This window comes from Acidovorax sp. FG48, assembly GCF_057809085.1.
Map to the genome: position 1 here is coordinate 170004 of NZ_JBMDJH010000005.1, position 55520 is coordinate 225523.

At 65.5% G+C, this 55520-nt stretch carries 53 protein-coding genes (2 of these 53 cut by a window edge); 23 read left to right on the forward strand and 30 right to left on the reverse strand.

All coding sequences use genetic code 11. The annotated features are described in order from the left end of the window. The 5 genes from nuoL to ACODSU_RS09645 form a co-directional block, all read left to right on the forward strand. Positions 1–142 carry the 3' end of an NADH-quinone oxidoreductase subunit L gene (gene nuoL, locus ACODSU_RS09625; protein WP_488841972.1) on the forward strand. It extends 1892 nt beyond the left edge of the window, so the window shows 142 of its 2034 coding nt (coding positions 1893–2034); the start codon falls outside the window, past its left edge; it ends in the stop codon at positions 140–142. Between the two features lie 13 nt (positions 143–155). Next, a complete protein-coding gene (locus tag ACODSU_RS09630) occupies positions 156–1631 on the forward strand; it encodes an NADH-quinone oxidoreductase subunit M (protein ID WP_488841974.1) in 1476 nt (491 codons plus the stop codon). A 29-nt stretch (positions 1632–1660) separates the two neighbouring features. Beyond that, positions 1661–3154 carry an NADH-quinone oxidoreductase subunit NuoN gene (gene nuoN / locus ACODSU_RS09635; RefSeq protein WP_015013281.1) on the forward strand — a complete coding sequence of 498 codons (1494 nt, stop codon included), beginning with the start codon at positions 1661–1663 and terminating at the stop codon, positions 3152–3154. Positions 3155–3227: 73 nt separating this feature from the next. Further along, complete coding sequence (locus ACODSU_RS09640) at positions 3228–3533, forward strand: DUF2818 family protein (RefSeq protein ID WP_015013282.1); 306 nt, start codon at positions 3228–3230, stop codon at positions 3531–3533. A gap of 158 nt (positions 3534–3691) precedes the next feature. Next, positions 3692–4180: a DUF1178 family protein gene (locus tag ACODSU_RS09645; RefSeq protein ID WP_488841977.1), complete on the forward strand. Its 489-nt coding sequence runs from the start codon at positions 3692–3694 to the stop codon at positions 4178–4180. A gap of 49 nt (positions 4181–4229) precedes the next feature. Here ACODSU_RS09645 and ACODSU_RS09650 read toward each other — a convergent pair whose 3' ends face one another. Continuing rightward, positions 4230–6065, reverse strand: a complete 1836-nt coding sequence (locus ACODSU_RS09650; RefSeq protein ID WP_488841979.1) for an ABC transporter transmembrane domain-containing protein — start codon at positions 6063–6065, stop codon at positions 4230–4232. A 378-nt stretch (positions 6066–6443) separates the two neighbouring features. On the opposite strand from ACODSU_RS09650, the gene ACODSU_RS09655 reads away from it, so the two are divergent. From ACODSU_RS09655 to ACODSU_RS09675, 5 genes are all read left to right on the forward strand, one after another. After that, positions 6444–7214, forward strand: a complete 771-nt coding sequence (locus ACODSU_RS09655) for an ABC transporter ATP-binding protein (RefSeq protein ID WP_015013285.1) — start codon at positions 6444–6446, stop codon at positions 7212–7214. Then, positions 7214–7927, forward strand: a complete 714-nt coding sequence (locus ACODSU_RS09660; RefSeq protein WP_488841981.1) for an ABC transporter ATP-binding protein — start codon at positions 7214–7216, stop codon at positions 7925–7927. Before ACODSU_RS09655 ends, ACODSU_RS09660 begins: the two co-directional genes overlap by 1 nt. Before the next feature lie 59 nt (positions 7928–7986). Further along, complete coding sequence (locus ACODSU_RS09665; protein ID WP_015013287.1) at positions 7987–9183, forward strand: ABC transporter substrate-binding protein; 1197 nt, start codon at positions 7987–7989, stop codon at positions 9181–9183. A 98-nt stretch (positions 9184–9281) separates the two neighbouring features. Next, the gene (locus tag ACODSU_RS09670; RefSeq protein WP_488841983.1) at positions 9282–10166 is read left to right on the forward strand and encodes a branched-chain amino acid ABC transporter permease; all 885 of its coding nucleotides are present in this window, start codon (positions 9282–9284) and stop codon (positions 10164–10166) included. 12 nt (positions 10167–10178) lie between these two features. Then, on the forward strand, positions 10179–11180 hold the full coding sequence (locus tag ACODSU_RS09675) for a branched-chain amino acid ABC transporter permease (protein ID WP_015013289.1): 1002 nt from the start codon (positions 10179–10181) through the stop codon (positions 11178–11180). A gap of 56 nt (positions 11181–11236) precedes the next feature. Here the strand turns inward: ACODSU_RS09675 and ACODSU_RS09680 are convergent, their stop codons facing one another. The 4 genes from ACODSU_RS09680 to ACODSU_RS09695 all read right to left on the reverse strand — a co-directional run bounded on the left by ACODSU_RS09680 (position 11237) and on the right by ACODSU_RS09695 (position 16802). Further along, positions 11237–12409 (reverse strand): lipocalin-like domain-containing protein, encoded by a 1173-nt coding sequence (locus ACODSU_RS09680; RefSeq protein WP_488841985.1) that lies wholly within the window; start codon positions 12407–12409, stop codon positions 11237–11239. Between the two features lie 20 nt (positions 12410–12429). Then, positions 12430–13506, reverse strand: a complete 1077-nt coding sequence (locus ACODSU_RS09685; protein WP_488841987.1) for a PLP-dependent cysteine synthase family protein — start codon at positions 13504–13506, stop codon at positions 12430–12432. A gap of 106 nt (positions 13507–13612) precedes the next feature. Continuing rightward, complete coding sequence (locus ACODSU_RS09690) at positions 13613–13975, reverse strand: hypothetical protein (RefSeq protein ID WP_488841989.1); 363 nt, start codon at positions 13973–13975, stop codon at positions 13613–13615. Positions 13976–14108: 133 nt separating this feature from the next. Beyond that, a complete protein-coding gene (locus ACODSU_RS09695; RefSeq protein ID WP_488842170.1) occupies positions 14109–16802 on the reverse strand; it encodes an ABC transporter permease in 2694 nt (897 codons plus the stop codon). A gap of 170 nt (positions 16803–16972) precedes the next feature. Between ACODSU_RS09695 and ACODSU_RS09700 the strand changes: the two genes are divergently transcribed. Further along, complete coding sequence (locus ACODSU_RS09700) at positions 16973–17401, forward strand: Hsp20/alpha crystallin family protein (protein WP_488841991.1); 429 nt, start codon at positions 16973–16975, stop codon at positions 17399–17401. A gap of 36 nt (positions 17402–17437) precedes the next feature. Here the strand turns inward: ACODSU_RS09700 and ACODSU_RS09705 are convergent, their stop codons facing one another. Genes ACODSU_RS09705 through ACODSU_RS09715 form a run of 3 tightly spaced genes read right to left on the reverse strand, consistent with a single transcriptional unit; the run spans position 17438 to position 20314 of the window. Beyond that, a complete protein-coding gene (locus ACODSU_RS09705) occupies positions 17438–18088 on the reverse strand; it encodes an ABC transporter ATP-binding protein (protein ID WP_488841993.1) in 651 nt (216 codons plus the stop codon). Then, positions 18085–19086: a tRNA (adenosine(37)-N6)-dimethylallyltransferase MiaA gene (miaA, locus tag ACODSU_RS09710; RefSeq protein WP_488841995.1), complete on the reverse strand. Its 1002-nt coding sequence runs from the start codon at positions 19084–19086 to the stop codon at positions 18085–18087. The genes ACODSU_RS09705 and miaA overlap by 4 nt, the downstream gene beginning before the upstream one ends. After that, positions 19073–20314 carry a multidrug effflux MFS transporter gene (locus ACODSU_RS09715; RefSeq protein WP_488841997.1) on the reverse strand — a complete coding sequence of 414 codons (1242 nt, stop codon included), beginning with the start codon at positions 20312–20314 and terminating at the stop codon, positions 19073–19075. The genes miaA and ACODSU_RS09715 overlap by 14 nt, the downstream gene beginning before the upstream one ends. A 235-nt stretch (positions 20315–20549) precedes the next feature. Between ACODSU_RS09715 and ACODSU_RS09720 the strand changes: the two genes are divergently transcribed. Next, entirely contained in the window at positions 20550–21932 is a 1383-nt protein-coding gene (locus ACODSU_RS09720; protein WP_488841999.1) for a serine hydrolase domain-containing protein, read from the forward strand. A 51-nt stretch (positions 21933–21983) separates the two neighbouring features. Here ACODSU_RS09720 and ACODSU_RS09725 read toward each other — a convergent pair whose 3' ends face one another. The 4 genes from ACODSU_RS09725 to gdhA form a co-directional block, all read right to left on the reverse strand. Then, positions 21984–22817: an alpha/beta hydrolase gene (locus tag ACODSU_RS09725; RefSeq protein WP_015013300.1), complete on the reverse strand. Its 834-nt coding sequence runs from the start codon at positions 22815–22817 to the stop codon at positions 21984–21986. Between the two features lie 103 nt (positions 22818–22920). Further along, positions 22921–25320: a GspE/PulE family protein gene (locus ACODSU_RS09730; protein WP_488842001.1), complete on the reverse strand. Its 2400-nt coding sequence runs from the start codon at positions 25318–25320 to the stop codon at positions 22921–22923. A 14-nt stretch (positions 25321–25334) separates the two neighbouring features. After that, entirely contained in the window at positions 25335–26468 is a 1134-nt protein-coding gene (locus ACODSU_RS09735) for a PilT/PilU family type 4a pilus ATPase (protein ID WP_015013302.1), read from the reverse strand. Between the two features lie 131 nt (positions 26469–26599). Then, positions 26600–27943, reverse strand: a complete 1344-nt coding sequence (gene gdhA / locus ACODSU_RS09740; protein WP_291441624.1) for an NADP-specific glutamate dehydrogenase — start codon at positions 27941–27943, stop codon at positions 26600–26602. 275 nt (positions 27944–28218) lie between these two features. On the opposite strand from gdhA, the gene ACODSU_RS09745 reads away from it, so the two are divergent. Further along, positions 28219–29382 (forward strand): glycerophosphodiester phosphodiesterase, encoded by a 1164-nt coding sequence (locus ACODSU_RS09745; RefSeq protein WP_488842004.1) that lies wholly within the window; start codon positions 28219–28221, stop codon positions 29380–29382. Between the two features lie 93 nt (positions 29383–29475). Here ACODSU_RS09745 and ACODSU_RS09750 read toward each other — a convergent pair whose 3' ends face one another. Next, a complete protein-coding gene (locus tag ACODSU_RS09750; protein WP_488842006.1) occupies positions 29476–30162 on the reverse strand; it encodes a hypothetical protein in 687 nt (228 codons plus the stop codon). Between the two features lie 67 nt (positions 30163–30229). Continuing rightward, entirely contained in the window at positions 30230–32317 is a 2088-nt protein-coding gene (gene mutL, locus ACODSU_RS09755) for a DNA mismatch repair endonuclease MutL (RefSeq protein WP_488842008.1), read from the reverse strand. A gap of 108 nt (positions 32318–32425) precedes the next feature. Here mutL and ACODSU_RS09760 point away from each other — a divergent pair, with 108 nt between their 5' ends. Next, positions 32426–33073 (forward strand): DedA family protein, encoded by a 648-nt coding sequence (locus tag ACODSU_RS09760; protein WP_488842010.1) that lies wholly within the window; start codon positions 32426–32428, stop codon positions 33071–33073. 120 nt (positions 33074–33193) lie between these two features. Here ACODSU_RS09760 and ACODSU_RS09765 read toward each other — a convergent pair whose 3' ends face one another. Further along, positions 33194–33433 carry a YMGG-like glycine zipper-containing protein gene (locus ACODSU_RS09765; protein ID WP_015013308.1) on the reverse strand — a complete coding sequence of 80 codons (240 nt, stop codon included), beginning with the start codon at positions 33431–33433 and terminating at the stop codon, positions 33194–33196. A gap of 276 nt (positions 33434–33709) precedes the next feature. On the opposite strand from ACODSU_RS09765, the gene ACODSU_RS09770 reads away from it, so the two are divergent. Then, on the forward strand, positions 33710–35290 hold the full coding sequence (locus ACODSU_RS09770; protein WP_488842012.1) for a methyl-accepting chemotaxis protein: 1581 nt from the start codon (positions 33710–33712) through the stop codon (positions 35288–35290). Between the two features lie 20 nt (positions 35291–35310). Here the strand turns inward: ACODSU_RS09770 and ACODSU_RS09775 are convergent, their stop codons facing one another. The 3 genes from ACODSU_RS09775 to tsaE form a co-directional block, all read right to left on the reverse strand. Beyond that, positions 35311–35652, reverse strand: coding sequence for a cupin domain-containing protein (locus tag ACODSU_RS09775; protein WP_488842014.1), 342 nt, complete (start codon positions 35650–35652; stop codon positions 35311–35313). Between the two features lie 120 nt (positions 35653–35772). Further along, the gene (locus ACODSU_RS09780) at positions 35773–37239 is read right to left on the reverse strand and encodes an N-acetylmuramoyl-L-alanine amidase (protein WP_291441629.1); all 1467 of its coding nucleotides are present in this window, start codon (positions 37237–37239) and stop codon (positions 35773–35775) included. Positions 37240–37245: 6 nt separating this feature from the next. Then, positions 37246–37788, reverse strand: a complete 543-nt coding sequence (tsaE, locus tag ACODSU_RS09785) for a tRNA (adenosine(37)-N6)-threonylcarbamoyltransferase complex ATPase subunit type 1 TsaE (protein ID WP_343735035.1) — start codon at positions 37786–37788, stop codon at positions 37246–37248. A gap of 12 nt (positions 37789–37800) precedes the next feature. Here tsaE and queG point away from each other — a divergent pair, with 12 nt between their 5' ends. Then, positions 37801–38850, forward strand: coding sequence for a tRNA epoxyqueuosine(34) reductase QueG (gene queG, locus ACODSU_RS09790; RefSeq protein ID WP_488842017.1), 1050 nt, complete (start codon positions 37801–37803; stop codon positions 38848–38850). A 90-nt stretch (positions 38851–38940) separates the two neighbouring features. Here queG and ACODSU_RS09795 read toward each other — a convergent pair whose 3' ends face one another. Genes ACODSU_RS09795 through ACODSU_RS09805 form a run of 3 tightly spaced genes read right to left on the reverse strand, consistent with a single transcriptional unit; the run spans position 38941 to position 40492 of the window. Then, entirely contained in the window at positions 38941–39315 is a 375-nt protein-coding gene (locus ACODSU_RS09795) for a GDSL-type esterase/lipase family protein (RefSeq protein ID WP_488842019.1), read from the reverse strand. Then, positions 39282–39590, reverse strand: coding sequence for a hypothetical protein (locus ACODSU_RS09800; RefSeq protein ID WP_488842021.1), 309 nt, complete (start codon positions 39588–39590; stop codon positions 39282–39284). The genes ACODSU_RS09795 and ACODSU_RS09800 overlap by 34 nt, the downstream gene beginning before the upstream one ends. Next, positions 39587–40492: an AEC family transporter gene (locus ACODSU_RS09805; protein ID WP_060986427.1), complete on the reverse strand. Its 906-nt coding sequence runs from the start codon at positions 40490–40492 to the stop codon at positions 39587–39589. The genes ACODSU_RS09800 and ACODSU_RS09805 overlap by 4 nt, the downstream gene beginning before the upstream one ends. A gap of 186 nt (positions 40493–40678) precedes the next feature. Between ACODSU_RS09805 and ACODSU_RS09810 the strand changes: the two genes are divergently transcribed. From ACODSU_RS09810 to ACODSU_RS09825, 4 genes are all read left to right on the forward strand, one after another. After that, entirely contained in the window at positions 40679–41644 is a 966-nt protein-coding gene (locus ACODSU_RS09810; RefSeq protein WP_056640033.1) for a tripartite tricarboxylate transporter substrate binding protein BugE, read from the forward strand. An 88-nt stretch (positions 41645–41732) separates the two neighbouring features. Then, on the forward strand, positions 41733–42632 hold the full coding sequence (gene xerD / locus ACODSU_RS09815; RefSeq protein ID WP_209817100.1) for a site-specific tyrosine recombinase XerD: 900 nt from the start codon (positions 41733–41735) through the stop codon (positions 42630–42632). 55 nt (positions 42633–42687) lie between these two features. Beyond that, positions 42688–43650, forward strand: coding sequence for a Bug family tripartite tricarboxylate transporter substrate binding protein (locus tag ACODSU_RS09820; protein ID WP_488842024.1), 963 nt, complete (start codon positions 42688–42690; stop codon positions 43648–43650). Between the two features lie 50 nt (positions 43651–43700). Further along, the gene (locus tag ACODSU_RS09825) at positions 43701–44684 is read left to right on the forward strand and encodes a Bug family tripartite tricarboxylate transporter substrate binding protein (RefSeq protein WP_488842026.1); all 984 of its coding nucleotides are present in this window, start codon (positions 43701–43703) and stop codon (positions 44682–44684) included. Positions 44685–44767: 83 nt separating this feature from the next. Here ACODSU_RS09825 and ACODSU_RS09830 read toward each other — a convergent pair whose 3' ends face one another. From ACODSU_RS09830 to ACODSU_RS09840, 3 genes are all read right to left on the reverse strand, one after another. Further along, positions 44768–46048 carry an EAL and HDOD domain-containing protein gene (locus ACODSU_RS09830; protein ID WP_488842028.1) on the reverse strand — a complete coding sequence of 427 codons (1281 nt, stop codon included), beginning with the start codon at positions 46046–46048 and terminating at the stop codon, positions 44768–44770. Positions 46049–46149: 101 nt separating this feature from the next. Beyond that, a complete protein-coding gene (locus tag ACODSU_RS09835) occupies positions 46150–47415 on the reverse strand; it encodes an EAL and HDOD domain-containing protein (RefSeq protein WP_015013321.1) in 1266 nt (421 codons plus the stop codon). 121 nt (positions 47416–47536) lie between these two features. Further along, on the reverse strand, positions 47537–48340 hold the full coding sequence (locus ACODSU_RS09840; protein ID WP_488842031.1) for a ferritin-like domain-containing protein: 804 nt from the start codon (positions 48338–48340) through the stop codon (positions 47537–47539). 113 nt (positions 48341–48453) lie between these two features. Here ACODSU_RS09840 and ACODSU_RS09845 point away from each other — a divergent pair, with 113 nt between their 5' ends. The 3 genes from ACODSU_RS09845 to ACODSU_RS09855 all read left to right on the forward strand — a co-directional run bounded on the left by ACODSU_RS09845 (position 48454) and on the right by ACODSU_RS09855 (position 50687). After that, entirely contained in the window at positions 48454–48978 is a 525-nt protein-coding gene (locus ACODSU_RS09845; protein WP_015013323.1) for a gamma carbonic anhydrase family protein, read from the forward strand. Positions 48979–49025: 47 nt separating this feature from the next. Continuing rightward, positions 49026–50018, forward strand: coding sequence for an Hsp33 family molecular chaperone HslO (gene hslO / locus ACODSU_RS09850; RefSeq protein ID WP_488842033.1), 993 nt, complete (start codon positions 49026–49028; stop codon positions 50016–50018). Positions 50019–50216: 198 nt separating this feature from the next. After that, positions 50217–50687, forward strand: coding sequence for a CZB domain-containing protein (locus ACODSU_RS09855; RefSeq protein ID WP_488842035.1), 471 nt, complete (start codon positions 50217–50219; stop codon positions 50685–50687). On the opposite strand, the gene ACODSU_RS09860 is transcribed toward ACODSU_RS09855, so the two are convergent. The 6 genes from ACODSU_RS09860 to pyrG all read right to left on the reverse strand — a co-directional run. Continuing rightward, positions 50668–51192, reverse strand: coding sequence for a hypothetical protein (locus ACODSU_RS09860; RefSeq protein WP_488842037.1), 525 nt, complete (start codon positions 51190–51192; stop codon positions 50668–50670). The genes ACODSU_RS09855 and ACODSU_RS09860 overlap by 20 nt on opposite strands. Before the next feature lie 124 nt (positions 51193–51316). Continuing rightward, on the reverse strand, positions 51317–51595 hold the full coding sequence (locus ACODSU_RS09865; RefSeq protein ID WP_056061693.1) for a septum formation initiator family protein: 279 nt from the start codon (positions 51593–51595) through the stop codon (positions 51317–51319). A 34-nt stretch (positions 51596–51629) separates the two neighbouring features. After that, the gene (eno, locus tag ACODSU_RS09870) at positions 51630–52916 is read right to left on the reverse strand and encodes a phosphopyruvate hydratase (protein ID WP_291435998.1); all 1287 of its coding nucleotides are present in this window, start codon (positions 52914–52916) and stop codon (positions 51630–51632) included. 99 nt (positions 52917–53015) lie between these two features. Beyond that, positions 53016–53306, reverse strand: coding sequence for a DUF1330 domain-containing protein (locus ACODSU_RS09875; RefSeq protein ID WP_295942159.1), 291 nt, complete (start codon positions 53304–53306; stop codon positions 53016–53018). 3 nt (positions 53307–53309) lie between these two features. Continuing rightward, positions 53310–54167: a 3-deoxy-8-phosphooctulonate synthase gene (gene kdsA / locus ACODSU_RS09880; protein WP_488842041.1), complete on the reverse strand. Its 858-nt coding sequence runs from the start codon at positions 54165–54167 to the stop codon at positions 53310–53312. A 12-nt stretch (positions 54168–54179) separates the two neighbouring features. Continuing rightward, on the reverse strand, positions 54180–55520 hold the 3' portion of the coding sequence (gene pyrG / locus ACODSU_RS09885) for a CTP synthase (RefSeq protein ID WP_488842042.1). Its footprint extends 318 nt past the window's final position; 1341 of the gene's 1659 nt are visible here — the last part of the coding sequence; the start codon falls outside the window, past its right edge; it ends in the stop codon at positions 54180–54182.

Consider the following 55520-nt stretch of genomic DNA (forward strand, 5'->3'; position numbering starts at 1 on the left):
GGTCAATGGGTCTTGGAAGCTGGTGCGCTGGGTGGCCGGTGCCGTGCGTTGGGTGCAGTCGGGCTTCATCTACCACTATGCGCTGGTCATGATCCTGGGTGTTTTTGTGCTCATGACGTATTTCGTCTGGCTCAACAAGTAGGAGAAGAATAAAAATGGGTCTGTTGAGTCTTGCAATCTGGACACCGATTGCGTTTGGCGCGCTGTTGCTCGCCATCGGGCGCGACGAACATGCGCGTGCAGTGCGGTGGTTGGCGCTGGTGGGAGCCTTGATCGGGTTCCTGGTCACGCTGCCTCTGTACGATGGCTTCAAGCTGGGTACGGCAGCGATGCAGTTCGTGGAGAAGGCCGACTGGATCGAGCGCTTCAACGTCCACTACCACCTCGGGGTGGATGGCATCTCCTTCTGGTTCGTGCCGCTGACAGCATTCATCACCGTCATCGTGGTGATCGCTTCCTGGGAGTCCATCACCGAGCGCGTGAACCAGTACATGGGTGCTTTCCTGATCCTCTCGGGGCTCATGATCGGTGTCTTCAGTGCACTCGACGGCATCCTGTTTTACGTGTTCTTCGAAGCGACGCTGATCCCGATGTATCTGATCATCGGTATCTGGGGCGGCCCCAACAAGATCTACGCAGCGTTCAAGTTCTTCCTGTACACGCTGCTCGGCTCGCTGCTGATGCTGATCGCGCTGATCTACCTGTACAACCAGTCGGGTGGCAGCTTTGACATTGCAACCTGGCACCAGCTGCCATTGAGCGGCCGTGCGCAGACCCTGCTGTTCTTTGCCTTCTTTGCCGCTTTCGCTGTGAAGGTGCCCATGTGGCCAGTTCACACCTGGCTGCCCGACGTGCACGTTGAGGCGCCTACCGGTGGCTCCGCAGTGCTGGCCGCCATCATGCTGAAGCTGGGTGCCTACGGTTTCCTGCGGTTCTCTCTGCCGATCGCTCCTGACGCTGCACGCCAGTGGGCATGGCTGATGATTGCCTTGTCGCTGATCGCCGTGATCTACGTGGGTCTGGTGGCCATGGTCCAGAAGGACATGAAAAAGCTGGTGGCCTATTCGTCGGTGGCGCACATGGGCTTTGTGACCCTGGGCTTCTTCATTTTCAACGACCTGGGTGTCTCTGGCGGTATCGTTCAGATGATTGCGCACGGTTTTGTGTCCGGCGCCATGTTCCTGTCCATCGGCGTGCTTTATGACCGCGTTCACTCGCGTGAGATTGCCGCCTATGGTGGCGTGGTCAACACCATGCCCAACTTCACGGCGTTTGCTTTACTGTTTGCCATGGCCAACTGCGGTCTGCCAGGCACGGCCGGTTTTGTGGGCGAATGGATGGTGATCCTGGGTGCCGTCAAGGCCAATTTCTGGATCGGTCTGGCCGCTGCCACGGCGCTGATTTTTGGTGCTGCCTACACCCTGTGGATGTTCAAGCGTGTGTACCTGGGCCCCGTGGGCAACGACAACGTCAAGGGCTTGACGGACATCGACAGCCGCGAGTTCCTGGTACTGGCTGTTCTGGGCATCGCGGTGCTGGCCATGGGCCTCTACCCTCGTCCGTTCACCGATGTGATGGACACCTCGGTGGCAGAACTGCTCAAGCATGTCGCGCAGACCAAGCTGAACTGAACAGACCAGACTGAACTGAGAGATTCGAGATGATTGACAACATCAGCTGGCTAGCGATTTACCCCGAAATTGTGCTGTTGACCATGGCCTGCGTGATTGCGCTGGTCGATCTGGGTGTTCACAGCCCTCGCCGCACCAGCACCTACGTGCTGACCATGCTCACGCTGGCTGTGGTGGCTGCCCTGCAGGGCATGTACGCCAGCAGCGGTAACACCTTCTATGGTTTTGGCAACATGGTGGTGAGCGACGCCATGGGTAACTGGCTCAAGTGCTTTGCCACCGTGGCCATGATGGTCACCCTGGTGTACGGCCGCCCTTACGCTGCGGACCGCGACATGCTCCGCGGGGGTGAACTGTTCACGCTGTCCATGTTTGCCTTGCTCGGCATGTTCATCATGATCTCGGGCAACAATTTCCTGGTGATCTACCTGGGTCTTGAGCTGCTGACACTGTCGAGCTATGCCCTGGTGGCATTGCGCCGTGACAACGCCACGGCTACGGAAGCGGCCATGAAGTATTTTGTGCTGGGCGCCATGGCCAGTGGCTTCCTGCTCTATGGCTTGTCCATGGTGTACGGTGCCACGGGCTCGCTGGACATCGGTCAGGTGTTCAAGGCAGTCAACTCCGGCCAGATCAAGCACCAGGTGCTGGTGTTCGGCTTGGTGTTTGTGGTGGCAGGTCTTGCTTTCAAGCTGGGCGTGGTGCCTTTCCACATGTGGATTCCCGATGTGTACCAGGGCGCTCCCACGGCCGTGACGCTGATGATTGGCGGCGCGCCCAAGCTGGCTGCCTTTGCCATCACTATCCGTTTGCTGGTGGACGGTTTGTTGCCCCTGGCCATCGACTGGCAGCAGATGCTGGCCGTGCTGGCGATTGGTTCGTTGCTGGTGGGTAACCTGGCAGCCATTGCGCAGACCAACCTCAAGCGCATGCTGGCCTACTCCACCATCTCCCAGATGGGTTTTGTGCTGCTGGGCCTGATGTCCGGGGTCATCAACGGCAACGTGGACGCCACTGCGGTGGAGAACGCCTACAGCGCCTCGATGTTCTACGTCATCACCTACGTGCTGACCACGCTGGCAGCGTTTGGCGTGATCCTGCTGCTGGCCCGCGAAGGTTTTGAGAGCGAAGAAATCTCCGATTTCGCAGGCCTCAACCAGCGCAGCCCCCTGTACGCTGGTGTGATGGCAGTCTGCCTCTTCTCCATGGCAGGTATTCCTCCCCTGGTAGGCTTCTACGCCAAGCTGGCGGTTCTGCAGGCCCTGGTGGCCTCGGGTCAGACGATCTACATGGCGATGGCCGTGTTCGCCGTGATCATGTCGCTGATCGGTGCCTTCTACTACCTGCGTGTAGTGAAGGTGATGTATTTCGATGCACCGCTCACAGCGACCAATGTGTCTGCCCCGGTGGATGTGCGCGTGGTGCTGACCATCAACGGCGCTCTGGTGCTGGTGTTGGGCTTGTTGCCAGGTGGCTTGATGGCCCTGTGTGCAGACGCCGTGGTGCGCGCACTGGCGACCTGATCGGGAGAGCAGGCGCCCGCACTGTGCGGGCAACTGTTCATCCGTCGAATTTCTCTCCTCGATCAGTTTTTCTGTGTCACTCACCGGATCGGTCTGGCTCGTGATTGTGGCGGCGTTGATCGCCGCCAACCTGCCGTTCATCAACCAGCGGTGGTTGGTGGTGGGGCCTGCAGCGGCTCACGGCAAGCCCTTGGTCGGACGGTTGGCTGAACTGATCCTGTTGTATTTTTTGGTGGGCGGTCTGGCCTTGCTGCTGGAGCGGCGTGCAGGCCAGATTGCACCGCAGGGATGGGAGTTCTACGCCATCACCGGCACCATGTTTTTGACGCTGGCCTTTCCCGGCTTCGTCTACCGGTATCTGCTGCGTCGCCACGGGTGAGGGCCCTGGCTGGATCGTGTTGAAGCGTCGGCGCTTCCGCGACCTTTGCTTTACCGGTTTCGCTGATCGGGCGAAGCACTCTTGTATGTAACCCTGCACCTTGGTGTGCCCGGTTTCCTCGATTCCTGAATGGTGCGGACCGGCGTACGATGCATCCTATGAAGGTACTGGATCTCCAATGTCAGCACGGCCATGTCTTTGAAGGCTGGTTTGGTTCTGAAGATGACTTTCAGAGCCAGAAGCAGCGCGGCCTGGTGCAGTGCCCTTTGTGCGCAGACATCCACATCGACAAGCGTCTGAGCGCGCCGCGCCTGAATCTGGGTGCTCGCGAGCCTGCTGCGGCCCCAGTCACACCTTCCGGCGCATCTTCCGTTTCGCGCGCTGCTGCCGATGCACCGATCGAGGCATCGACTCTCCCGCCCGCGCTACAGGCTGCCTGGCTTCAGCTGGCCCGCAAAGTCGTTGCGAATACGGAGGATGTAGGCACCCGTTTTGCCGACGAAGCCCGGCGCATGCACCACGGCGAGATCCAGGAGCGTGCCATCCGTGGCCAGGCCACCGCGCAGGAGGCAATGCAGCTCCTGGATGAGGGCATTGCCGTCATGCCTTTGCCCCTGCCAGCGGCAGCCAAGGAAACCTTGCAGTAGCCCTGTGCGGGTGTTCTGGGTATGGATACCCTGCCGAGGGGCGCCAGGATCAGTGGGTGAACTGCAGCGCCGCGAGGCGTGCATACACCCCACCTCGCGCCATCAGCGCGCTGTGGGTGCCTTGCTCCACGATCTGACCGTGGTCCAGCACCACGATGCGGTCGGCATTTTGTACTGTGGCCAGGCGATGGGCGATCACCAGAGTGGTTCTTCTGCCCGTGTGGCGCTGCATGGCGGTGTCCAGCGCTGCCTGTACCATGCGCTCGCTTTCCGCGTCCAGCGCGCTGGTGGCTTCGTCCAGCAGCAGCAACGGCGGGTTTTTGAGCATGGCGCGGGAGATGGCGATGCGCTGGCGCTGGCCGCCCGAAAGACGTACCCCCCGCTCGCCCAGAAACGTGTGATAGCCCTCGGGCAGGGCCATGATGAAGTCATGCGCAAAGGCCGCCTTGGTGGCTGCCATGACCTCTTCGTCCGAAGCATCCGGACGGCCATAGCGGATGTTGTCCATGGCCGAGGCAGAGAAGATCACGGCATCCTGGGGTACGGTGCCCGTATGGGCGCGCAGCGTGTCCAGCGTCAAGTCCCGGATGTCTACGCCATTCAGCAAGATGCGTCCGGCCGGTGCGTTTTGTCTGCCGGTCTGCCCGCCTCCATCCACGTCGTAAAAGCGCTGCAGCAACTGAAACACCGTGGTTTTGCCCGCGCCGCTGGCACCCACTAGCGCCACCGTCTCGCCGGGCGCCAGGTGCAGTGAGAAGTTTTGCAGCGCTGGCTGGTCCGGGCGCGACGGGTAGTGAAACTGCACGTTGTCAAACTGCACCTCCAGCCCCTGATCCGAAGTGGGCAGCCGTTGGGGCGTTGTGGGGTTTGCGACGGGGGACTGGCTGGACAGCAGCTCCATCAGCCGCTCGGTGGCGCCCGCCGCACGCAGCAGGTCCCCGTAGACCTCGCCCAGCACGGCCACGGCGCTGGCCAGCAGAATGACATACACCACGGTCTGGCCCAGGTGGCCCGCGCTCATCTGTCCGGCCAGCACGGCCTCTGTGCCCCGGTACAGCCCCCACAGCAGCAGCGCTGCGTTCGCAATGATGATGAAAGCCACGAGCAAGGCGCGTGCCTTGGTGCGCTTGACCGCCGTGCGAAACGCGTCTTCGGTGGCCCGCGCAAACCGCGTGGCCTCGCGGGGCTCGGCGGTATAGCTCTGCACCACAGGGATGGCGTTCAGCACTTCGGCTGCGATGGCACTGGAGTCCGCCACGCGATCCTGGCTGTCGCGTGACAGCCGGCGTACCTTGCGCCCAATCCACATGGTGGGCAGCACGACCAGCACCACGGCCAGCAACACCACCGACATCACATAGGGATTCGTCCACACCAGCATGACGAGGGCTCCCAGGCCCAGCACGGCATTGCGCAGCCCCATGGACAGCGACGAGCCGACCACGGTCTGCACCAGCGTGGTGTCTGACGTCAGCCGCGACAACACCTCGCCGGTCTGGGTGGTCTCAAAGAACTGGGGGCTTTGCTGCAGCACATGGCTGTAGACGGCGTTGCGCAGGTCGGCGGTGACGCGCTCGCCCAGCCAGCTCACCATGTAAAAGCGCGCGGCTGAAAACCCACCCAATGCCATGGCCACTGCAAACAGCTCTTCAAAGTGCCCACGAAGGGCCATGGCCTGCGCTCCCCGGTCACCCGTCGCAGAGACCAGACCCCCATCGATGAGATTGCGTAACGCCATGGGAAACGCCAGGGTGGCCAATGCCGCCAGCACCAGGAACACCAGCGACAGCGCAATGCGCGCACGATACGGGCGCAAGAAGGGCAGCAGTCCCGTGAGCGAGCGGGGGGCGCCACGGGCGGGCGTGGAGGAGGGGAGGGAGGGCATCGTGGCAGTGTAGGCGGCGCAGCCGGGCGCTGCAGAAGGGGCGAGGTCTAGCACCTCTATGACTGTAGGTGGTGCCCACGGCGGTGAATGCCAAGGCCTGTCAGCAAAAAGTCAGTGAGGGGCGCGGCGCTGCACCACCACCGGTTGCGAGCTTCTGACCCTGCCACGGCGCCAGACTGAGCACTGGCGCGCTGCCCACGCCCGCACATCACGGGCGCTGTGCGTCCTCAGGGCGGGTACGTAGGCATTTATACATAGGCATTAGTCCCAGTATCTACCGCAGGGTAGGGAGACATACGATGCGTTGCGATCCAACCTCCCCGGAGACCTTGTTGCAAGGCTCCTCATTTCAGCACCTTACGGAGCGGCCAAGGCGCAATGAGCGACGTCATTCTTGAAACCAACAGCCTGACCAAAGAGTTCAAGGGCTTCACCGCCGTCAGTGACGTGAACCTGGCCGTTCGGCGCGGGTCCATCCACGCGCTGATCGGCCCCAACGGTGCAGGCAAGACCACGTGCTTCAACCTGCTCACCAAGTTTCTGGAGCCGACTTCGGGTGTCATCCGTTTCAACGGGCATGACATCACGCGGGAGCAGCCCGCGCAGATCGCACGCCGCGGGGTGATCCGTTCGTTCCAGATTTCGGCGGTGTTCCCGCACCTCACACTCATCGAGAACGTGCGCCTGGGCCTGCAGCGCAAGCTGGGCACGTCGTTCCACTTCTGGCGCAGCGAGCGGACCCTGCGGCAGCTGGACGACCGCGCCATGCAACTGCTGACCGAGGTGGGGCTGGAAGACCTGGCCGATGAGGTGACCGTGAACCTGCCCTACGGCCGCAAGCGCGCGCTGGAGATCGCCACCACGCTGTCGATGGAGCCCGAGCTGATGCTGCTGGACGAGCCCACGCAGGGCATGGGCCACGAAGACGTGGACCGCGTCACGCAGCTCATCAAGAAGGTTTCTGCCGGCCGCACCATCCTGATGGTGGAGCACAACATGAAGGTGGTTTCCACCATCGCAGACCGCATCACGGTGCTGCAGCGCGGCGCCGTGCTGGCCGAAGGGCCCTACGCAGAAGTCTCCAACAACCCCCAAGTCATGGAAGCCTACATGGGCACGACCGACGGCCAACTGCAGGGAGCGCACTGATGGCCGGCGTTCCTGCACTCGAAATCAAGAACCTCGAAGCCTGGTACGGCGAGTCGCATGTGCTGCATGGCGTGGACATCGTCGTCCAGCCGGGCGAGGTGGTCACGCTGCTGGGCCGCAACGGCGCAGGCCGCACCACCACCATGCGCGCCATCATGGGCCTGACCGGCGCACGCAAGGGCTCGGTCAAGATCAACGGCGTGGAAACCGTGAACATGCCCACGCACCGCATTGCGCACCTGGGCGTGGGCTATTGCCCCGAAGAGCGTGGCATCTTCTCCAGCCTGTCGTGCGAAGAAAACCTGCTGCTGCCCCCCGCGCTCAAGACCAAGACCACGGGCATGTCGGTGCAAGAGATCTACGCCATGTTCCCCAACCTGGCCGAGCGCAAGAACAGCCAGGGCACGCGCCTCTCGGGGGGCGAGCAGCAGATGCTGGCCGTGGCCCGCATCCTGCGCACTGGCGCCAATCTGCTGCTGCTCGATGAAATCTCCGAAGGCCTGGCGCCCGTCATCGTGCAGGCCCTCGCCCGCATGATCACCATGCTGCGCCAGAAGGGCTACACCGTGGTCATGGTCGAGCAGAACTTCCGCTTTGCCGCGCCCCTGGCCGACCGCTTTTACGTCATGGAGCACGGCCGCATCGTGGAGAAGTTCGGCGCCGCCGAGCTGGAGTCCAAGATGCCCGTGCTCAACGAACTGCTGGGCGTCTGAGCCACGCCCACATCCTTTCCCCACCGTTTTCTTCCACCACACCAACAGGAGACAAATCCATGAAGAAACAACTCAAAGTGCTGGCACTGATGCTGGGCGTCGCAGGTCTGGCCACGTCGGCCGCGCACGCGCAGGACAAGGTCAAGATCGGTTTCATCACCGACATGTCCAGCCTGTACGCCGACGTGGAAGGCAAGAACGGTGCGGTCGCCATCCAGATGGCGATTGACGATTTCGGAGGCAAGGTGCTGGGCCAGCCGATCGAGCTGATCTCTGCGGACCACCAGAACAAGGCCGACATCGCAGCCTCCAAGGCGCGCGAATGGATCGACACCCAGGGTGTGACGATGGTCTTCGGCGGCACCAACTCCGGTACCGCACTGGCCACGGCCAAGGTGGCAGCCGAGAAGAAGCGCGTCTACATCAACAACGGCGCTGCCACCTCGGCCCTGACCAACGAGCAGTGCTCGCCCTACACCGTGCACTATGCGTACGACACCGTGGCACTGGCCAAGGGCACGGGCTCGGCCATTGTGGACGGTGGTGGCAAGAGCTGGTACTTCCTGACGGCAGACTACGCCTTCGGCCATGCGCTCGAAGCCGACACCACCGCCGTGGTCAAGGCCAAGGGCGGCAACGTGGTGGGTGCTGTGCGCCACCCGCTGAACGCGTCGGACTTCTCGTCCTTCCTGCTGCAGGCACAGAACTCCAAGGCGCAAATCCTGGGCCTGGCCAATGCAGGTGGTGACACCATCAACTCCATCAAGGCTGCCAAAGAGTTCGGCATCGGCAAGAGCATGAAGCTCGCCGGCCTGCTGATCTTCATCTCCGACGTGCACAGCCTGGGCCTGCGCAACACCGAAGGCCTGCAGTTCACCACCAGCTGGTACTGGGACCTGAACGACGAGACCCGCAAGTTCTCGGCCCGCTTCTTCGAGAAGACCAAGCGCATGCCGACCGAAATCCAGGCGGCTGACTACTCGGCCACCATGAACTACCTCAAGGCCGTGGAAGCCGCCAAGTCGGTGGACGCCGACAAGGTCATGACCACATGGCGCGGCATGAAGATGAACGACTTCTTCGGCTCGGGCCAGCTGCGTGCCGACGGCCGTTATGTGCACGACATGTACCTGATGGAAGTGAAGAAGCCTGCAGAGTCCACCAAGCCCTGGGACTACTACAAGCTGATCAAGAAGCTGCCTGGTGACTCCGTGTTCACCACCAAGGCCGAGAGCAAGTGCCCGCTCTGGAAGTAAACCCCTGAGAGGGCTCACGCCGGCCTGGCTGTCCCTGCGGGGCGCCGGGCCCGGTGTGGTCCTCTGACCTGAACTCTCTCCACCTGCTGCTGCCTCCCATGGAAATCTTTGGTGTCTCACTGCCCGGCCTGTTGAGCCAGCTCCTTCTGGGGCTGGTCAACGGATCGTTCTACGCAATCCTCAGCCTGGGGCTGGCTGTGATCTTTGGCCTGCTCAACGTCATCAACTTTGCGCACGGCGCTCTGTTCATGACCGGGGCGTTGCTGACATGGATGGCCATGAATTACTTCGGCATCAACTACTGGTTGATGCTGGGGCTGGCACCGCTGGTGGTGGGCCTGTTCGGGGTGCTGATCGAGCGCCTGCTGCTGCGCTGGATCTACAAGCTCGACCATCTGTACGGCCTGCTGCTCACGCTGGGCCTGACCCTGCTGATCGAAGGCGTGTTCCGCTCCATCTATGGCGTGTCGGGCCTGGGCTACGACACCCCCGAACTGCTGGAAGGCGCGACCAACCTCGGCTTCATGATCATGCCCAACTACCGCGCGTGGGTGGTCGTGGCCTCGGTGGTGGTGTGTATCGGCACCTGGTACGTGATCGAAAAAACCAAGCTCGGCGCCTACCTGCGCGCCGGTACTGAAAACCCGCGCCTGGTGGAGGCCTTCGGCATCAACGTGCCGGTGATGGTGACACTCACCTACGCCTTCGGCGCTGCGCTGGCCGCCTTCGCGGGTGTGCTGGCTGCTCCCGTGTACCAGGTCACGCCGCTCATGGGGCAGAACCTCATCATCGTGGTGTTTGCCGTGGTGGTGATTGGCGGCATGGGGTCCATCATGGGCTCCATCCTCACCGGGCTGGGCCTGGGGGTCATCGAAGGCTTCACCAAGGTGTTCTACCCCGAGGCGTCTTCCACCGTGGTGTTCGTCATCATGGTCATCGTTCTTCTCATTCGCCCCGCCGGCCTGTTCGGCAAAGAAAAATAAGGGGCTGCCAGCATGAATTCCAAGAACACTGCCACCATTGGTTACGGCCTGCTGTTGCTGGCCCTTATTGCCGCGCCTTTTCTCGGTGCGTATCCGGTCTTTGTGATGAAGCTCATGTGCTTTGCACTGTTTGCTTCTGCGTTCAACCTGCTGCTTGGTTACACCGGCCTGCTGTCTTTCGGCCATGCGGCCTTCCTGGGTGGCGCGGCCTACGTGGCCGGCCACGCCATCAAGGTGTGGGGCCTGACGCCTGAAGTGGGCCTGCTGCTGGGCACCGCCGGGGGCGCGCTGCTGGGCTTGCTGTTTGGCTGGCTGGCCATTCGCCGCCAGGGCATCTACTTCTCCATGATCACGCTGGCGCTGGCGCAGATGCTGTTCTTCGCCTGCCTGCAAGCTCCCTTCACGGGCGGTGAGGACGGCCTGCAAGGCGTGCCGCGCGGCAAGCTCTTTGGCGTGATCGACCTCAAGAGTGACTTGGTCATGTACTACGTGGCGCTGGTCATCGTGGTCGCTGCGTTCCTGCTGATCGTGCGCACCATCCACTCGCCGTTTGGCCAGGTGCTCAAGGGCATCAAGGAGAACGAGCCCCGCGCCATTTCACTGGGCTACGACACGCACCGCTTCAAGCTGCTCGCTTTTGTGCTGTCGGCTGCCCTTGCGGGTCTCGCCGGTGCGCTCAAAACGCTGGTGCTGGGCTTTGCAACGCTGTCAGACGTGCACTGGACGGCCTCGGGTCAGGTCATCTTGATGACGCTGGTGGGTGGCCTGGGCACGCTGTCGGGCCCGCTCATCGGCTCGGCCGTGGTGGTGCTGCTGGAGAACAAGATTGGCGAGTTTGGCAATCTGCTCGCCGCTCTGACCAGTGTGGAATGGTTCAAGACCCTGGGCGAGTCTGTCACCATGGTCACGGGCCTGATCTTCGTGATCTGCGTGCTGGCCTTCCGCCGCGGCATCATGGGCGAGATCATCGCCTGGCTGGCACAACGCCGCGCAGGCAACTCTGCCAAGCATTGAAGAAGTGACACCGCCCGATCTGGCGGTATCTTTCTGACATCAAGCCGCTGCAGCCTTCACAGGCGCAGCGGCTTTGCATATCCGGTCATCTCCAGGTAACCCCTGCCCACGGGCTGGCCTGTGGCACCCATCAGGTCCGACAGCCCTTCCCAATAGATCGCACCCGTCGATCCGCTGCTGTCCAACTCCTGGCTTTCCAGCAGCGCATTCACGGCAAAAGTACCTGCGGGCGTTTGCACTTGCCATTGCACCGGGTAGCGCGCGCCACTGCGTGGGCTGGTCCACCACCGCAAGGGGGTGAACGCCACAGACTGCGCCCCAAACACCTGCACCGGCTGCCCGGGCGCCCGCCACGATCCACCCGCCCACAACGCAGTGCCATCAGCCCGCCGCAGGCGGAAGGCGGTGAGCGCACTGCCATCATGCAGGTTCATGCCAATCCAGTCCCACCCCTGGGCGTCTGGGTGCAGCAGTGCCTCGCTCCACTCGTGGTCCATCCAGGCGCGGCCGGTGTCGGGCGTCACCGCCATGCGCTTGCTGCCCACCTGCAACGTGCCGCTGACGGCGAGCTGGGGCTGGCTGTAGTAGTAGCTGGCCTGCTCGGCGTCCGGCCCCTTGCGGGACAGCCCTTGCTGCCCCTGCAGCAGCACGGGCTGGGTGCTGTCAAACACCAGGTCCAGCCCAAACTCGCTGCCCACAATGTGGGTGGTGTAGCGGCTGGCTGCAAAGTCTGGCTTGCCGCGTGCGGTGTTGCTGCGCTCCAGCGTCCAGTCCTGCAGGCGGATGCGGGTGTCGGCCTCACTGGCCTGCGCCACCCCAAAACCAGCACGCGCAATCCGCTGGTCATGCACTAGGCGCTGGCCTCGCACATCGGTGATGGCGGCGTGGGCAAACAGCAAGTGTTTGGCCGCAAAGGCGGACTGCAGCTGCTGCGTGCCATCCACCCGCGAGCGAAAGAACGTGACCTGGAAACCCCAGGGTTGCCCCTGCGCCTGCACATGGCCGGTGATGTACCACCACTCGGTGCGCAGCTCCGGGTGGCTGCCGTGGTCACGCGGAAAGACCAGCGTGCGTGCCGGCAAGGCATGCGCGGCGGGGGGCAACCACCCCACAGCCCCCACCGCGGCCGCCAGACCCCAGGGCATCTGCTGGGCCAGCCATTGCCGGCGCGTGACTATGGGGCCGGGGGCAAACGGCGAAGAACCTGGGGGCAATGCTTGGGAGGGCATGGTGCGGTGCGTGTCTGGCATCAACCGATCAGGCCATCCACCTTCTGCTGCGCAGCCGAGCAATCGCCAAACGTGCGGTCCACCCATGCCTGGTCGAAGTACGTGGGCAGATACCGTTCGCCCGCATCGCACAGCAGCGACAGGATGGAGCCGCGCTCGCCACGCTCGCGCATCTCGCTGGCCAGCGTGAGCATGGCCACAAAGTTGGTGCCCGTGGACGGGCCCACGCGCCGCCCCAGCAACTGCGACAGCGCACGCATGGCGGCGATGGACTCGCAGTCCGCCACATCCACCATACGGTCTACCAGCGTGCGGATAAAGCTCGGCTCCACACGCGGGCGGCCAATGCCTTCAATGCGCGATCCTGGCGCCGTCAGCTGCGCATCACCAGTGCAGTGGTAGGCGCTGAACACCGACCCCGCCGGGTCGGCCACACACACCTGCGTGGCATGGCGCTGGTAGCGCACATAGCGGCCAATGGTGGCGCTGGTGCCGCCCGTGCCCGCGCCCACCACGATCCAGCGCGGCACAGGGTGCGGCTCGCGCGCCATCTGCGTGAACATGCTCTCGGCAATGTTGTTGTTACCCCGCCAGTCGGTCGCGCGCTCGGCATACGTGAACTGGTCCATGTAGTGACCGCCCGTCTCCTCGGCAATCGCACGGGCCGCGTCATACACAGCGCCCGCGCTGTCCACAAAGTGGCAACGCCCGCCATGAAACTCGATCTGCGCAATCTTCTCGGGCGACGTGCTGCGCGGCATCACCGCCACAAACGGCAGCCCCAGCAGCCGCGCAAAGTAGGCCTCGCTCACCGCCGTGGAGCCGCTGGAGGATTCGACGATGGTCGAGCCCTCGTGCACCCAGCCATTGCACAGCGCGTACAGGAAGAGTGACCGTGCCAGCCGGTGCTTCAGGCTGCCCGTGGGGTGGGTGGATTCGTCCTTGAGGTACAGGTCGATGCCGTGGGCCGCGAAGGCGGGCAGGCGCAGCGGGATCAGGTGGGTGTCGGCACTGCGCTGGTAGTCGGCTTCGATGCGGGCGATGGCTTCGTGAAGCCAGCGGGCGCTGGCGGAGAGTGAAGGGGGCGGAGTCTGCATGCATGCATTGTCGCAGTCCATATGCCTTGTGCCCGTAGCGGCACTACTCCGAAAATCTGGTGCACTACGCTTACATAAGCGGCAACCGGCGTAGCACCCCGTGGCGCTATTTCGGTAGCGACTCAACCCACCAAGTCAGCTCTCCGGTGGGGGAGTTGAGAGCCAATTTCCCCTCACGCTTCACAAAGGTCGAGCAGCGATCGTCAAAGCGTTGTTTGTTCCACCGAACGCAATAGCCTGCATCGCCGTCCCTTCGCCAAGTACCCACATCGTTGTAGCCCTGTCGGGCCACCACCGAACCATCTGCCTTGAGGTGTACCTCAATCACAGTGCCATTCTTGGCATGAGTCGCCTTGAAGGGGCTGACTACGATCTGATCGAACTCTTCTTTGGTGATGGCGCCATCCATCGCGTTTGCAGAAAGTGCGGCCAACATGGTGACGCAGAGCAGTCCTTGACGAAGGTTCATTGGAAACTCCTGGGTTAAGGGCGTCGGAGGACGATAAAGGCAAAACTTCGAGTGGGTCAATGATGACCAGCCCCAGGGCAATCGGTCAACAGCCTCGCAGCTCAAGCTGCTCACGGCTTTCCGATGAGCAAGCTCACCAATCCTCCTTCACCGCCATCACCGCATCCCTCCCCGCCGCCGCCCGCCCCGCCAGCCACGCGGTCACCGTGCCTGACGCCACCACCGCAGCACACAACCCCAGCAACCTCCCCCCCGGCACCGCCAGATCCATCGTCCAGTGAAAACTCTGCGGGTTGACCACGTGCACCAGCACGACCGACACCGCCAGCCCCAGCAGCACGCCCGCCGCTGCACCCACCGCCGTCCACGCGGCGCCTTCGCTAGCCACCACGGTCAGGATCTGCCGCCGCGTGAGGCCCAGGTGGGCGAGCAGGCCGAACTCCTTGCGCCGCGCCAGCACCTGGGCGCTGAAGCTGGCGGCCACGCCGAACAGGCCGATGCCGATGGCGACGGCCTGCAGCCAGTAGGTGACGGCGAAGCTGCGGTCGAAGATGCGCAGCGAGCGCTCGCGGATGGTGGCGGCGGAGCTGAACTCCACCAGAGCCTCGCTGTCGCCCGTGGTGGCACCCGCTGCAGTGGAGGGTTGGCGGCCAGCTTGCTTTGCAGCGAGCGCGCGGATGGACGCCTGCAGGGCCGACACATCGGTGCCCTCGCTGGGCCACAGGGCCAGGTCGCTGGTGCGGCTGTCGCCGGTCAGGCGCAGCCACACAGCGCGGTCTATCACCACGGCGCCGGTTTGCCGGGCGTAGTCGCGCCAGATGCCTGCTATGTAAAAGATAGCTGCTGGCGCATGATTCTCTAGCGCTTGGGCGCTAAAAGCCTTGGAAAGTGCAGGCCACTCCATGCCAGGGCGCAGGCCGTACAGGTCCACCACGGCCTCGCTGATGTACACGCCGGTGCGGCCGGGGGGCACGGGCAGGGCCTCGCCCACCAGGGGCAGGGTCTGCGCTGGCTCATCGCCCAAGGGGCGGTTCAGCACCGTGAGGGCGGGCAGGGTGGGGGACAGCTGCAGCGGGCTGGCGCGCAGGGGCTGCACACGGTCCAACCCTGGCAGCTGGGCCACCGCTTCTGCAAAGCCCGCAGGCAGCAACGCGGCCTCACCGCCGCCCGTGCTACCCCCACCAATGGCCGAGCGCACGTACAGCGGCGACGGCAGCACCGCGTCCAGCCACTGCGTGACCGAGCCGCGAAAGCTGGACACCATCACCGTCAGCGCCACGGCCAGGCTGAGGGATGCGACCACGCCGCCCACCGCGATGGCCGCGCTGCCGCGCATGCGCCGCGCGCGCTCCAGCGCCAGCAGTGGCAGCGCGTGGCGCGCGGCCAGGGGCTGCAGCCACGCCAGCAACCGCGCCATGCCCCAGGGCAGCAGGGCAATGCCCCCCACCAACAGCAGCGCAATGGCGACGTAAGCGGCCAGTGGAATGCCAAATACGGGTGGAGCGCTAGTGAGCAGTGCCCCGGTAGCTATCAAAACGATACCGACGGTGCCTTGGTCCGCCTGGCTGGCTGCGGCGCCGAGGCCTTTCAGGGTTTGGGCTGGGGGCAGTGTCTGCGCGGCGCGGGCGGGCCACCAGCCACCTGCCAAGGCGGCCGCCACGCCGAGTGCCCCGTACACCAGGGCGGCGGGGGCGCTCCATTGCAGCGCAGGCCGCACGCCCGCAAAGTAGCCGCCGCCCAGGTCGCCGCCCAGCAGTTGCAACGCCGTGGCCGCCAGCGCGGTGCCCAGGGCAATGCCCAGCACGCTGCCCAGCAGGCCCAAGGCGGCCGACTCCGCCAGCACCAGCGCCAGCCGCTGGCGCGGTGTGGCGCCCAGAACGGCCAGCAACGCAAACTGCGGCCCGCGCTGCGCCACGCTAAGGGCCAGCACCGAGAACACCAGAAACGCCCCGGTGAACAGCGCCACCAGCGCCAGCACCGTCAGGTTGACCCGGTAGGCGCGCGACAGGTTACTGATGCGCTGGGTGGCATCGCCGGGCTGCGCCAGCACCAGGTTAGCGGGCCAGCCGGGCCGCGCGCGCAGCGTGGCCTCCCACGCGGCGCGGTCGGTGCCGGGCTGCAGTTGCAGGTCGATGCGGGTGAGTGCACCCGCGCGGCCAAACAGGTCTTGCGCGGCGCCAATGTCCATCACGGCCAGCGGCGCGCCGCCGGCGGTCACGGTGCCTGCCACCTGCACGGTGAGTGCCGGTTGCAAGCCCACCTGCAGCGTAAGGCGGGGCAGGGGTGACGATGCAGAGGGTGCAGTGGCAGGCAGCCCCAGTGCCTGCAGCGCGGCCGTGTTGAGGAACACCGTGGCGGGGGCGAAGAGGGCGAACCGGTCGGCGCTGTCCCAGGGGCGTGGCACCAGCGCCGGGGCTGTGGTGGGCAGCAGCAGTGCATCGGCGCCGAGCACGCGGATGGGAGTGGGAGTACGAGGGGACTGGTCCTTGGCGCCCGCTGCATTGGTGACCGCCGTGGTGGCTGCCTGCGCCACGGCCGACAGCTCCAGCAGCGGGCTGGCGCGGGCCACCTGTGCGTCGGCGGCCAGGCGTTCGTACAGGGCCTCGGGCAGGCTGCCCTGCATGGCGCGCAGCTCCAGGTCGGGCTGGCCGTTGACGGCGCGCACGGCCTGCGAGAACTCGTCCAGCGCCGACGCATTGATCACATGCACGGCAAACGCCAGCGCCACGCCCAGCATCACGGCCGCCACTGCTGCGGCGCTGCGCCAGGGGTGGTGGCGCAGGTCTTGCCAGGAGAAGGTGCGGAGCAGGGCGAGCATGGCCTGCATTGTGGCCGCAGGGGACCGGTGCAGCAGCGTTTGATGCATATCAACCTTGCGTTTTGCACCCTCTTGAAGTGCTGAAAGGCTGCGCCTATCTTGGCATCAGGGTCTGCCCTCCTGCGCAGGCCCGGTTGTTTGTACCAACGCCTTTCAACCCCTTTTCAGGAGCCAAAACCATGAACTCTCTTGTGACCCGTGGCAGTCTGTTTGACGACTTCTTCAAGGACATTGCCCCCGGCTTTTACGTGCGCCCGCTGCATGGCGACAACCTGCCTTCGCCCAGCCAGATCAAGGTGGATGTGAAGGAAACTGAAAGCGGCTACACGGTGCAGGCCGAAGTGCCCGGCGTGGCCAAGGAGGACATCCATGTCTCGCTAGAAGGCAATGTGGTGAGCCTGCGCGCCGAGGTGCGCCAGCACGATGAAAAGCGCGAAGGTGAAAAGGTGCTGCGCAGCGAGCGCTACTTTGGCGCCGTGGCGCGCAGCTTTCAGCTGCCGGCCGATGTGGACGCTGCGCAGGCCAAGGCCAAGTATGACAACGGCGTGCTGACGTTGACCTTGCCCAAGAAGGTGAACAATGCAGCCCAGCGGCTGAACATCGAGTAAGAGCCCGCAGCCGCTTTGGCTGCAATGGGGCTCCGCCTATTCGGCGATGCCGCTGGCCGTGAGGCGCAGCACCCGGTCGGCCCGCGCTGCGGCGGCGTCGGAGTGCGTGACCAGCACCAGCGATGCACCGTGCTCGCGCGTCTGCGCGAGCAGCAGGTCCATCACGCGGGCGGCGGTGGTGGGGTCCAGGTTGCCGGTGGGCTCGTCGGCCATCAGCAGGGCAGGGCGGTGCACCAGGGCGCGGGCAATGGCCACGCGCTGCAGTTGCCCGCCGCTGAGCTGCTGCGGCAGTCGGCCGCCCATCTCGCCCAGGCCCACGGCCGCCAGCATCTGCTGCACGCGGGCCGGGTCTGGCTGTTCGAGCAGCATCAGCGGCAGCGCCACGTTCTGTGCCACGTCCAGGTGTGGCAGCACATGAAACGCCTGGAACACAAACCCCACATGCGCCCGCCGCCACAGGGCGCGCTGGGTGTCGTCCAGCGCGCCCAAGTCGGTGGTGCCGTGCGTGATGTGGCCCGTGTCCCAGTGGTCCAGCCCCGCCAGACAGTTGAGCAGCGTGGACTTGCCCACGCCCGAGTCGCCCACAATGGCCACAAACTCGCCCGGCGCCACGGCGAACTGCACGTTGGCAAACACCGGCGTGCTGCCGTAGTGCTTGCCCAGGTTCTGCACACGCAGCAGCGTCATGGTGTGCGCTGCTCCAGGCGCTGCAGCACGGCCTGCACCAGGTGAGCCACGGCATGGGGCTGATCGCAGGCGACGGCGTGGCGCTGCGGCATGCTGCGCAGCCAGGTGATCTGGCGCTTGGCCAGCTGGCGCGTGGCGGCAATGCCGCGCTCTCGCAGGAAGGCAGTGTTCAACGGCGTGCCAGCGGGGCGGCTGGCCTGGAAGTCGAGTTCTTCCCACACCTGCCGGTAGCCCACGCAGCGCATCGAGGGCAGGTCGGGGTGCAGGTCGCCGCGTGCGCGCAGGGCCGTGACCTCGTCAATGAAGCCACCGGCCAGCATGGCGTCAAAACGCTGAGCGATGCGCTCGTGCAGCCAGGCCCGGTTGTCGGGCTCCAAGGAAAAAAGGGCTCTGGCGCTTTCTGGTAAAGCGCTGTTAGCTCCTGTTTTGGTAGTGTGAAAGCTCGACAGCGGCTGGCCCGAGACATGCCACACCTCCAGCGCGCGCTGGATGCGCTGGCTGTCGCCGGGGGCCAGGCGTGCGGCCGTCACCGGGTCCACGCGCGCCAGCTCGGCGTGCAGGGCGGGCCAGCCTTGCTCGGCCGCCTGGGCTTCGATCTTGGCGCGCACCTCGGGGTCGGCGGCGGGCATGTCGTCTATGCCATCAAACAGCGCCTTGAAGTACAGCATGGTGCCACCCACCAGCAGCGGCAGTGCGCCACGCGCGCGGATCTCGGCGATGAGCCGGGTGGCGTCTTGCACAAACTCGGCCGCGCTGTAGGCCTGCAGCGGGTCGCGGATGTCGATGAGGTGGTGGGGCACGGCGGCTCGCTCAGCGGCTGTGGGTTTGGCGGTGCCGATGTCCATGCCCCGGTACACCAGGGCCGAGTCCACGCTGATGATCTCGACCGGCCGGCCCTGCTTGCCCAGCACGGCAGCTAGCGCCAGCGCACCGGCCGTCTTGCCGGATGCTGTGGGGCCCGCCAGGGCGATGGTGGGGAGGGTGTCAGGCGTGCTCACGGGGCGCTCCAAACTTCTGCACCAGGGTCCACGAGATCACGGCCAGTGCCACCGACCAGAACCAGATGCCATTGACCAGCGGCCACACCGTGCCATCGAGCCGCATCCCCAGCCAGCCGCCGATGGCAAACGCCGCCAGCATCATCATGAAACCGTTCAGTGCCGATGCCACGCCGGCCGCCTTGGGGAAGGGCCCCACCGCGCCGCTTTGCCCGCAGGGCTGGTGAATGCCGTGCGCCAGCATGAACAGGTAGAACGGCAGCGTCAGCGCCCAGGGGTTGTGCCAGCCCATCCAGGCCACCAGCGCCATCAGCGTGCCGCCCCCGGCGCTCAAGGCCCCGGCAATGGCGACGGTGCGCTGCAAGCCAAAGCGCGCCAGCAGCGCGCGGCACACAAAGGTGCCCCCAAAGTAGGCCACGCAGGCCGAGGCCATGACCCAGCCATACATCGTGCGGCTGAGGCCCAGTACATCGATGTAGACGAACGAGGACGACGCCAGAAACGTGAACAGGCCGCCGTAAGTGGCGGTGGTCTGCAGCGAGAACGCCCAGAAGGTGGGGTTGCGCAGCACGTGCAGCCAGGTGCTCACCAGCGCACGGGGCTGCAGGGCCTGCGGGTTGCGATGGGACAGGGTCTCGGGCAAGCGCAAGGCCACTAGCGCCAGTGTGACCACGGCGTACACCGTGAGTGCCAGCAGCGCAGCGCGCCAGCCCAGCCATTCGCTCAGCAGGCCCCCCATGGGCGCGCAGATGCAGGCCACGATGCCCAGCCCCGTGAGCGCCTTGGACATGGCACGCGCGCCCTCCAGCGGGCTGTACAGGTCGCGCACGATGGCGCGCGCGCACATCACCACGGCGCCCATGGCAGCCCCCTGGGCGATGCGCCACAGAATCAGCAGGCCCATGGTCGGCGCAAAGGCGCTGCCCAGCGAGGCCACGGTGTAGATGGCGAGCCCTGCCAGCAGGACGGGGCGGCGGCCAAAGCGGTCAGACAGCGGGCCCCACACCATTTGCGAGCAACCGAACGCCAGCAACAGCCCGCTGAGCGTGAGCTGCGCGGCCGCCATGGGGGCGCCCAGGCTGCGGGTGAGCGCGGGCAGGGCGGGCAGATACAGGTCGGTGGTGACAGGCTGGATGGACAGCAGCAGGGCCAGCACCAGAATGGCCAGGCCGGGATGGATCGAGACAGGGGCGGCCGCAGACGCTGCGGTGGCGGAGGGGGCAGACATATCTGTCTGAGCGTACCAGAAGGGGTGGGCGCGCCACTGGCAGGTTGATTGCCGTGGGCCTGTGAGAACTTGCGCAGATTTGTGTGTGACAAAGGTCGCCCCGGTGACATCCTGGCGAGCGCGAGGCGAAGCACCATGGTGGCGCGGTGGCTGGCGGATCGACTGGCCTTGGACGCTGTTCTGAGGGTTGCCGCGCCCAGATGCTGCACAACGCAACATAAAGAGGAGACAAGACATGCACAAGATCCACAGCGCCTCCTTGGCGTACCCCCATCCCTCAGTGCGCTCTGCACCGCCCCGGCGTTCTGGCACAGCCGCTGCAACGCTGTGGCAAACCGCTTGCGCCGTGGCGGCGCTGGGTGTGGCCTTGTCGGCCCCAGCCCAGGCGCAGGCCCCGGCATTGCCTGCGCCAGAGACTGTGACGCTGGACAAGCTGGGCTACATGAGCACCTTCCCGCCCGAGGGGGCGCAGCGGGTGGACCTGAGCAACTCCTACAAATACCCGCAGCTGCGCTGGGCTGTGCAGCACCTGCGCGAGCTGCAGCCCACGCGCAATATCCGCCGGGGCGGTGCCGCGCCGTCGGCGCTGCCGGCCGACCCACGACCACTGGGCGCTGTGGCATTCGATGACGACAAGGGCCAGCCCATCACGGTGGACCAATGGTTCACCCGTACCTACACCGATGCGCTGGTGGTGATGCACAAGGGCCGCGTGGTGTACGAGCGCTACGACAACCAGATGAAGCCCTACTCGCCGCATCTGCTGTTCTCGGTCACCAAGTCGTTCACCGGGCTCATGGCGGCGCAGCTGGCGCACGAGGGCAAGATCGACCCCGAGGCGCTGGTGACCAAGTACGTGCCGGAGCTGGCCGAATCGGCCTGGGGCGACATGAAGGTGCGCGATGTGATGGACATGACGGGCGCCGTGCGCTTCCGCGAGGTCTACACCGACCCGACCACCGAGATCTTTGGCAACAGCTGGTCCAGCGGTCTGCTGCCCCGTCCGCCGGGCTACCAGGGGCCGACCAATGTGTACGACTTCCTCAAGACGCTCAAGAAGGAAGGCGAACACGGCGCCGGGTTTGTGTACCGCACCGTGCATTCGGAGGTGCTGGGCTGGATCGTGTCGCGCGCCACTGGCAAACACTGGGCGGAGTTGATGAGCGACAACATCTGGCAAAAGCTGGGCACCGAGGAAGATGCGCATGTGATGGTGGACAGCGTGGGCACGCCGCTGCAGGGCGCAGGCCTCAACGCCACGGCGCGCGACCTGGCGCGGTTTGGCGAGATGCTGCGCCTGGGCGGCAGCTTCAACGGCCAGAAGATTTTTGACAAGGCCGTGATCAACGACACCGCCAAGGGCGGCGACCGCGAGAAGTTCAAGATGGGTGGCATGGCCTTTCGGCCCGGCTACAGCTACCGCAACCAGTGGTGGGTGCTGCACAACGCCGATGGTGCCTACGAGGCTGCGGGCATCCACGGCCAGTTCATCCACGTGAATCCGGCTGCCGAGATGGTGGTGGTCAAGCTGTCGTCCCACCCTGTGGCGGGGGCAGGCTTTACCCACCCGCTCACCCTCAAGGCCTGGGCGGCGCTGGCGCTGGCGGTGCGCCGTTGACATTGCGCAGTTGGGACGTCGCGGCCGAAATGTCGCGTCGACCCGCTGCGCCTACTTCAGGTGAAACAGCGAGGCCACGGCCTCACGGTACTGCCGCTGCCCCACAGAGTTGGTGTTGTGGTGCGAGCCGCCTTCCACCAGTACAAACTGCTTGGGTTCTCGCGCTGCCTCGTACAGCTGGCGGCCGAGCGCGGGGCGGATCAGGCTGTCGTCGCTGCCATGCACCACCAGCAGCGGCGAGCCGATGTCGGCCACCTTGCGGATGGATTCAAACCGCTGCGTGATGAGCGGTGACACAGGCAACCAGCCCCACTTGAAGGTGCTGACCACGTCGGGGATGCTGGTGAAAGTGCCTTCGACGATGGTGCCCTTTTCATCCGGCACCTGGCGTGCCAGGTCGATGGCGATGGCGCCGCCCAGCGAGTGGCCGAAGATGTAGCGGGGCTTGTCCGGGTGCTGCTCGGCCAGCCAGTTCCAGGCGGCACGGGCGTCCTCGGCGGCGGTGGCTTCGGACGGCAGGCCTGCGCTGCTGCGCCCAAAGCCCCGGTAGTCGATGGCCAGCACCGAAAAGCCCAGCTCCTGCATGCGCCGGATGCGGCCTGAAGAGCCCGCCACGTTCCAGCGCGCGCCGTGCAGGTACAGCATCACCGGCGCGCTGGCCTTTGTGTGGGGCAACCACAGCCCGTGCAGGCGCTCGGCCTTGCCGGTGGTGTCGGAGGTGAATTCGATCCACACGTCCTGCATGCCTTCGGTGGACGGCGCGCCGCCCCAGCTGCGGTCGCTGGGCTGGAAGATCCATTCGCGCTGTTTGGCGTCAAGGGTGGCGCAACCCACGCTCACGGCCACTGCCAGCGCAAGAGATGCAAGGAGAGGGATTCGTTTCATCGTCCGAGAGATTCTGGTCCCGGTGCAAAAGTTCGGTGAGGACGGAGGGTATTGGAAGGCCCTATGGACGATCCCCTGCGAGATCGCCCGTGGGCTCTGGGGTTCAGGAGCAGGCTCCGCGCACGCTGCGCTGGTCGGTCACGCCCTCCAGCACCTTGAGCAACCCGTACTGCAGCAGCCGCAGCATGCCCTGCGCGGTGGCGGCCTCAAACAGCTGGTCCACTGGCGCACGGGTCTGGATCAGCTTCTTGATGCCTGGCGAGGCGGCCATGAGCTCGTAGATGCCCACGCGGCCTTTGTAGCCCGTGTGGTCGCAATGGTTGCACCCTTGGGCACGGTACAGCACCCAGTCCGATGCCCCTGCGGGGACAAAGCGGCTGCGCCAGGGCGCCAGCAGGCTCTCGGGCGCCAGGCCGGTGCCGGCCGCGTAGTCGGTGGCGATCTGCTGCAGCTCGTCGGCGTCCGGGGTGTAGGGCTGCTTGCAGTCGGGGCACAGGCGGCGCGCCAGTCGCTGGCTCAGCACCCCCACCAGCGCGTCGGCAAAGTTGAAAGGGTCCAGCCCCATGTCCAGCATGCGGATCACGCTCTCGGGCGCGCTGTTGGTGTGCAGGGTGGACATCACCATGTGGCCGGTCAGCGAGGCCTCGATGGCGATGTGGGCGGTTTCACTGTCGCGCATTTCGCCCACCATGATGACGTCGGGGTCGGCCCGCAAAAAGGCGCGCATGGCGGTGGCAAACGTGAGCCCGATGCGCGGGTGCATCTGGATCTGGCGCAGGCCATGGTGCGTGATCTCGATGGGGTCTTCAGCCGTCCAGATCTTGGTGTCCGGGTGGTTCACCTCGGCCAGCAGCGAGTGCAGGGTGGTGGTCTTGCCCGACCCGGTGGGCCCACACACCAGGATCAGGCCGTAGCTGCGGTGCACCATCTGCTGCAGTTGTTCGACCAGGGCGCCATCCATGCCCAGCTTGGCCAGCGGGATGGGTTTGGACGATGCCAGGAGCCGCATCACGATGTCTTCCAGCCCGTTGGTGGTGGGCAGCACGGCCACGCGCAGCTCCAGCTTGGTGTGGCCGAAGCGCGAGAAGTCGATCTTTCCGTCCTGCGGCAGTCGGTGCTCGGAGATGTCCAAGTTGGCCATGATCTTGATGCGCGACAGCAGCGCCGCGCGCAGCACGAACGGGATGCGCATGTATTCGGTCAAATCGCCGTCCACGCGCAGCCGGATCAGTGTGGGCTGCTCCTCGGGGTAGGCCTCGATGTGGATGTCCGACGCGCCCCGTGCCTGGGCGTCCAGGATGGTCTTGTTGACCAGCCGCACCACCAGGCTGTCGTTGTCGGACACCTGCCGCTGCAGGTCTGGGTGGCCCGGCGATGTGTCGCTGGCCGTGAGTCGCTGGGACAGTTGCCGCAGCTCTTCCTCGATCGACAGATCGGTGCGGTCCATGCCCACCTTGGAGTATTCCACCGTGATGCGCGCCGCCAGTTCGTCCGGGTTGGCAATGACGGGCACCACCTGCTTCTGGGCCGAGAACCGCAGCTCGTCCAGGTAGTCGGCATCCACCGGGCTTTCCACCGCCACCACCAGGCTCTTGTCGCTGACCAGCAGGGGCAGCACCTGGTGCTCTACCGCGTATTCCTTGGGCACCAGGCGCAGCACCTCGGGCTGCACCACAAAGCCGTCCAGCGCCACCATCGGAATGCTGAACTGCTGCGCCACCACCTCGGTCAGCTGTGCCCGGCTCAGCGCGCCCATCTCCACCAGGATGTTGCCCAGCAGGTGCTTGTTGCCCCGCTGCATCAGCGTGAGGGCATCCCGCATCTGGTCGTTGCTCACCAGCCCCCGGTTGATGAGGAGGTCACCCAGCCGCACGGGCACAAAACTGCCGATCTGGGTGATCTGGCCGGCCAGCTGCGCCGGGCTGCGGATGGGTTCTCCGTTGGCGGAGGGGCCTTGCCGCCGCCGCTCCTGCTCGGTCAGGGCCAGTTGCACCGTGTCGGCGCTGACCAGGTTCGACTGGATCAGGTGCTGGCCCAGCAGGCCGCCCACCTGGTAGCTGCGCAGTGCCGTGGTGGGGATGAATATCCGCACGCAGTGCACCGCGTCGGTGGTCAGGTAGAAGAACAGGCCCTGGCGGGTTTTGACAAAGCCCTTGGTCTCGCCGCGCAGGTTTTCACCGTCGATGAATTGCACGGTGAAGGGGCGCGATGTGGTGTTGACTTCGTGTCCCCCGGCGGCCTGGTAACGCGCCGTCAGGTCGGTATCGGCCGCCAGCGGAATGGGTGGCATCAGCTGGATGCTCTTGATGGCCGCAAACGGCAGTGTCACCGCTGCCGTGCCCTCTGGCGGCATCAGCACGGCGCGTTGTGCCTGCGGATCAAACTGCTCCAGCACACCGTGGCGGGTGTCCCCGCCTGTTGTGAAGACGATGGCGTCTGCCGGTGTCAGGGCGTCGGCCGGCCGCGCGTCGCGAAAGAACGGCGGAAACGGCCAGTGCTGCATGCGCGCGCTGCCCGTCACGACAGCCGCGAGGCCGACTGCATGGGCGAGGAAGTGTCGATGGAAAGGTCCCCCGCATCCTGCGTGGTCACGCCCGCCGCCAGGCGCACGCGCAGCGCCAGGTCGGTGCGCGAGTCGGCGTTGTGCAGCGCCTCATCCAGCGAGATGCGGCCGTCGGTGTAGAGCTGGTACAGCGCCTGGTCAAAGGTGCACATGCCGATCTCGGTGCTGTGGCCCATGGCCTCCTTGATGCCCGAGAACTCGCCCTTGGCGATCAGGTCCGCGATGTAGGGCGAATTGAGCATCACCTCCACCGCAGGCACCAGCTTTTCGTGCAGGCCGGGGATCAGGCGCTGCGAGATCACGCCGGCCAGGTTCAGGCTCAGGTCCATCAGCAGCTGGTGGTGGGCATCTTCAGGGAAGAAGTTGATGACCCGCTCCATGGCCTGGTTGGCGTTGTTGGCGTGCAGCGTGGACAGGCACAGGTGGCCCGTCTCGGCATAGGCAATGGCCTGCTTCATGGTGTTGCGGTCGCGGATCTCGCCGATCATGATCACGTCGGGTGCCTCGCGCAGCGCGTTCTTCAGGGCTTCTTCGTACGACTGCGTGTCGATGCCCACCTCGCGCTGGTCCACCACCGAGCGCTTGTGCGCGTGCAAAAACTCCAGCGGGTCTTCGATGGTGAGGATGTGGCCCGTCACGTTCTCGTTGCGGTAGTTGATCATCGACGCCAGCGTGGTCGATTTGCCCGAGCCGGTGGCGCCGGTCACCAGCACCAGGCCGCGCTTGCGCAGCACCAGCTTTTCCAGCACCGGAGGCAGACCCAGCGCGGCCAGCGGCGGGATCTTGTTCTTGATGTAGCGCACCACCATGCCGGTTTCGCCGCGCTGCACAAAAACGTTCACCCGGAAGCGCCCCAGGTTCTCGGCCGAGATCGACAGGTTCATCTCCTGCTTGGCCTCGAACTCGCCGATCTGCTTTTCGTTCATCACCGAGTAGGCCAGTTGCTTGACCTGGCCGGGCAGCAAGGCGGGCATCTTCAACGGGTGTGTGACCCCTTCGATCTTGAGATTGACCGGCGCGCCGACACTGAAAAAGAGGTCCGAGCCTCCTTTTTCGACCATGACGTTCAAGAAGCTGAAGATTTCCATGCCGGACTCCCAAAAGTGTGCGTATTTGTTTCCAGGTGCAGCATAGCCTGCACTGCGCCGCGCGCCAAAAACAAAGGGGCCGAAGCCCCAGTGATTTGCTGTGCGAACAGGCTCTGAGGCCCTGCTGGGGCCTACACCACGCCCTGCGCCAGCATGGCGTCGGCCACCTTCACAAAGCCGGCGATGTTGGCGCCGTCGATGTAGCTCACGCTGCCGTCGGCACGCTTGCCATATTGCAGGCAGGCCGCGTGGATGCCCTGCATGATCTGCAGCAGGCGTGCGTCCACCTCTTCGCGAGGCCAGGACAGGCGGGCGGCGTTCTGGCTCATCTCCAGGCCCGATGTGGCTACGCCACCCGCGTTGCTGGCCTTGCCGGGGGCGTAGAGCACGCCAGCGGCCTCAAACGCCTTGGCGGCTTCGATGGTCGAGGGCATGTTGGCGCCTTCGGCCACGCAGACCACGCCGTTCTGGATGAGCGTTTTCGCGTCGTTCTCGTCCAGCTCGTTTTGCGTGGCGCAGGGCAGGGCCACGTCCACCTTCACGTGCCAGGGGCGGACACCGGCCTCGAACTTCACGCCCGTGCGTGCGGCGTAATCGCTCACGCGGCCGTACAGGTGGTTCTTGACGTCCATGAGGATGGCGAGCTTTTCAGGCGTAAAGCCCTCTTCGTCAACGATGGTGCCGCTGGAGTCCGACACCGTGATGACCTTGGCACCCAGTTGCATGGCCTTCTCAACGGCGTATTGCGCCACGTTGCCCGAGCCCGACACCGACACGCGCAGGCCATCGAACGAGCGGCCCCGGGTCTTGAGCATTTCTTGCGCGAAGTACACGGTGCCATAGCCCGTGGCTTCAGGGCGGATCAGCGAGCCGCCGAACGACAGGCCCTTGCCGGTGAACACGCTGGCCGCGTTGTTGGCCAGCTTTTTGTACATGCCCGCCATGAAGCCCACCTCGCGGCCGCCCACGCCGATGTCGCCGGCGGGCACATCGGTGTCCGGACCCACATGGCGGTACAGCTCGGTCACAAAGGCCTGGCAAAAGCGCATGACTTCGGCAGGGCTCTTGCCCTTGGGGTCGAAGTCGGAACCACCCTTGCCGCCGCCCATGGGCAGTGTGGTCAGTGCGTTCTTGAAGGTCTGCTCAAAAGCCAGGAACTTGAGCACCGACAGGTTGACGGACGGGTGAAAGCGCAGCCCGCCCTTATAGGGGCCAATGGCCATGCTGTGCTGGATGCGGTAGCCGCGGTTGACCTGCACGGCGCCATGGTCGTCCACCCAGGACACGCGGAACATCACGACGCGCTCGGGCTCCACCAGCCGCTCCAGCAGGCCGTGCTCGGCATAGCGGGGGTGCTGCGCGATGAACGGCCACAGGCTTTCCATCACTTCGGTGACAGCTTGCAGGAATTCCGGCTGGCCGGGATTGCGGAGCGCCACGTGGGAAAGGAAGCTCTCGGCGGTCGCGTGTTTCATGGTTCAAAGGGCTTTCAGCAGTAAGGGGTCAACAAAATCGAAGGCAGCTGTGCACTGGTTTGGCGCACCGCAGCATCGAATTATGTCCAAAAGTTATACGTTCATGCCCATGTCTATGCACAATGGTGGGGAATGTGGCTGGGATATTTGCCACATATTGGTGCGTTTGGCGGGTGGTTCGGCCGTCATCCGTTGGTCAAGCCAACGTCATGGCCTTGTCACATGCCGACGCCACAGTTCGGCGGTTCTACCAACAACATAGCGAGGAGAAGAGCATGCACATCCCTGGTGTGAAATGGGGCGCGCTGGCCATGGTGGCCACGCTGGCAGCCTGCGGCGGCAGCGACAACTATCCGTACCCCACCCTGAACGGCGACAAGCCCCTGGTGATCGGCCACCGCGGCACGGCGGGCTACCGGCCCGACCACACGCTGGAAGGCTACAAGCTGGCCATCGACATGGGCGCCGACTTCATCGAGCCCGATCTGGTGGCCACCAAGGATGGTGTGCTGGTCGCCCGCCACGAGCCCAACATCACCGGTACCACCGATGTCTCCACCCGCCCCGAATTCGCCAGCCGCAAGACCAAGAAAGTGGTGGACGGCGTAGAGGAAGAAGGCTGGTTTGTCACCGACTTCACCCTGGCCGAACTCAAGACCCTGCGCGCCATCCAGCCCCTGTCCGACCGCGACCAGTCGTACAACGGCAAGTTCCAGATCCCCACCTTTGAAGAAGTGTTGGACCTGGCCAAGACCGAAGGCGCCAAGGCGGGTCGCACCGTGGGCGTGTACCCCGAGACCAAGCACCCCACCTACCACGTCAAGCAAGGCCTGCCGTTGGAAGACCGCCTGCTGGCCATCCTGGCCAAGTACGGCTACACCTCCAAGAGCTCGCCCGTCATCATCCAGTCGTTCGAAGTCTCCAACCTCAAGTACCTGCGCACCAAGACCCAGGTGCGCCTGGTGCAGCTGGTGGACGCAGACGATGTGAACTCTGATGGCACCATGTCGCTGGTGGCCCCGTACGACAAGCCCTATGACTTTGCCGTGGCCGGTGACTCGCGCACCTTCGCCAGCCTGCTGACCCCCGCGGGCCTCAAGGAAGTCAAGACCTATGCCGACGGCATTGGCCCCTGGAAGCCCTACCTGATCCCCTCCAAGCAGGTGGATGCCAACAAGGACGGCAAGCCCGACGATCTGAATGGCGACGGCAAGATCGACGAACGCGACCGCGTGATGATGGCGCCCACCGACGTGGTGAAGAACGCCCACGCCGAAGGCCTGTTCGTGCACGCCTACACCTTCCGCAACGAGGCCAAGCGCCTGGCCTCGGACTTCAAGGGCGACCCCAAGGCCGAGTACAAGCTGTTCTACAACCTGGGTGTGGACGGCGTGTTCAGCGACTTTGCCGACACGGCCAAGGCAGCGCGGGACAACTGAAACAGGTCACTGCACGCTACTAAGTAGCGTTCTGCGCACCCGTCAAAAAGCCCGCTTCGGCGGGCTTTTTTCATGCGACGGTGTGGTGCGGGGTCAGAACCCCAGCGCAAACCCCACGCTGAGCAAGGTGCGCCCTTGCTGGCGGCCAATGGTGGCGTCGAGCTGCCTGCCGGGCGCCCATTCCCACCGCGCGCCGGTCTGAAACGTGGGGGCGCTGTGCTGGGTGCCAAAGGCTTCCAGGTGCGGCGTGATAGCGCCCCAGCTGCGCTCCACCGAGGCGCCCCAGGTGGCGCGCCAGGACTGGCCGCGCTCGCGCTGGCTGCCCAGGTTGGCATTGACCACGCCCCAGGTCGCGGCGCAGGTGCCGATGAGATTGAGCGCGACCACGCTGCCTGCGCTCTGCCCGGCACCTTGGCGCCGGTGCACGACGCCGGCGCTGCTGCCTGCATTGCAGCCTTGTTCTTGCGCGGGGCTCCACAGCCACTTGGCCTGCACGCCTTGCAGGGTGTGGCGTTCGTTGCGGTCACGCGCCAGCACGGCGCCCAGCTCCAGTCCTGCCATGGGGGTGAAGGCAGGGGCCATGTACACCGTGCCGGGCTGGCCGCGCTGGCCCTCCCACCACACTTCGACGTGACCATGGCCCACCTCGTCAACGCCTGCATCGTCCACGGACAGAGGGCGTCCGGCGTGGGCGGACCAGGCCACGCACAGGGTGGTGGTGGCTGCCAGCATGCGCGATGCGGTGGCATGGTTGGTACGGTGGTAGCGGTGCTGGGTCATGGAGGGCGGTGGGCAATGGCTGGAGAAAAAGGCTCTGGCTATGTCGCGGGCGGGGAGGTGCCCGCCGCTACCGTCCGCGCAGGAACAGCGCATCCAGCTCCTTCATGCTCAGCTGCCGCCAGGTGGGGCGGCCGTGGTTGCACTGGTCGGAGCGGTCGGTGGTTTCCATCTGGCGCAGCAGGGCGTTCATCTCGTCGATGGTGAGCTTGCGGTTGGCCCGCACGGCACCGTGGCAGGCCATGGTGCCCAGGATTTCATTGCGGGCGCGTTGCACTACGGTGGTGGCGTCGTGGGCGGCCAACTCGGCCAGCACGCTGCGGGCCAGCTCCACCGGGTCGCCCTGCGCCAACGTGGTGGGCACGGCGCGCACGGCCAGCGTCTTGGGCGAGAAGGGCACCACCTCCAGGCCCAGCGTGGCCAGCACGTCGGCAGACTCTTCGGCCGTGGCGACTTCCTGCGGCGTGGCGGCGAAGGTGGCGGGGATCAGCAAGGGTTGGCTGGCAATGCGCGCGCCGCTGTCCACCTGGGCCTTCAGGCGCTCGTAGACGATGCGCTCGTGGGCGGCATGCATGTCCACCACCACCATGCCCTGGGCGTTTTCGGCCAGGATGTACACGCCGTGCAACTGGGCCACGGCCTTGCCCAGGGGCCAGGCGGTTTCGTTGCCATCGCGGCCCACAGGCCAGGCCGTGGGTGGGTTGCTGGCCAGGGGCTCGGTGGGGGAGCCTGCAACCGGAGCGGCCGTCTGTGCGGCCGGCGCACTGTCCCAGGGCGTGGCAGATGCATGGGATGCGGCAGGCGTTGCCCATGCTGCGGGCGCATCTGCCTGGGCCGAGGGCGCCCACAAACCGCCCATGACCGCGCCCGATGCGGGGTCTGCCACGGGGCTGGCAGGCGTCGCACTGCGCGGCCCCCACAGGGCCTGCAGGTCTTCCACACGGTGACCACGTTCTTCAAATTTGATAGCGGCCTGGGCATTCCACACCGGCGCTTGGGGCGTCTGGGGCTTGAAATGCTCCCCATCACCGGCTGCGGAGGGGTTGGGTGCCGCCGCAGCCGCTGCCAATGCGGCAGCCCGTGGCGCAGCCAGTGCGTTTTCCACCGCATGGCGCACGGCCTGGTGCACCTCGCGGCTGTCGCGAAAGCGCACCTCGATCTTGGTGGGGTGCACGTTCACGTCCACACGCGCCGGGTCGATCTCGACATACAGCGCATAAATGGGCTGCTTGTGGCCGTGCAGCACGTCCTCGTAGGCGCTGCGGGCGGCGTGCGTGAGGACCTTGTCGCGCACGAAGCGGCCGTTGACGTAGCAATACTGGTGGTCGGGCCGCGAGCGCGCCGCGTCGGGCAGGCCTGCGCGGCCGGTGACGGTGACTGGGCCCACGCGGTGCTGCACGGCGACCGACTGGGTGACGAAGTCTTCGCCCAGCACGTCCGACAGGCGGCGGGCAAGCGCGTCCTGCACGTCCTGCGGATCACCCTGGCCCGGCACAAAGGTGGCGCGCCACTGCTCCACCAGCTTGCCTTCGTGCCAGATGGCAAAGCCCACGTCGGGCCGTGCCAGTGCGTGGCGGCGCACGGATTCAATGCAGTGCGCCAGCTCGGTGGCGTCGGTCTTCAAGAACTTGCGGCGCGCGGGCGTGGAGAAGAACAGTTCCTTCACCTCCACCGTGGTGCCGGTGCTGCGCGCGGCGGGGCGCAGCTCACCACTGCGGGCGTCCAGCAAGAAGGCGCTGGCCTGCGCGGCCGGGCGCGAGAGCAGGGCCATCTCCGACACCGACGCAATCGCTGCCAGTGCCTCGCCCCGAAAGCCCATGGTGGCGACGGTCTCCAGGTCGTTCAGGTTGGTGATCTTGCTGGTGGCGTGGCGGCGCAGGGCCACGGGCAGCTCTTCTTGCGGGATGCCGCCGCCATCGTCCTCCACGGTGATCAGCCGCACGCCACCGGCCGACAGGCGCACGGTGATCTGCGTGGCACCCGCATCGAGCGCGTTGTCCACCAGCTCGCGCACCACCGAAGCGGGGCGCTCCACCACTTCACCCGCAGCAATCTGGCTGATGAGTTCATCGGGCAGATCGCGGATGGGGCGGCGCGTGGTGGTGGGGGAGCTGGAGGCGGGCTGCGCCGCTGCGAGGAAGGGGGTGGTGTCGTTCACCCACCGGATTTTAGGGCGGGGGCTGCGCAGGGGTATCGGGCGGGGGTGGGGCGTGATGGGGATAATGCGCCCACCTTTTTTCCGCGCCGCGCCCAGGCCCGCCTTTTCATGGAACTTGTCACTTTTCTCATCGACTTCATCCTGCATGTGGACAAGTATCTGGAGGCGTTTGTGCAGGCCTATGGCATGTGGGTTTACGCCCTGCTGTTTGCCATTGTGTTTGTCGAGACAGGCCTGGTGGTGATGCCGTTTTTGCCGGGCGACTCGCTGCTGTTCATCGTGGGCGCGCTGTGTGGTGCCGGCATGATGAGCTTTCCGCTGGCGTGCGCGGTGCTGCTGGCGGCGGCCATCTTGGGCGACCAGTGCAACTACTCCATCGGCCGCTACTTTGGCCCCAAGGTGTTCCAGTGGGAGGATTCGCGCTGGTTCAACCGCCGGGCGTTCAATCAGGCGCATGAGTTTTATGAGCGCTACGGCGGCATCACCATCGTGATTGCGCGCTTCATGCCCTTCATCCGCACGTTTGCACCCTTCGTGGCGGGTGTGGCTGAAATGAACCGTGCCAAGTTCACCGCGTACAACGTGGGTGGTGCGCTGCTGTGGGTGCTCGGTATTGCCACGGCGGGGTACTTCTTCGGCAACTTTGCGTGGGTCAAGGAGAACCTGGACAAGATCATCTGGGCGATGATTTTTATGCCGGGCCTGATCGCCATCTTTGGCGCGTGGCGCGCAGGGCGTCAGGCGCGTACGGTCTGAAGATCGCCCATCTGCTACCAAAACAAAAGCGGCAGGCGCATGTGGATCATGCGCCTGCCGCTTTTTTGATGCCCAAACAGGTGCTGAGCATCCAGCGGGAGCGCTCAGCGCCCCGCAAATTTAACGGCGGTAGGGGCGACGCTGGTCGCGGTCTTCACCCACCTCATGGCCGATGAGGGCGCCGGCTGCGGCACCGCCGATGGTGCCCACGGGGCCGCCGAAGATGGCATTACCGGCAACGCCGCCGACCACGGCGCCGACGCCAGTGCCCACTTGGGCGTTGGTGGGGTTGGATGCACAACCACCCAGTGCCAGGGCCGCGGTGCAAGTGGTCGCGAGAAGAATGTGACGGATTTTCATGGCGAGATTCCTTGATGGTTGTGGAGTCAGGCCGTGGTCCCCTTCCGCAGTGGCGGCTGAAGCTCGACCTGTGCCTCTACTGTGGCTCGTGATGCTTTTCGTCGGTGTAGGCAGGCGAGGGCGGTGGCTGTAGGACAGGCTCCTAGAGCGCGTGGACGGATCCCCGGCCAAACCCTCCGCAGGCTCTAAGGGTTTCCCTGCGCCCGGCGCTGTTGCCAACCGCGTTGCGCAGGCAGATCATTTCCTGGGCGTACAAAACTTACACAAGGACACGCGATGACCCAGCACATCCAGCACGCCGGCCGGGGGGCCGTGGGCGCTCAGTTGACGGTGGCGCAGCAGATCAGCTTGATCGTGGGGGTGGCGGTGCTGGCGCTGGTGGTGGTGCTGGTGCTCAGCCTTGTGCGCGTGCAGCATCTGGGGGCCACGGTGGACCATCTCGCGTCCGAGCAGGTGGAGCGGCTGCAACTGGCGCTGCGCTGGCGCAGCAACATCGCCGTCAATTCCACGCGCGTGTTCTCCATCGCCCAGACCGAGGGCGACGACCTACAGAACTACTTCAAGGACACGATGGCGGCCACCACGGCCGACACCAGCAAGGTGCAAAAGCGCTACACCGAGCTGGAAAACAGCCCCGAGGGCCTGCGCATCCAGGAAGAGCTGGCCACCATCCGCAAGTCGTACCTGGAGACGCGCGACAAGTCGCTGGAGCTGAAAAAGGCGGGCGACATGGCCCAGGCGCGCGCCTATGCGCTGGGCACGTTTGCCCCCGTGCTGGACAAGTACAACGCCATTGCCGACAAGATGGTCGATTACCAGGTGCGCCGCTCGGCCGAGCAGGCGGCCGAGGCGGCTGAGCTCATCCAGTCCTACCGCATGACGGTGCTGGTGGCCGGCGTGGCGGGGCTTGCGCTGCTGGTGGTGTTGTCCTGGGTGGTGGTGCAGCGCATCCGCCGCTCGCTGGGGGCGGTGAGCGCGGTGGCGCAGCGCATTGGCGAGGGCGACCTGTCCCAGCCCATCGAGGTGCAGGGGCGGGGCGAGGTGGCCGAGATGATGCGGGCCATGCAGGGCATGCAGACCTCGCTGGTGCGCATCGTGGGCGACGTGCGGCACAGCAGCGACAGCATTGCCACGGGCTCCAGCGAGATCGCCATGGGCAATGCCGACCTGAGCCAGCGCACGGAAGAGCAGGCCAGCAACCTGGAGGAAACGGCCGCCTCCATGGAGCAGATCACCAGCACCGTGAAGAACAACGCCGACACCGCGCGCAAGGCCGCCACGCTGGCCGGATCGGCATCACAGGCGGCAGTCAAGGGTGGGGAGGTCGTGGGCCAGGTGGTGACGACCATGCAGGACATCTCGGCCGCGTCCCGAAAGATCACCGACATCATCAGCGTGATCGACGGCATTGCGTTCCAGACCAACATCCTGGCACTGAACGCGGCGGTGGAGGCTGCCCGCGCCGGCGAACAGGGCCGGGGCTTTGCCGTGGTGGCCAGCGAGGTGCGCAGCCTGGCTCAGCGCAGCGCCGAAGCCGCCAAGGAGATCAAGGCCCTGATCGGCGCTAGTGTGGAAAAGGTGGAGAACGGCACCCAGCTGGTGAGCAACGCCGGGCAGAGCATGGAAGACATCGTCGCCCAGGTGCAGCGGGTGAGCGACCTGATTGGCGAAATCTCCAGCGCCACGGGCGAGCAGACCATCGGCATCAGTCAGGTGGGCGAGGCGGTGATGCAGCTCGACCAGGTCACCCAGCAGAACGCTGCCTTGGTGGAGCAGAGCGCGGCGGCGGCCGATAGCCTCAAGCACCAGGCGGCGCGGTTGTCAGAGATCGTGAGCGTGTTCCGGCTGGGGCGCTGACCGCCTGGGCGGGCTGGGGCTCAAGCCGTTGGGGCAGGCTTGAGGCACATCGTCACCAGCAGGGACGCAGGCTCCACCGCCTTGAGCGAATGCAGCGCGCGCGGTGCCAGGTGCACAAAGTCGCCGGGGTGCAACTGCTGCACGCCCTGGTCGCTGGCAAACTCCACCAAGCCCTCGATGCACAACACGGTGGCCTCGCCGGGTGTCTGGTGCTCTTTCATGGATTTGCCCGCCGGCAGGACCACCCGCATGACTTCGAGCTGGCCGGCTTTGAGGATTGCGGTGGTGACGGTGTCGGCCAAACGCGCCCCCAGGGGGCGCACGCTGACGATCTGGCCAGATTGGGCGTGGGGCAGGGCCATGGCAGTTCTCCTTGCTGGCCTGGGCGCGGTGCGCGCCCGGCCGATGCAGGCTACTGTGCCTGCAGTTGGCAGTGCGCGCAAGGTGGTCTGGCTGCCCCGCGCGCCCTGTCCTTGACCTGCCTACACCGACCGGCTGCGCGCCAGCGGCGGGTTCTTGGCGAAGTAGCGCGTGATACCGCGCATCAGCGCATCGGCCAACTGCTCCTGGTAGGCGCTGCTGCGCAGGCGCTTTTCTTCTTCGGGGTTGCTGATGAAGGCGGTTTCGACCAGCACGCTGGGGATGTCGGGCGCCTTGAGCACGGCAAAGCCTGCCTGCTCCACGCGCGGCTTGTGCAGCTTGCCCACATTGCCGATCTCGCCCAGCAGCACGGTGCCGAGCTTGAGGCTGTCGTTGATCTGCGCGGTGGTGCTCATGTCCAGCAGCGCGCGCTGCACATGCTGGTCCTTGGACTGCACGTTGATGCCGCCGACCAGATCGGCCTGGTTTTCCTTGTTGGCCAGCCAGCGGGCGGCAGTGCTGGAGGCGCCGCCCTGGCTCAGCGCAAACACGCTGGCGCCGCGGGCGGCAGGGGTGGTGAACGCGTCGGCGTGGATGCTCACAAACAGGTCGGCCTGCACGCGCCGGGCCTTCTGCACGCGGGTGCCCAGGGGTACAAAGTAGTCCCCGTCGCGTGTGAGGTAGGCCCGCATGGGATTGCCGCCAATGGTGGTGGCGTTGATGCGGTCGCGCAGCAGGTGGGCCACGCGCAGCACCACGTCTTTTTCACGCGTGCCGGAGGGGCCGATGGCGCCGGGGTCTTCGCCGCCGTGGCCGGGGTCGAGTGCCACGATGATGATGCGGTCGGTCTCGGTGGCTGTGGCGCGGTTGCCGGGGCGTGACGGCGTTGCAGGGGCTGCCCCCGGTGCGGGCGCCGCTGCCACTGCTGGTGGCGGGGCGGGTGGCTGTGCACCCGTGCTGCCGGTGGTGGGACCATTGGCGCGCTGCGCGATCAGATCGCCCAGCGGGTCGTGCTCGGCCGCCGGTGCGGGCGCGCGCGCGGTGGCAGGGGCGCTGGCAGGCGAGGGGGCAGACGCAGCAGCGGGGCCGTTGGCATCGCGCAGGCGCTCGGCAATCAGGGCCTCCAGCGGGTCCACGGGCGCTGCGGGGTACAGGTCAAACACCAGCCGGTGGCGGTAGGCGGCCACAGGCGGCAGGGTGAACACCTGCGGCATGGCGGGCTGCTTGAGGTCAACCACCAGGCGCACCACGCCGGGCGCGTTCTGGCCCACGCGGATGCCCGCGATGTTGGGGTCGTCGGGCTTGACCTTGGCCACCAGTTCGCGCAGCTCGGGGCTCAGATCGATGCCCTCAATGTCCACCGCCAGGCGCGGCGGCGAGGTCACGAAAAACTGCTTGGCCACCAGCGCGCCATCGGACTCGATGGTGACGCGTGAATACTCAGGGGCAGGCCACACGCGCACGGCCACGATGGTGGCGCCGCGCGCAATCTGCTGTGTGCCCAGCAGCAGTACCAGGCTGCTGGCGCGCAACACGGCGCGGCGCGAGGGCAGGGGGGCTTGGCGGGCAGGCAAGGTGGGTTCGTTCACGGCGTCTCAGAGAGCTTGCAGCAGGCTGCGCCCGGTAGCGGTGGGGGCATGCAGCGTGACCTTCCTTTCGGTGTCGTCCGTTGCTTCAATGTGAATAGCAAGGTCTGCAAGCGGGGTAAGCGCTGCAGCCTTTTCCGGCCATTCTGCCACCTTGAGACCGGGGTTGGCAAAAATGTCCCTGAAACCGGCGTCTTCCCACTCGCGCGGATCGTCAAAACGGTAGAAGTCGAAGTGCCAGATCGAAATGCCTGGTGCCTCGTGGGGCTCCACCACGGCATAGGTGGGGCTCTTGATGCGGCCCTGCACGCCCAGGGCGCGCAGCAGGTGGCGCACCAGGGTGGTCTTTCCCGCACCCAGGTCGCCGTGCAGGGTCACGAAGGCGTTGGCCAGCAAGGGTTGTGCGGCCAGGCGCTGAGCAAAGGCGGCGGTGTCTTCCTCGCCATGCCAGATGAATTGGCGCGTGGGTTCGGCAGAAGTGTCGGCAGGGGGGGCGCCAGGGGCATCGCTGCCGCTTTCTACAATCTGGCCGGTATGTGGTGCAACAGTCAACTCGTTCCTCAAATGCAGGAGTGGGCCCGCGAGCTGGGATTTTCCCAAATCGGCGTGGCGGGGGTGGACTTGTCTGCGGCCGAGCCGGGTCTAGCGGCCTGGCTGGCGCAGGGCTTCCATGGTGACATGCATTACATGGCATCCCACGGCATGAAGCGCGCGCGGCCGGCCGAACTGGTGCCCGGCACCGTGAGCGTGATCACGGCGCGCATGGATTATTTGCCGCGCGACACGGCCAGGGATGCGCCGGGGGGCTGGCAGGCGGCCGAACTCTCCCGCCTGCAGCGCCCGCACGAGGGCATCGTCTCCGTCTATGCCCGTGGAAGGGATTACCACAAGGTGCTGCGCGCCCGGCTGCAAAAGCTCAGCGACCGCATTGCCGAGGCCATCGGCCCGTTTGGCCACCGCGTGTTCACCGACTCCGCCCCGGTGCTGGAGGCCGAGCTGGCTGCGCGCAGCGGCCAGGGCTGGCGCGGCAAACACACGCTGGTGCTCAACCGCGAGGCCGGGTCCATGTTCTTCTTGGGCGAGATTTATGTGGACATGGCGCTGCCACCGAGCGAGCCCGTCACCGCGCACTGCGGCAGCTGCAGTGCGTGCATCGACATCTGCCCCACGCAGGCGATCATCGCGCCGCACCGCATCGACGCGCGGCGCTGCATCTCGTACCTCACCATCGAACACGCCGGGCCCATCCCTGTGGAACTGCGCCCTCTGCTGGGCAACCGCATCTATGGCTGCGATGACTGCCAGCTGATTTGCCCCTGGAACAAGTTTGCCCAGGTCAGCCGCCTGCCCGACTTTGACGAGCGCAAAGGCCTATCCGGCCAGCAGCTGGTGCACCTGTTTGCGTGGGACGAAGCCACCTTCTTGCGCATGACCGAGGGCGGCCCCATTCGTCGCATTGGCCATGAACGCTGGCTGCGCAACGTGGCGGTGGCGCTGGGCAATGCGCTGCGCGCCACCGGCGACGAGGCCTTGCGCACGGCGCTGCAGTCACGCGCAGAGGACGCCAGCGCGCTGGTGCGGGAGCATGTGGCCTGGGCGCTGGAGGCGGGTTGAGGGCGTTTTTGAAAAAAATCGCCTGGTAGCGCTAGTGCAACATGCCTAAGTAGCTATCAAAATAGGAGTGATAACCGTTGCGCCGGGTCCTTACTGCGCCAGCAGCCCCGTCTTCCGCAAGGTGCCCACCAGTCCCTGGACAAACTCCGCATACCCTGCGGCGTTGGCGTGGATCTGGTCGGACCGCAACCGCTCTTGCGCGAGCACGCTCGACCAGCCTTTGGCGTGCAGCGGGATCTTCAGCTCCTCGGCAATCTCTTCGTACATCGGGTGGTCGCTCAGGCGGCCGGCAGCGGCCATCAGCGATAGCTCCGGCACGGCCACCAGCAGCACCTGCGCGCCGCTGCCGTTGGCCTCGCTGCAGATGCGCAGGATGTTGGCGCGCGTGGTGGCCGCACTCTGGCGCCGCAAAAAGTCGTTGCCGCCAATGCTTACGATGACCAGCGCGAGCTGGTGCTGCTGCAACAGGCCCGGCAGGCGCGTGAGCGCCTGGGCCGAGGTGTGTCGCCCGACACGCCTCCGTTCACCACCTTCCAGCCCGTCAGGCGCGCTAGCTCGGCCGGGTAGGCGGTGTCGGCCGTGGCACCCACGCCCGATGTGAGCGAGTCGCCCAGCGTCAGCACCGTGGCGCCCGGCGGCACCGCTTGGGCACGCGGCGGTTTGCGGCCACACGCGACCATGCTCAAGGTGGCGACCAGACTGGCGCCCAGCAGCCGCCTGCGGTTCAGACCCCGGCTCATCGCAGCACCCCCAGCGCAAACGGCAGGCTCACAATGCCCAGCAAGGTGGACAGCGTGACCAGCCCCGCCACATACGGCCCGTTGTAGCCCATGCGCGCCGCCAGCACATAGCAAGTCGATGCCGTGGGCAAGGCTGCAAAGGCCAGGAGCACCGTCGTCTGCACGGCGTCGAGACCGAACATGCGGGCCATGCCAAACGCCACCAGCGGCTGCACTAGGTGGCGGATGGCCAGCACCGACACGCTGAGCGTCTTGCCGCGCGTGAGCAGACCAAACTGCAGCCCCGCCCCGGCCGCCATCAGGCCTAGCGCGAGTGATGCGGAGCTGATGCGGCTGACCGTGGGCACCGCCCATTCGGGGATCTGAAAGCCCAGCAGATTGGCCGCCAGCCCCGAAGCGGTGGCAATGATCAGCGGGTTGCGCAACAGCTCGCGGGCAAAGCTGTGTTGCCCATGGCGGGCCATGGGCCAAACAGCCGCCACGTTGAACAGCGGCACACACACACCGATCAGCACGGCAATCATCAACAGGCCCTGGGTGCCCGCTAGCCGCTCGGCAATCGCCAGGCCAATGAAGGAGTTGAAGCGGAACGCCACCTGCGCGCTGGCTGCATGGTCGCGCACATCGATGTGCTTGCCCACCCAGGGCCAGTGCGGCAGGCTGTAGGCCAGTGCGATGCCGATCACGCCCGACAGCATGCCTGCGCCAATCAGCCCCGACGCCGCACCAATATCCATCGGGCTTTTGACGATGGACTGAAAAAGCAGCACCGGGAACAGCAGGTAGTACACCAGGCTCTCCACTGGCTGCCAGACCGAGCGGTTCAGGGCGGTGTACCGGCAGATCAGGTAGCCCAGGAAGATGAGTGAAAAATCGGGGAGCAGGAGTTGGGCGTAGTTCACGCACCGAGAATACTTGATGCATGGCAAGCCGGTGGGGGGTTCCCAGCCGGTTGAGTGGGGCAGGGAGGCTGCGCACCCGCGCCCATTTTTAGGGTTAGCCCTTATGTGGAATCCGCAGGGCGGTTTGGCGGGTGTTGCGCATACCATCGGCGCTGTTTGTTGTTACCCCGCACGAAGGAGATTTCCATGCATCGTCGTCAATGGCTTGCGCTGACCGTACTGGCTGCCGCAGCTGGATCGGCTGCCGCACAAGGCTACCCCAACAAGGTGATCCGACTGGTTGTGCCCTTTGCACCCGGTGGCACCACCGACATCATTGCGCGCGTGATCGCCGAACCCCTGGGCCGCGTGCTCGGCCAGAGCGTGATTGTGGACAACAAGGCCGGTGGCGGCGGCATTGTGGGGGCAGCCGAACTCGCCCGCGCCACGGCCGACGGCTACACGCTGGGCGTGGCAACGGTGTCCACCACCGCCGCCAACCCTGCCATCAACCCCAAGACGCCGTACAACCCGCTGACAGACTTCTCGCCCATCATCAACATTGCGGCCACGCCCAACATCATTGCGGTGAACCCCAGCTTCCCGGCCAAGGACTACAAGTCGTTCGTGGCCGAACTGAAGAAGTCGCCCGGCAAATATTCGTACTCGTCGTCCGGCACGGGCGGTATCGGCCACCTGCAGATGGAGCTGTACAAGAACCTCTCGGGCACCTTTGTGACCCACATCCCCTACCGCGGTGCGGGCCCGGCCCTGAACGACACCGTGGCCGGCCAGGTGCCCATGATTTTTGACAACCTGCCTTCGGCGCTGCCCTTCATCAAGGAAAACCGCCTGGTGCCCATCGTCGTCGCAGCGCCCCAGCGCGTAGCGGCCCTGCCCAATGTGCCCACCTTCAAGGAACTGGGCCTGGAGCCGGTGAACCGCATGGCCTACTACGGCATCGTGGGCCCCAAGGGCTTGCCCAAGGATGTGGTGGACAAGATCAACGCCGGTGTGCGCAAGGCCCTGGAAGACCCGGCCGTGAAGAAGCGCATCGAAGACACGGGCTCGCTCGTGATCGGCAACACGCCCGAGCAGTTTGCCGAGCAGATCAAGGCCGAGTTCGCGGTCTACAAGGATGTGGTCGTCAAGCAGAAGCTGACGCTGGAATAAAAGCCACCGCTTCTGTCCCCAGCCGCCTTCGGGCGGCTTTTTTGTGCCCGTGGAGCTGAATGCACGCGATGCGTGCTATGGTTTTTGGATGCTTGCTCCCAGTCTGAATGCCATCGACACCTTTGTGGACGCCCTGTGGCTGGAGGACGGCCTGTCGCGTAACACGCTGGCCGCCTACCGGCGCGACCTGACGCTGTACGCACAGTGGCTGGCCGACCAGCAGCCTGCGCTGGCGCTGGACGACACGGCCGAACACCACCTGCAGGCCTACTTTGCCGCCCGCCACGCGCAGACGCGCGCCACTTCGGCCAACCGGCGCCTGACGGTGTTGCGCCGCTACTTTCACTGGGCGCTGCGCGAGCGGCGCATCACCACCGACCCCACCGTGCGGCTGCAGGCCGCACGCCAGCCACTGCGCGTGCCCAAGACCTTGTCGCAGGCGCAGGTGGAGGCGCTGCTGAACGCGCCCGACCTGGGCAACCCCCTGGGCCTGCGCGACCGCACCATGCTGGAGCTGATGTACGCCAGCGGCCTGCGCGTGACCGAGCTGGTCACGCTCAAGACCTTCCAGGTCGGCCTGAACGAGGGCGTGCTGCGCGTGATGGGCAAGGGCAGCAAGGAGCGTCTGGTGCCGTTCGGCGAAGAGGCCCGTGCTTGGCTGCAGCGCTATCTGGCCGAGGCCCGTGGCGCCATCCTGGGCGGGCAGCAGACGGACGACCTGTTCGTCACCCAGCGCGGCAGCGGCATGACGCGGGTGATGTTTTGGGTCATCGTCAAAAAGTGGGCGCAGGTGGCGGGCATCACGGTGCCGCTGTCGCCCCACACGCTGCGCCATGCATTTGCCACGCACCTGCTCAACCACGGTGCCGACCTGCGCGTGGTGCAGCTGCTGCTGGGCCATGCGGATATCTCCACCACCACCATCTACACCCACGTGGCGCGCGAGCGGCTCAAGTCCTTGCACGCGCAGCACCACCCAAGGGGCTAGCGCGCTGAGCGGCGCGCCAGACCAGTTTTCCTAAACCACAATAAGGAGACATTGCATGAAAAAACTCATCGCTGGTGCATTGCTGTTGGGGGCTGCGTCCCTGGCCATGGCGCAGGCCTGGCCCACAGCCAAGCCCATCCGCCTCATCGTGGGGTACCCGCCAGGCGGCGGCATCGACTTTGCAGCGCGCACCGTGCAGGTGCCGCTGCAGGAGCTTCTCAAACAGCAGATCGTGGTGGACTACAAGCCCGGTGCTGGCGGCATGCTGGCGGCCACGGAGCTGACCCGGGCCGCGCCCGATGGCTACACGCTGCTCTTGGCCAATACCGGCCCGTTCGCCATCGCACCCTACTTGCAGCGCAAGATGCCGTATGACCCGCTCAAGCAGTTCAGCTACATCGGCCAGATCAGCCAGGGCAGCTACATCGCGGTCACCCGGCCGGACCACCCGGCCAAGGACTTGAAGGAATGGGTGGCGTCGGCCAAGGCCAATGCAGGCAAGGTGAACTTTGCATCGGGCGGCGCCGGCACGTCCACCCACCTGAATGGCGAGCTGATGAACCAGGCAACGGGGCTGGATGTGACGCATGTGCCCTACAAAGGCAGCGCCCCGGCTGTGCAGGACTTGATCGGTGGACAGACGCAGTTGTTGATCGATGCGGGGCCGGTGCTGCTGCCGCAGGTCAAGGGCGGCAAGCTCAAGGCCTTAGCAGTGACGGGCCCGCGCCGCGACCCGCAGTTGCCTGACGTGCCCACAGTGAGCGAACTGGGCCTTGGCGGCATGGAGTCTGTCGGCTTCCAGGGGCTGGTGGGTCCCGCAGGCCTGCCCAAAGAGGTGGTGGACAAGTTGGCTGCCGAACTGGCCAAGGTGCTTGCTCAAGCGGAGGTGAAGGCCAAGTTTGCATCCACAGGTTCGGAGGTACATTCCCTCGGGCCCACGGAGTTCTTCAGCTTTGTGAAGGGCGAGAACGACAAGTGGGCCAAGCTGATCCGCGAGCGCAAGCTCGAACTGGATTGACGGGTGGACCGGACGGCCGCCCATCGAACTCTTCTCCATTGGCTCTCACCATGAATCTGCATTTCTCTCGCCGCCAGTTGGTGGCCGCCGCTGCGGTCGCGTTGGCGGTCTCGCCCGTCGTGGCTTCGGCCCAGGCGTGGCCCGCCAAACCCATCCGCATCATCGTGGCCTACCCGGCGGGGGGCGTGAGCGACAACATCGCCCGCGCGCTGGCCGACAAGCTGGCCATGCAACTGGGCACCCCCGTGGTCATTGAAAACAAGGCGGGCGCCAGTGGCAGCCTGGGCGTGGACGCGGTGGCCAAGGCGGCGCCCGATGGCTACACGCTGGGTTTTGCGGCGGTCAGCCCTCTGGCGCTCAACCCACACCTGGGCAAGTCCCCCTTCGATCCGCAAAAGGACATCGCGCCCGTGGTCAGCGTGATGTATTCGCCCGTGCTGCTACTGGGCACGCCCGCGAGCCGGGCGACCGACTTCAAGGACCTGATCGCGCGTGCGCGGGCCCAGCCCGGATCGGTGCGCTGGGCCACGTCGGGGCAGGCGTCGCTGGGGCACATCATGCTGGAGCAGATCCAGTCGGTGGCACAGGTGCAGATCACGCACATCCCCTACAAGGGCGGCGGCCAGCAGATGAATGACGCGCTGGGCGGGCAGTTTGAGGTGCTATCGACCAACGCCGGCCCGGCGGTGCTGCAGCATATTCAGGCGGGCAAACTCAAGTCGCTGGCGGTGGGGGCTCCGGCACGGCTGGACTCGCTGCCCCAGGTGCCCACGCTGGCCGAGCTGGGTCAGCCAGCGGCCAATCTCTCGTCCCTGTTCGGCCTCTATGCCCCGGCGCAGACGCCCAAGACGGTCATCACACGCATCAACACTGAGGTGAACAAGGCGCTGGCGCTGCCGGACATCCGCGCCAAGCTCGATGCCACCGACAACGTGCCCACCGGCGGCACCACGGCCGAGTTCGCACGCCAGATTGCACTGGAGTCCGATAACAACGCGCGCATCATCCGCGCGGCGGGAATCCAGGGCAACTGACCGTATGCAGGGGTTGAAGCCCCAGAAACGCCACAGGCCCTGTCGAAGCAGGGCCTGTGGGCTTTTTGGGGGGAAGAACGGGGCTATTCTTCGTTCAGGCTCTCGGCCCAGGTCAGCGCCTGCAGGTGGGCCCAGTTCACCTGGCGGTTGGACAGGTGCAATGCATCGGCGTTCTTGGCAAAGGCCACTTCATCGCCGCTTTCGCAGGCCTTGGTCAGCTCCAGGAACGGGGCAAACACGCCGGTGCCGCGCAGCAGGGCATCCATCACCGGTTCGGGCAGAGCCACGGAATCCAGCGCCTTTTCGAGCGGCACGCCCAGCATGGTGTCCAGCAGCGAAAACACGCCGACCACGAAGGCGTTGTCGCACTCTTCAGGCGGCAGCAGCTCTGCGGCCAGCAGCTCCATCAGGCGGCCGCGCACCACGGCAGTCTGGCCCACGGCCGGTGGCGCTCCACCAGCCCGCGAGGTGGTCATCAAGAGGGCTGCCCAGCGGAACAGCTTTTTCAGCCCCAGGATCATCACTGCATGGCGGAACGAGGTGATCTCGCACGACAGGCCAAAACCCGACGAGTTGATGAAACGCAGCAGGTTGAAAGACAGGGTGGGGTCTTTCTTGAGCAGGTCTTCGATCTCGGCCGTGCTGGCCTGTTTACGCACCAGGTTGATGAGCTGAATGATCGTGGCCTGCGAGGGGCGGATGGTGGTGGCCTTGACCAGCGAGGGGTGGGCGAACCAGTAGCCCTGGAACAGCTTCACGCCCAGGTCACGCATCAGCTCGTATTGCGCCGCCGTTTCGACCTTCTCGGCCACCAGCGTGGCCTTGCTGTGGGTGGTGGCAAATTTGACCAGGGGAGCTGCCAGCTCGGGCTTGAAGGCTTGCATGTCCAGCTTGATAAAGGCGGCCATGGGCAGCCAGCTGGTGTAGGCGCGCTTGAGGGCCTGTTGGTCAAACGCCAGGCGAAAGCCCCGTGTGCGCAGTGCTTCCAGGGTGGGCAGACGGCCTTCGATTTCTTCCTGGGTGGCGCCCTCGGGCAGGGGCGGGACTTCCAGCACCACCTTTTCGGGGTGGATCAGCTCCAGGTGGCCGCCTGAGAGACTGTCGTGCGTGCAGTTGATGAACACCGTCTTCTTGCCCACCAGGGCCTCGGTGCCCGCATAGGACAGGGCATTGAAGAGCAGGGCCGCATCGCTGGCGGCGGTGTGCGAGTCGGATGCGGTGGAACGGTCGAACAGCTCGTAGCCATAGACCGCGCGGCTTTCGTCCACGATGGCCTGGCGCGCAATGATGGCAAGGTTCTCGTCCACGGGTTCGACCGCAGGCGCTGCGGCGTCCGGGGTGTCTTGTTCGGGTGTGCTCGACATGGGGTCCACTGAAATGAAAGGCTGACGATCATTCTAGACCGCCAGGCGCCGGCGGAGAACCAAAGTCTTGCCAGGGGCCGCCAGCGTGGCGGCGGCGCCTGTCAGTCGCCGATGTGGTCGGCCCAGGCCAGTGCCTGCAGGTGGGCAAAGTTGATCTGCTGGCTGGTCAGATGCAGCAGGCCGGCCGTTCGGTCGAACACGGCATCGTCGCTGGATTCGCAGGCCTCGGCCAAGGTCAGCAGATCGCCCAGGAAGCCCTCGCGCCGCAGCAGCGCAGCGGCCACGGGCTCGGGCACGTTGAGCAGGCCGATGGCGGATTCCATGGGCATCGACAGCATCACATCCAGCAGCGAGAAGATGCCCACCACAAACGCCTGGTCGGCCTCCTCGGGCGGCAGGGTCTCCAGCGCCAGCAGCTCCATCAGGCGTCCGCGCACCACGGCGGTGTGGCCCACCGAAGAGGGCGTGCCGTTGTTGCGCGATGCGGTCAGCAGCAGCGCCGCCCAGCGGAACAGCTTTTTCAGGCCCATGAGCATCACGGCCTGGCGGAACGAGGTGATCTCGCGCGAGAGCCCAAACCCGGCCGAATTGATGAGGCGCATCAGGTTGAAGGCCAGGCCCGCATCCTTCTTGAGCACTTCCTCAATCTCGTCCGTGCTGGCCTGTTTGCGCACCTGGTTGATGAGTTCGATGATGCTGGCCTGCGAAGGCGTGAGCAGCTTGGTCTCGACAAGGGCCGGGCGGGCGAACCAGTAGCCCTGGAACAGCTGTACACCCTGGCTGGACACCATGTCGTATTGCTGGGCCGTTTCGACCTTCTCCGCGATCAGCTCGGCCTTGCTGTGGCGGCCTGCGTAGCTGATCAGCACGGCCAGCTGGTCGGGCGCCAGCACCGACAGGTCCAGCTTGATGTAGTCCGCCAGGGGCAGCCAGGGGGCGTACGCCGACTGCAGCACCGTGTGGTTGAAGGCCAGGTGAAAGCCCCGGTCGCGCAGCTCGGTCAGGATGGGCAGGCGCGTGGCGACCTCTTCGGCGGCCGCATGGCCCAGGGGCGGAATCTCCAGCACCACCTTGTCCGGGTCCACCAGCTCCAGGTGGCCGCCCGACAGGCTTTCGTGGGTGCAGTTGACGAAGATCAGCTTCTTGCCCACCAGCTCTTCGGTGCCGGCGTGCGATAGGGCGGTGAACACCAGGATCACGTCGGTCGCGGCCGTGTGGGCGGCGCCGCTGCGCGAGCGGTTGAACAGCTCGTAGCCCACCACCACCTGCTGCGCGTTCACGATGGCTTGGCGCGCAATCATGGCGACCGACGACTGGTTGCCGGGTGGGGGCGCGGGCGGTGTGCCGGGGGTGAAAGCTTGGGTCATGGGTGTGGGCTGTGTGTTCTTGAAATAGGGAGCGCGGGCCCGCAGAGGGCATCGCCGGGAATTGTAGGAGTCATCGTATTCCCCTCAGGTTGTCCGCAGGCTCTATGCCATGGTGTGCGGGTCAGGCTTGCTGCAGCCAGCGCAGCTCGGCGTCGCTGAACCCGGCGCTGCGCCGCGCGGACTCATTGAACGGGGGCTTCAGGCGGGGGGCTTCGTACCGCTGCACCAGCGTGCCGTACAGGGTTTCCGGGTCCTGGCCCGCGCGTTCGCACAGCCAGCGGTACCAGTGGTTGCCGATGGCCACATGGCCCACCTCGTCGTTCAGGATCACGTCCAGGATGGCAACGGCGGCCAGGGCATCGGGTGTGCCCACCTGGCGCAGTTTGGCCTGGATCTGGGGCGTGGCATCCAGCCCCCGGGCTTCGAGCGTGCGGGGCACCAGGGCCATGCGCGCCAGCACGTCGTGCCGGGTCTTCTCGCACATGGTCCACAGGCCCTGGTGGGCCGGAAAGTCGCCATAGTCGTGGCCCTGGCTGCGCAGGTGGTCGCGCAGCAGCCTGAAGTGTTTGGCCTCTTCGGCCGCCACGCGCATCCAGTCCAGGTAGTAGTCGCGCGGCATGCCATTAAAGCGCCACACGGCATCCAGCGCCAGGTTGATGGCGTTGAACTCGATGTGGGCGATGGCGTGGATGAGAATAACGCGGCCCTCTGGGGTGGCAGGCGAGCGGCGGGCCACCTGGGTGTGGCGCAGCAGCTCGGGGCGCTCGGGGCGGCCGGGCAGGGCGTCTGGATCGGTGGGGGCCGCAGGGGCGGTGTCTGCTATTGAAAGCGTAGCTGCTTGGGCAAACAGTTCTAGCGCTGCAGCCGCTTTTTGTTCGGGGTCTGCCAGGCACAAGACCTGCAGTGCACGGTGGCGAAGCTCCATCCTTACAATTCTAGGCCTTGCCATCGGCACCAAGGCTTGCGCTTTGTAACGATTGGCGACCTCTCAGGGCGCGCCATGGCGTGCCGCTTCTTTGGTTTCTGCGGAGTGGGTGCATGGCAATTTACGAACTCGACGGTGTGGCTCCCCAAGTGGCAGCGTCGGCCTGGGTGGCCGACAGCGCACAGGTGATGGGCAATGTGGTGCTGGGCGAAGACGCCAGCGTGTGGTTTGGCACCGTGGTGCGCGGCGACACCGAGAGCATCACCATCGGCGCGGGCTCCAACATCCAGGACGCGAGCGTGCTGCACGCCGACTTCGGCAAGCCCCTGGTCGTGGGCGAGCGCGTGACGGTGGGCCACCAGGTCATGCTGCACGGCTGCACCATTGGCGACGAATCGCTGATCGGCATTGGCGCCGTGGTGCTCAATGGCGCCAAGATTGGCAAGAACTGCCTGGTGGGCGCGGGCGCGCTGGTCACCGAGGGCAAGGAGTTTCCCGATGGCTCCATGATCATTGGCAGCCCCGCCAAGGCGGTGCGTGAACTCACCCCTGAGCAGATCGAAGGCCTGCGCCAGAGCGCCCAACACTACATTGACAATGCACGCCGCTTCCAACGCGGCCTGCGCAAGATTGGCTGAGCGCGGCATCGTCGCCGCCCGCCACCTCATTTTTCCTGGAATCCTGCGTGTCTGAACTCCACAAGTTTCTTTTCGATGGTCTGCCCGTGCGCGGCATGATCGTGCGCCTGACCGATGCCTGGACCGAAATCCTGAAGCGCCGGGCGAGCAACACCGCCACCGGCGCCTACCCCGCGCCGGTGAGCGAGTTGCTGGGCGAGATGGCCGCCGCCGGTGTGCTCATGCAGTCCAACATCAAGTTCAACGGTGCGCTGGTGCTGCAGGTGTTTGGGGACGGCCCCGTCAAGCTGGCCGTGGCTGAGGTGCAGTCGGACCTGAGCCTGCGCGCCACCGCTACCGTGAATGGTGAGGTGCTGCCGGACGCAAAGCTGAGCCAGATGGTCAATGTGGGCGGCGGTGGCCGCTGCGCCATCACGCTCGACCCCAAGGACCGCCACCCGGGCCAGCAGCCCTACCAGGGCGTGGTGCCCCTGCATGGCGACCACCACGAGAAGCTGGAGCGCCTGTCGGACGTGCTGCAGCACTACATGCTGCAGTCCGAGCAGCTCGACACCATTTTGGTGCTGGGCGCGAACGACCAGGTGGCCGCAGGCCTCTTGATCCAGCGTATGCCCATCAAGGGCGAGGGCAACCTGGCCGCGGGCCTCTCGCACCGCGAGAACGAAGACCAGATCGGCCACAACGAGGACTACAACCGCATTGCGCACCTGGCCTCCAGCCTGACCCGTGAGGAACTGCTGACGCTGGACGTGGACACTATCCTGCGCCGCCTGTTCTGGGAAGAAAAGCTGCTGCGCTTTGAACCCCAGCAGGGCGCCAGCGGCCCGCGCTTTGCATGCACCTGCAGCCGCGAGCGCGTGAGCAACATGCTGCGCAACCTGGGCGCTGAAGAGGCCGAGAGCATCCTCGCCGAGCGCGACGACATCGAAGTGGGTTGCGAGTTCTGTGGCCAGCAGTACCGGTTTGATGCCGTGGATGCCGCACAGATTTTCGTCTCGCCCGCCGCTGCTCAGCCCCCGGGGCCCACAGGCATCCAGTAGCCGTCTGCAGCCTCCATCGGGCGCGGTGGTCGGCTGACCATCGTTGACAATCGCCCCCGCCATCCCCGCCTAAGATTCCTGGGTCACCCTGCAGCAGCGCCTGCCGCTGCCAGGGGCCGGCGCACAAGGTCCGATCGCAAGGCCTGTGTGCGTTCAAGCGATCAGTTCCGGTCGCGCAGGAAATGAACGAGGGGTGTCATGCAGTTTCTTCGCCGTGTTCTGGGGAGCCACCGGGCCAGCTCGGCTGCGCCTCCGCTGGCGCTGTACGACAGTGCAGCGGCACCAGATTCGCGGCATGCGGACACCCTGCTTGCCGCGCTGGACATCGACGCAGCCATCAACGCCCACGAGCGGTGGAAAGACCGGCTGATGGACTACTTGGAGGGCCGCACCACCGTCGGGCTGGACCCGGCCCAGGTGCGCCGCGCCGACCAGAGCGCGCTGGGCCGCTGGCTGCATGGCGTGGGCGGCGAGTTGCTGGGCGACCAGCCTGCCTATCCGCTGCTGGTGGCGCGCTACCAATACTTTCATGAGCAGGCTGCCACCCTGGTGGAACTGGCCCAGCAGGGCGAATGGGACCGGGCCGTGCAGGTGCTCAATGGCGGTTACCGCTACGGCTCCAGCCAGGTGGTGTTGCTTCTGAAGGAGCTCAAACGCGGTCTGGCGTAACGGCTGGTGGTGGTGTCGTATCCCGCTGCTCGACCAGTGCGGTGAACAGCCGGTGCTCACAAATGGGGTCGCTGCACTTCTCGCAGTTCCAGGCGCGCAACCGGGCCGTTCTGGGCGCGTTTTCAGTGTCTAATGCGGCCCTTGCGCTAGTGGAATATGCCTGAGGTGCTACATTTTGTATAGCAATGAGCGCATTGCGAGTGCGCTGCTCGCCCGTTCCGTACACCACGCGGTAGGGTATCGCCGCAGCCGCCAGGGCCGCACGCAGCCGGGTATCGCAGGCCTCCTGCGCAGTCCGTTCCTCGGCAGGACAGGGCTGATCGAGACCCATCAGCAGGGTCAATGCCACCGCGTCGGACTCTGCCTGCGGCGCGGGCGCGGGCGGGGTGTGGTCCAGGTGCGGGTGGTGCAGGGCGATGCGCACCGTGCCGGGAGTGATATGCTGCTGCAGCGCCTGTGCCAACGCCTCCACGCCCGTGTAGGGCGCGCCCAGCAGGGCAATCAAGGGAGCGGGGGGAGGGGACTGCCGCACGGGGGTGAATGAAGCGCAGGCCATTGGTCAATGGCTGCGTTGTGGGTGTGGACGGTGCGGGGTGGTCCAAGGCGGCTGAGTGACCCCGCACGGCAGGTCAGCGGGGTGTGAACTGCACGTACACCTCGTTGGGCTTGACCATGCCCAGCTCGCTGCGCGCCTTTTCTTCCACCATATCGAGGCCTTCCTTGAGATCGTGCACCTCCGAGGTCAGCCGCGCATTCGCCTGGCGGGCCTGTTCGTTGGCCGCCTTCTGCACATCAATCTGCCGCTGCATCGCATTGACGCGCGGCACGCTGCCCCGCCCCAGCCAGAGCTGGGCGTGCAGCGCTGCCAGCAAGGCCAGCAGGATGACGGGGACGATGCGGGAGACCAATGGAGGGCTCGCTCAGGCGAGGGCTGCCAGGGGCTCAGCGCAGGTTGTAGAACGCAGCGCGGCCAGGGTACTGCGCGATGTCGCCCAGGTCTTCCTCAATGCGCAGCAGCTGGTTGTACTTGGCGATGCGGTCCGAGCGCGACAGCGAGCCGGTCTTGATCTGGCCCGCATTCGTGCCCACCGCGATGTCGGCAATGGTGCTGTCCTCGGTCTCGCCCGAGCGGTGCGAGATCACGGCGGTGTAGCCGGCGCGCTTGGCCATCTCGATCGCAGCGAAGGTCTCGGTCAGCGTACCGATCTGGTTGATCTTGATCAGGATCGAGTTGGCGATGCGCTTGTCGATGCCTTCCTTCAGGATCTTGGTGTTGGTCACGAACAGGTCGTCACCCACCAGCTGCACCTTGTCGCCCAGGCGTTCGGTCAGGTGTTTCCAGCCGTCCCAGTCGCCTTCGTGCATGCCGTCTTCGATGCTGATGATCGGGTACTTGTCCACCCAGGCCGCCAGCATGTCCGTCCACTGCTGGGCGGTGAGCTTGAGGCCGCCTTCGCCTTCCAGCACATAGTGGCCATCCTTGTAGAACTCGCTCGCGGCGCAGTCCAGGCCCAGGGCGATTTGCTCGCCTGCCGTGTAGCCCGCAGCTTCGATGGCTTGCAGGATCAGGCGGATGGCTGCTTCGTGGTTTTCAACGCTGGGGGCAAAGCCGCCTTCGTCGCCCACGGCGGTGCTGATGCCCTTGTCGTGCAGGATCTTCTTGAGCGCGTGGAACACTTCGGCGCCCCAGCGCACGGCTTCGCGGAACGTGGGCGCGCCCACCGGGATGATCATGAACTCCTGCAGGTCCAGGCTGTTGTTGGCGTGTGCGCCGCCGTTGATCACGTTCATCATGGGCACGGGCAGTTGCACGCTGCCCATGCCGCCCAGGTAGCGGTACAGGGGCAGGCCAGACTCTTCGGCGGCGGCGCGGGCCACAGCCATCGACACGGCCAGCATGGCGTTGGCGCCCAGGCGGCTCTTGTTCTCGGTGCCATCGAGGTCGATCAGGGTCTTGTCCAGGAAGGCCTGCTCGGAGGCATCCAGGCCTAGAACGGCTTCGCTGATCTCGGTGTTGATGTATTCCACGGCCTTGAGCACGCCCTTGCCCAGGTAGCGGCCCTTGTCGCCGTCGCGCATTTCAATGGCTTCACGGCTGCCCGTGGAGGCGCCCGACGGCACGGCGGCCCGGCCCATCACGCCCGATTCGAGCAACACGTCGCATTCGACGGTGGGGTTGCCGCGGCTGTCCAGAATCTCGCGACCGACGATGTCAACGATGGCACTCATGGTTTTCCTTTTGCAGAAGTTTCAAATCAAATCAGTCTCTAGCGCACGATGTATAAGCGCTAGCAGCTATTAATTAGTGAGCAAGGCTGGTGTGTGGACTCAGACGCCTTCGACGCACACCATGCGCATGATGGCTGCGCCTTCGCGGGCGGCCTTGGCTTTCTGGTACTCGGGCGTGTCGTAGAAAGCACGGGCGGCCTCAAAGCTCGGGAATTTCAGCAGCACGGTGCGGCCGGGGTTCCAGTCGCCTTCCAGCACTTCCACCTTGCCGCCGCGAATGCACACCTCGGCGCCATGCGCCTGCATGGCCAGCGTGCTCCACTTTTTGTACTCTTCGTACTGCTGAGGGTTGGTGACGGTGACGGATGCGATGACGTAACCACTGCTCATGTCTCAAGCTCCAAAGTTGTTTTCGAGGAATCCGTTTTTCTTGGTGACGTCGTCGAGCGCCACCAAGGTCTCCAGCAGCGCCTTCATGTGCTTGAGTGGCACGGCGTTGGGGCCGTCCGACCAGGCCTCGGCGGGGCGGGGGTGGGTTTCCATGAACAGGCCCGCAACCCCCACGGCCACACCGGCACGCGCCAGCACGGGCACCATGTCGCGCGCGCCACCGCTCACGGCGCCCAGGCCGCCGGGCTTTTGCACCGAGTGGGTCACGTCGAACACCACCGGGGCGCCGGAGTTGCGCATCTCGGCCAGGCTGGTCATGTCTGCCACGAGGTTGTTGTAGCCAAAGCTCACGCCGCGCTCGCAGGCCAGGAACCGGTCTTCTGACAGCCCGACCTCGGCTGCTGCCGATCGGGCCTTGTCAATGACGTTCTTCATGTCCCAGGGCGCAAGGAACTGGCCCTTTTTGATGTTGACCGGCTTGCCGCTTTGCGCCACGGCGCGGATGAAATCAGTCTGGCGGCACAGAAAGGCAGGCGTTTGCAGCACATCCACCACGCTGGCCACCTCGGCCACGTGCGAGGTGTCGTGCACATCGGTCAGGATGGGCAACTGCAGCTGGCGGCGCACCTCATCGAGGATCTTCAAGCCCGCTTCCAGCCCCACACCGCGCTTGCTGGTGCCGGAGGAGCGGTTGGCCTTGTCGAAGGAGCCCTTGTAGATCAGCGGAATGCCCAGTGGGGCACAGGCTTGCTTGAGCTGGCCCGCGACCTCGAGCGACATCTCCAGGCCCTCGATGGAGCAGGTGCCCGCGATCAAAAAGAAACGCTGGTCCAGGCCGACATTGAATCCGCACAGCTGCATGGTGAGGTCCCCTTAGGCTTTTTTCGCGGCTTGCTGGTGTTCCACGGCCGCCTTGATGAAGGCGTTGAACAGCGGGTGGCCGTTCCAGGGCGTGGACTTGAACTCGGGGTGGAACTGCACGCCGATGAACCAGGGGTGGACGTTTTGCGGCAGCTCCACGATCTCGGTGAGCTGCTCGCGCTGCGTGAGCGCCGAGATCACAAGGCCTGCCTTGCGCAGCTGGTCCAGGTAGTTCACGTTGGCTTCGTAGCGGTGGCGGTGGCGCTCGGTGACCACATCGCCGTAAATGCTGTGCGCCAGCGTGTCCTTGGACACGTCCGAGCTTTGCGCGCCCAGGCGCATCGTGCCGCCCAGGTCGGAGTTCTCGTCGCGTGTCTTGATGGTGCCGTCGGCGTCCTTCCACTCGGTGATCAGGGCGATCACGGGGTGGGGCGTGGTGGGGTCGAACTCGGTGCTGTTGGCGTTGGCCAGGCCGGCCACATGGCGCGCGTATTCGATGGTGGCCACCTGCATGCCCAGGCAGATGCCCAGGTAAGGCACCTTGCGCTCGCGCGCAAACTGGGCCGTGGCGATCTTGCCTTCCACGCCGCGCTGGCCAAAGCCGCCGGGCACCAGGATGGCGTCGTACTTGGCGAGCTTGGCGGCTGCGTCGGCGCTGTCGATGGTTTCGGAATCGACATGGTCGATCTTCACGCGCACATGGTTGCGCATGCCGGCGTGGCGCAGGGCCTCGTTCACGGACTTGTAGCTGTCCGACAGGTCCACGTACTTACCGACCATGGCGATGGTGACTTCGCCTTGGGGGTGCTCGGTCTCGTGCACCAGGTCGTCCCAGCGCTTGAGGCTGGTGGGCGGGGTGTTCAGGCGCAGCTTGTCGCAGATCAGGCCGTCCAGGCCTTGTTCGTGCAGCATGCGGGGCACCTTGTAGATGGTGTCCACGTCCCACATGCTGATCACGCCCCATTCGGGCACGTTGGTGAACAGCGAGATCTTGGCACGCTCTTCCTCGGGAATGCGGCGGTCGGCACGGCACAGCAGCGCGTCGGCCTGGATGCCGATTTCGCGCAGCTTTTGCACGGTGTGCTGGGTGGGCTTGGTCTTGAGCTCGCCCGCTGCCGCAATCCAGGGCAGGTAGGTCAGGTGCACGAAGGCCGTGTTGTTCGGCCCCATGCGGAGGCTCATCTGGCGCACGGCTTCCAGGAACGGCAGCGACTCGATGTCGCCCACGGTGCCGCCGATCTCGACGATGGCCACGTCCACGGCATCGGGCGTACCGATGCCGGCGCCGCGCTTGATGAATTCCTGAATCTCGTTGGTGACGTGGGGGATGACCTGCACGGTCTTGCCCAGGTA

What these genes read in the sequence shown, in the direction of transcription:
- ACODSU_RS09630 (WP_488841974.1), top strand. Translation starts at nt 156, where the DNA reads ATGGGTCTGTTGAGTCTTGCAATCTGGACACCGATTGCGTTTGGCGCG.
- nuoN (WP_015013281.1), top strand. Translation starts at nt 1,661, where the DNA reads ATGATTGACAACATCAGCTGGCTAGCGATTTACCCCGAAATTGTGCTG.
- ACODSU_RS09645 (WP_488841977.1), top strand. Translation starts at nt 3,692, where the DNA reads ATGAAGGTACTGGATCTCCAATGTCAGCACGGCCATGTCTTTGAAGGC.
- ACODSU_RS09650 (WP_488841979.1), bottom strand. Translation starts at nt 6,065, where the DNA reads ATGCCCTCCCTCCCCTCCTCCACGCCCGCCCGTGGCGCCCCCCGCTCG.
- ACODSU_RS09655 (WP_015013285.1), top strand. Translation starts at nt 6,444, where the DNA reads ATGAGCGACGTCATTCTTGAAACCAACAGCCTGACCAAAGAGTTCAAG.
- ACODSU_RS09660 (WP_488841981.1), top strand. Translation starts at nt 7,214, where the DNA reads ATGGCCGGCGTTCCTGCACTCGAAATCAAGAACCTCGAAGCCTGGTAC.
- ACODSU_RS09665 (WP_015013287.1), top strand. Translation starts at nt 7,987, where the DNA reads ATGAAGAAACAACTCAAAGTGCTGGCACTGATGCTGGGCGTCGCAGGT.
- ACODSU_RS09670 (WP_488841983.1), top strand. Translation starts at nt 9,282, where the DNA reads ATGGAAATCTTTGGTGTCTCACTGCCCGGCCTGTTGAGCCAGCTCCTT.
- ACODSU_RS09675 (WP_015013289.1), top strand. Translation starts at nt 10,179, where the DNA reads ATGAATTCCAAGAACACTGCCACCATTGGTTACGGCCTGCTGTTGCTG.
- ACODSU_RS09680 (WP_488841985.1), bottom strand. Translation starts at nt 12,409, where the DNA reads ATGCCCTCCCAAGCATTGCCCCCAGGTTCTTCGCCGTTTGCCCCCGGC.
- ACODSU_RS09685 (WP_488841987.1), bottom strand. Translation starts at nt 13,506, where the DNA reads ATGCAGACTCCGCCCCCTTCACTCTCCGCCAGCGCCCGCTGGCTTCAC.
- ACODSU_RS09690 (WP_488841989.1), bottom strand. Translation starts at nt 13,975, where the DNA reads ATGAACCTTCGTCAAGGACTGCTCTGCGTCACCATGTTGGCCGCACTT.
- ACODSU_RS09695 (WP_488842170.1), bottom strand. Translation starts at nt 16,802, where the DNA reads ATGCAGGCCATGCTCGCCCTGCTCCGCACCTTCTCCTGGCAAGACCTG.
- ACODSU_RS09700 (WP_488841991.1), top strand. Translation starts at nt 16,973, where the DNA reads ATGAACTCTCTTGTGACCCGTGGCAGTCTGTTTGACGACTTCTTCAAG.
- ACODSU_RS09705 (WP_488841993.1), bottom strand. Translation starts at nt 18,088, where the DNA reads ATGACGCTGCTGCGTGTGCAGAACCTGGGCAAGCACTACGGCAGCACG.
- ACODSU_RS09715 (WP_488841997.1), bottom strand. Translation starts at nt 20,314, where the DNA reads ATGTCTGCCCCCTCCGCCACCGCAGCGTCTGCGGCCGCCCCTGTCTCG.
- ACODSU_RS09720 (WP_488841999.1), top strand. Translation starts at nt 20,550, where the DNA reads ATGCACAAGATCCACAGCGCCTCCTTGGCGTACCCCCATCCCTCAGTG.
- ACODSU_RS09725 (WP_015013300.1), bottom strand. Translation starts at nt 22,817, where the DNA reads ATGAAACGAATCCCTCTCCTTGCATCTCTTGCGCTGGCAGTGGCCGTG.
- ACODSU_RS09730 (WP_488842001.1), bottom strand. Translation starts at nt 25,320, where the DNA reads ATGCAGCACTGGCCGTTTCCGCCGTTCTTTCGCGACGCGCGGCCGGCC.
- ACODSU_RS09735 (WP_015013302.1), bottom strand. Translation starts at nt 26,468, where the DNA reads ATGGAAATCTTCAGCTTCTTGAACGTCATGGTCGAAAAAGGAGGCTCG.
- gdhA (WP_291441624.1), bottom strand. Translation starts at nt 27,943, where the DNA reads ATGAAACACGCGACCGCCGAGAGCTTCCTTTCCCACGTGGCGCTCCGC.
- ACODSU_RS09745 (WP_488842004.1), top strand. Translation starts at nt 28,219, where the DNA reads ATGCACATCCCTGGTGTGAAATGGGGCGCGCTGGCCATGGTGGCCACG.
- ACODSU_RS09750 (WP_488842006.1), bottom strand. Translation starts at nt 30,162, where the DNA reads ATGACCCAGCACCGCTACCACCGTACCAACCATGCCACCGCATCGCGC.
- ACODSU_RS09760 (WP_488842010.1), top strand. Translation starts at nt 32,426, where the DNA reads ATGGAACTTGTCACTTTTCTCATCGACTTCATCCTGCATGTGGACAAG.
- ACODSU_RS09765 (WP_015013308.1), bottom strand. Translation starts at nt 33,433, where the DNA reads ATGAAAATCCGTCACATTCTTCTCGCGACCACTTGCACCGCGGCCCTG.
- ACODSU_RS09770 (WP_488842012.1), top strand. Translation starts at nt 33,710, where the DNA reads ATGACCCAGCACATCCAGCACGCCGGCCGGGGGGCCGTGGGCGCTCAG.
- ACODSU_RS09775 (WP_488842014.1), bottom strand. Translation starts at nt 35,652, where the DNA reads ATGGCCCTGCCCCACGCCCAATCTGGCCAGATCGTCAGCGTGCGCCCC.
- queG (WP_488842017.1), top strand. Translation starts at nt 37,801, where the DNA reads ATGCAGGAGTGGGCCCGCGAGCTGGGATTTTCCCAAATCGGCGTGGCG.
- ACODSU_RS09800 (WP_488842021.1), bottom strand. Translation starts at nt 39,590, where the DNA reads ATGAGCCGGGGTCTGAACCGCAGGCGGCTGCTGGGCGCCAGTCTGGTC.
- ACODSU_RS09810 (WP_056640033.1), top strand. Translation starts at nt 40,679, where the DNA reads ATGCATCGTCGTCAATGGCTTGCGCTGACCGTACTGGCTGCCGCAGCT.
- xerD (WP_209817100.1), top strand. Translation starts at nt 41,733, where the DNA reads ATGCTTGCTCCCAGTCTGAATGCCATCGACACCTTTGTGGACGCCCTG.
- ACODSU_RS09820 (WP_488842024.1), top strand. Translation starts at nt 42,688, where the DNA reads ATGAAAAAACTCATCGCTGGTGCATTGCTGTTGGGGGCTGCGTCCCTG.
- ACODSU_RS09825 (WP_488842026.1), top strand. Translation starts at nt 43,701, where the DNA reads ATGAATCTGCATTTCTCTCGCCGCCAGTTGGTGGCCGCCGCTGCGGTC.
- ACODSU_RS09830 (WP_488842028.1), bottom strand. Translation starts at nt 46,048, where the DNA reads ATGTCGAGCACACCCGAACAAGACACCCCGGACGCCGCAGCGCCTGCG.
- ACODSU_RS09835 (WP_015013321.1), bottom strand. Translation starts at nt 47,415, where the DNA reads ATGACCCAAGCTTTCACCCCCGGCACACCGCCCGCGCCCCCACCCGGC.
- ACODSU_RS09840 (WP_488842031.1), bottom strand. Translation starts at nt 48,340, where the DNA reads ATGGAGCTTCGCCACCGTGCACTGCAGGTCTTGTGCCTGGCAGACCCC.
- ACODSU_RS09845 (WP_015013323.1), top strand. Translation starts at nt 48,454, where the DNA reads ATGGCAATTTACGAACTCGACGGTGTGGCTCCCCAAGTGGCAGCGTCG.
- ACODSU_RS09855 (WP_488842035.1), top strand. Translation starts at nt 50,217, where the DNA reads ATGCAGTTTCTTCGCCGTGTTCTGGGGAGCCACCGGGCCAGCTCGGCT.
- eno (WP_291435998.1), bottom strand. Translation starts at nt 52,916, where the DNA reads ATGAGTGCCATCGTTGACATCGTCGGTCGCGAGATTCTGGACAGCCGC.
- ACODSU_RS09875 (WP_295942159.1), bottom strand. Translation starts at nt 53,306, where the DNA reads ATGAGCAGTGGTTACGTCATCGCATCCGTCACCGTCACCAACCCTCAG.
- kdsA (WP_488842041.1), bottom strand. Translation starts at nt 54,167, where the DNA reads ATGCAGCTGTGCGGATTCAATGTCGGCCTGGACCAGCGTTTCTTTTTG.